Source organism: Aeromonas sp. R9-2 (assembly GCF_040908025.1).
Taxonomy (GTDB): domain Bacteria; phylum Pseudomonadota; class Gammaproteobacteria; order Enterobacterales; family Aeromonadaceae; genus Aeromonas; species Aeromonas veronii.
This window is the reverse complement of the sequence record NZ_JBFOCX010000009.1, coordinates 1-54,058: the sequence shown is the minus strand read 5'-3', so window position 1 is coordinate 54,058 and position 54,058 is coordinate 1. Positions and strand designations below refer to the sequence as shown.

The window sequence follows — 54,058 nt, the reverse complement described above, 5'->3', positions numbered from 1 at the left end:
CAAGCGCGCTCGCACGGTGAAAGTGGCCTATCGACAACCCGCCAAGGGGCGTATCACCGACCTGGTTATCGATTCGACCGGCCTGAAGGTATTTGGTGAAGGCGAGTGGAAGGTCAGAAAACACGGCGCCGAGAAGCGGCGTGTGTGGCGCAAGCTGCATCTGGCGGTAGACCCAGTGACCCACGATATCGTGGCGGCGGAAGTGTCGTTGGAAAATGTCCATGATGCCGAGGTGCTACCAACTCTGCTCAAGCCACTACGGCGTAAGCTGGGACGTGTTTATGCGGATGGCGCCTATGACAGCAAAGCCAGCCATCAGCTTATCTCGCGCAAAGGGGCGACAGCCTGTATCCCGCCTCGCAAGAGCGCGGGGTTATGGAAAAAGGGGCATCCAAGAAATGAGGCTGTGCTGGTGATGCGCAAGGAAGGGCTGGCGCACTGGAAGAAGATATCGGGGTATCACCGTCGCTCGCTGGCAGAGACAGCGATGTATCGGTTCAAGCAGTTGCTGGCGGGGAAAATCAGTCTGCGTAACTACAACGGCCAAGTGGGAGAAGTGATGGCGTATGTAAGCGCCATAAACAAGCTGAATATCCTTGGTCTACCTGTCAGAAAGCCCCGAGTGTAGCGGTACTTGGGCAGGGGAAGTCATGACTTGCTCGTTGATTTGGGCAACAACGCCAGTCTGGACAAAAGAAAAGGCCCAAAAGGGGCCCTTCTTTAATTAGCGAATATAGTCAAATAGCGTCAGACGGCTTATTTTGCTGAAAGAGAGTTGCGAGGCACTCAATGCCGCATCCTCTTTTGACAGCGCGGAAATCACTTCATAGAGGTCCGCTTCCGACACCTTGGCTCTCGCCTCGGCGTTGAGGGTACTCAATCCCTCATTGGAGCCCATAGCCTGTTCCAGACTGTTCATCCGGCCGCCCAACTCACCCAACCCATGATCGATATTCAGGCGGGCATTTTTCATATGAACGGTGGCATCGGCTATTTTCTGCTCGAAGGTCTCGGCAGAAATAGCCGGATCTCTCAGAGCCGTAATAAAATCCGACATACCATTCAATATGTTGTCATTCTTCGGTGGATTAAGGTCAAACTGCTGAGCCGCACCACCTGCAGGCAAATCAAGGGTCAACTCCAGACCATTAAAGGGGATCTTGGTGCCAGCAGTGTAGTTACCCGTTTGCAACGTATTGCCACCGGCATCCTTGATATCATAGGTATCCGGTGGACCTATGGTGGTTGATACGGTATAGGTGTTGCTGGGTAGGGCCGAGTTATAATTGGACTTATAGAAATTATCAAAGTTACCCTGATCTCCTATCCCAACCTTGATATTTAATGTGGTTGCACTGGCGGTTCTTCTGGTCGCCACTATTTCAAACAGATCCTGCCCGGAATCATTGGCAGCGATTTGTACTGTGGGTGAGACCTGAATATTTCGCTGACCTGGATCACCCTGATAAATATATTTTCCGTTGACGTCTTTTATATATGGCTGGGTCTTGCTCTGATTGCCACCAAATATAAATTCACCCGATGAGTTTTTGCTATTCATCAGGTCGAACATCTGCTGCTGTAACCCTTCAAGCTCGCTGGCGATGGCCTTGCGATCATCGTCACTGATAGAGCCGTTATTTGACTTCTGGATCAGGGTCTGGGCACTGAGCATTGCCGTATTAAGAGAATCCAATACTGTCTCTTCATGCCCCAGGCTGTTTTCCAGCAAGCTGCCATTGACACTGTACTGCTTGAACAGGTCAATCTCCTTGGTCAGTGCCATCTTCTGACTCATCCCTGCGGGATCTTCTCCAGCTGTCTGAAATTTATTGCCGGTTTGCAGTTGTTGATAGGCAGTATTCAACCGCTCGTTGGCACTGTTGAGGGAATATAAATTCCGGTCGTAGATCATGTTGGTGGTGATGCGCATGACGTTACCTCACGGAAGAGAGCAGTGTATCGAAAATGGTTTTGGCCGTGCTGACGATTTGCGCCGATGCCGCATAGGATTGCTGGAAGCGGATCAGATTGGCCGCCTCCTCCTCCAGATTGACCCCTGACACGCTTTCAAAGATGCCGGTGCTCTGGATAAGCTTGGACTCATTGGCCTTGAGCAGCGTTTTTGCCTGACTGGTATTGTTACCCACTTCCATCACCAACCCGGAATAGGCCTGATTGAAGGTCATCTTGTCGTTGGTCGTCCCGCCATTGGTGCTCTTGCGCACCAGATCCTTGTTTTGCAGCTCGGCCAGAACCAAGCCATTGCTGTTATCGGCAAAGCCATTGCTATTGTAACTGAGCTTGAAACTGTCTTTGGGATCCACCGTTCCGGTGATGCTGAACTCGTAGCCGGGGGCCTGTTTCGGGTTGGCATAGACTGCAGCTCCGGCGGGGAAAGGGTTAACGATAGCCGACATCAGGTTTTGCCCCTTGCTGCTCGCGGGGGCCGTGCCAATCAAGGTAGTGCCATCGGCTTGAAACACCTGATAGTTACCACTGCCATCGATTTTGACCACCTGAGGCGCTGTCGGGCTCAGACTATTGGTACCAAAACCTGACCCTGCACCTGTATTGAATACGCCACCCAGTTTGATATCAGCCCCGCCGCCATTATTGGTGGTCTTTTCCGCTTTAAGCGGAGAGGCCAGGGCCAAATCTTCCGGTCGGGTGATCAGCTGACCCAGACCGGCGGCCGCACTTTTGGTCGGTTGCAGCAACAGTCTGTCACCCGCAGCCGGCGCACCGGTGAGATCGATTGAAATGCCGTGACCCGTGAGTTCAAACGTTGCAGGAGGGGTCGTGCCAGTCGCCACAGAGGTTCGATTACCAGACTTGTCCAGCGAGAACACCTCATAACCGGTGGCGCTGCTAAAGCGCACTTCGTAATCAAACGGGGTCACTGATGTCCCCTTGCCCGGCACGAAGCTGACATTAGCCCCGACCGTCCCGGTGTTATTGCCGTAGGGTAAGCCCTTGCTGGTAGGCAGGGTGAAGATATCGCCGCCAATTTCATTATCCAGATCCATCCCGAGGCGGTTCTGCTGATTCATCGCATCCGCCATCGCCACGGCCAGCTGCCCCAGTTCGCGCTTGGTCGGCTCAAGGTCGGTACGCGCCTTGAACAGCCCCCCCATGGCACCACCAAACGTATCGTGATCGATGGTTGCCTTGTTCGCCCCCAGGGTCAGTTGCAGCTCCTGATCTCGGGAGTCAGGATCTCCTGCAATCACCTTGAACTGGGCGACGCCCCCATCGAGGATCAGCGAATGGCCAGTGCTCATATTGACCAGCATGCTACCGTTGGGTTGGGCTACGGTGCGAATATCCATCTTCTCCGACAGCTGGCGGATCGCCTCATCCCGCTGATCAAACAGCATCAGGTTCTCTTCGGGTGACCCCTGGGTGCGGATGATGGCCTGATTAAGATCATTGATGCTGGTGAGCAGGCTGTTGACCTGCTTGGTTTCATCTTCGATACGGGTGTTGAGGGTATCGCTCTGCTTGTCGAGCTGCGCCGAGAGGGTATGAAAACGGTTGACCATGCCACTCAACTCCGTCATCACCACCTTGCGCCCACCGATCTCGGCAGGCGATTCATTGGCTGAGTGAAATGACTTGAAGTAGGAGGTGATGGCCGCCCCCACGCTGTTGCTGGTATCCCCAAGCAAGCTGTCAACGCCAGCCAGCTGTTCATAATGGGTCAGGGAGGCATGATAGGCGGAGGTATCACGGCGCACCTCCCCCTGCATATAGTCGTTGATTACCCGCTGGGTCTTGATGTCACCGGTCCCCAGACCGATGGTATTGGTATACACCAGCGTACGCTCACGCACATAGCCCTGGCTATTGACGTTCACTATGTTGTTACTGGTGGTCTGCAGCAGGCGTTGCTGTGCCAGCACGCCCGATGAACCAATCCCAAGCAGGTCGCTTGCCATACGTTACAGCTCCATCTCGTTGTATTGAGCAATGGCATCACTGCGCAATACCTGTTTCAATTTTCTGGCGTAGTGCGGGTCGGTGGCATAACCCGCCTGTTGCAGCGCCTCAAAGTAGCGATCGGGACTATCCACCTTCGCCAGGGCTCCCTTGTAGCGAGAGCCGGAAGTGAGGAAGTCCACGTAGTCGTTGAAGCTCTCTTCAAACGACTCATAGGAGCGAAATGCCGCTTTCTGGCGGGAGGCGACGCCTTGCTCATACTCGAGCGTGCTGACCACCGCCTTGGGCCCTTCCCAGCGCGGATCGGCCTTGATGCCAAACAGGTTATGGGTCACCTGACCCTCGCCATCCTTGATCACCCGCTTGCCCCAACCGCTCTCCAGTGCCGCCTGAGCGACCAGTACCGCCGGGCTTAACCCCAACTTGTCGGCCGCTTTCTTGGCCAGCGGCATCAGGCGATTGACGAACTCTTCGGGCGTATCGAACTCCTTGCTCCCACTACCGGTGGCACTGCTCTCTTCGCTGGCCATGCGTCCCATGGGCGGAATGCTGCGGTGCAGTCGACGGGGCATAGTGAGTGTGTGGCTCTCCTTGACCCCCTCGGTCATCTCTCTTTCAGCAAAATCTTTGCCAACTTTTGATGCCGCGATCAAATCATCGGCAGCGGCCGTGGGTGGCTGATAGGGTTTGTAGGTACGTTCGGTACGCTGCGGCATCTTGAGCACCCGTCCATCCTGATGGGTAAAGGTCTCGGGAGAGAGCTGCTTGGCCACCATGTCAGCCAATCCCAGTCCCCCCTTGCTGGACATGTCGGCAACCCGCTGCTCATCAAGCATCCCTTCATAGAACTGGGTATAGCTGCTGTTCATCGGGTTGTCCTGAGTCAACACCCCGTTGGCCTGACGCATGCTCTGAAACAGCATCTGGGTAAAGATTGACTCGAACTGGCGTGACGCACTTTTGAGCGCTTCGGCCTGTCCCTCTTTGCTTTGGCTCATCTGGCGCAGACGATCCAGGTTCTTGATGTCCTGTACCATCCCGAGATTCATGCCGCTGTTGCTGTCAAACTCCGCCATTTTGCTTACCTCATTGCCACCCGTGGCAACCACTTGCCGCTTGTTACAATATGACCAGTTGCCCCTCAATGGCGCCTGCCTGCTGCAGCGCCTCAAGGATGGCCATCAAATCACCGGGGGCGACCCCGACCTGATTGACCGCCCGGACCAGATCGTCCAGGGTCGCACCGGTATCAAACTTGAACATCCGCCCCGGCTCCTGCTGGACATTGATGGTCGAGTTGTTGGTCACCGTCGTCTCTCCTCCCGCCAACGGGTTGGGCTGGGAGACCTGCTGGTTTTCGGCGATGGTCACCGTCAACCCGCCATGGCTGATGGCCGCCGGTTTGAGCTTGACTTGACTGCCGATCACTATTGTGCCGGTGCGGGAGTTAACGATGATCTTGGCCGCCTCGTTGGCCGGATCCACCTCCAGATTCTCGATTGTGGCGAGATAGGAGACGCGCTGACCCGGATCCCGCGGGGCATAGACCTTGACCGAGGTGGCATCGAGCGCCTGAGCGGTATTGGGCCCAACCAGATCGTTGACCACATCGGCCAGACGGCGCGCTGTAGTAAAATCTGGTCGGTTAAGGTTGAAGGTGATGGTGTCCCCCTGACTGAATGAGTTGGGCACCTCCCGCTCCACGGTCGCACCGTTGGCAATCCGCCCGACAGTCGGGGTATTGATCACTACCTTGGAGCCATCAGCCCCCTCGGCCCCCAGACCACCGACCACCAGACTGCCCTGCGCGACCGCATAAACCCGCCCATCGAGCCCTTTCAGGAAGCTCTGCAGCAGAGTGCCGCCCCGCAGACTCTTGGCCTCGCCGATGGCAGAGACCGTTACGTCGATGGTCTGGCCCGGCTTGGAGAAGGGGGGCAGGTCGGCATGGATCGCCACCGGAGCCACATCCTTGATCTTGGGCTTGATGTTATCCGGCACCTTGATGCCAAAATTGTTGAGCATGGTACGGAAGGTCTGCTCGGTGAAGGCGTTGTTCTTCTCGCCAGTGCCGGGCAACCCCACCACCAGACCGTAACCAATCAGCTGGTTGTTACGCACCCCTTCAACCGAGCTGATGTCCTTGATCCGGGCCGCATTGGCCACACCCAAGGGCAGCAGACAGCAGAGCAGTGTGACAAGACGGAGTGACTTCATAACATCTCCTAGAGCGGCCACCAGGGACCATTGAAAAAGCTGGTAAGCCACCCTTGCTCCTGGCTATTGGCCAGATCGCCGGTACCACCGTAGTAAATGCGGGCATTGGCCACTTTCTGGGACGAAACGCTGTTATCAGATGTCACATCCTCCGGGCGAATAAGGCCGGTGATCCGGATATATTCATTGCCATTGTTGAGCATGATCCACTTCTCGCCGCGCACCACCAGATTGCCGTTGGGCAGTACCTTGGCCACGCTGACCGAAATATTGCCCTGCAGGCTGTTGCTCTGATCCGCCTTGGCCTGGCCCTTGAACGCGCTGTCTTGAGCAATGGAGGCTGAGAGATCATAGGGGCTGGCGGTCACGGGCACGCCACCCAACTTGACCGGGTCCAGATTGAACTTGTTATTCTTGCCACTCTGGGTATTGGCCTTTTTCGAGGCGGAGGTCGACTCCGACAACTCGATGGTAATGATGTCGCCTACCTTGTGTGCCTTGATATCCGAATAGATGCCATTGACCTGATCCGGCTGGAAAATCGCCCCTGTCGGTCGCACCGACACCGGCTCCGACTCCCCGTAGACGGGGGAAAACTCGGGATCATCAGGCTTGGGCGTATTGGGAGTGCTGCTACACCCTCCCAGCACCAACAATCCCAGCATCCATACGGCTTTCATCATGCACCTCCTAATTAGGTACGCTGGATCAGGAAGGACATCATGCCGTCCACGGCGGAGAGCACCTTGGAGTTCATCTCGTAGACCCGCTGAGCCTGAATGAGGTTCACCAGCTCTTCGGTCACGTTGACGTTGGAAGTCTCCAGCATCCCCTGCTTGATCACCCCCAAGCCATCGGCACCGGCAGTCCCCTGAGCGGCAGCACCGCTGGATTGGGTCTCGACAAACATGTTCTCCCCCATCGGCTGCAAGCCGCTGGCATTGACGAAGTCGGAGATGTTGATCTGACCGACAACCTGAGAAGCGCCATCGCCCTTGAGCTGCACCGAGACCTGGCCATCTTCACCCACCGTAACGCTCTGGGCGTTTTCCGGGATCTGGATTTCCGGTTGCAGCGGGTAGCCATTACCCGGGGTCACTATGGTCCCTTCATCGTTGAGGGTGAACTGACCGTTGCGGGTATAGGCCGCACTACCATCCGGCAGCTGAATTTCAAAGTAGCCGCGACCACTGATCATCAAGTCGAGCGAGTTGTCAGTGGTTTGTACGTTGCCCTGGCTGTGGTTTTTCTGGGTCGCCACCACCTTGGCACCCGCCCCCAGCATCAGGCCGGAGGGGAGCTCGGTATCGGCAGAGGAGCGGCCACCGGGCTGATTGATGTTTTGATACAGCAGATCTTCAAAGATGGCCCGTGACTTTTTGAAGCCCACGGTGCTGGCGTTCGCCAGGTTGTTCGAAGTAACCGAAATATTGGTCTGCTGTGCATCCAACCCGGTCTTGCTGATCCAGAGTGCGGGATTCATAGGTAACTCCTTGATTAGCTGATTCGCAGCAGTTGGGTTTGAGCTTCATCATTCTCTTCGGCCGTCTTCATGATTTTGACCTGGGTTTCGAACTGGCGTTGCAGCCGGATCAGGTTGGTCATCTCATCCACCACATTGACGTTGCTCCCCTCAAGGGAGCCGGCAATCAGGCCAACGTTGGCAGAGGCGGGTTCATTCTGACCATCCTTGCGGCGAAACAGACCATCTTGCCCCTTCTCCACCGCATCGGCGGCCGGGTTGACCAGCTTGATCCGCTGAAAATCTTCCGGCAAGTTGGCGGCAGCCCCCTCCGGACGACCGCTTATGGTGCCATCCCGATTGATCTCGAGTTTCTCCATCGGCATCGGCAGCACGATGGGCTGACCACCGTCATCCACCACATTCAGTCCGGTCGAGGTCTGCAAGTTGCCGGTCGCATTGACCTGCAAATTCCCCATGCGGGTATAGGCCTCACCGCCCTTGGGATCCTGCACGGCAATCCAGCCAGGACCATCCACCGCCACGTCCAAATCCCGTCCGGTGGTCATCAGCATGCCATGCTGCAGGTTCTGCCCCGGGCGCTCAGCCATGGCAAACACCCGGCTTGGCAAGCCCTCTCCGAACGCCTGCATGCTTCTGGCCTGCTCGAAATCGGACTTGAAACCGGTGGTATTGGCATTGGCGAGGTTGTTGCCCCGAACAGCCAGGCTGTTCATGGTCTCTTTGGCCCCGGACATGGCGATATAAAGCAGGTGATCCATGGAATTCTCCGTCAAACAGATGACTCTGACAGGAGAAATGCAATTAGAGTGCCAACAGCAGAAATATGGGGGGATAAGGATGGGAATGCGACAGAAACAGAGAGGGGGCCAAGCCCCCTCTCATTATCATTTATTGCGCGATTAACGGATCTGCAGGATGGTCTGCTGCAGCGAACTGTTGACCTCCAGAGAACGGGAGTTGGCCTGGAAGTTACGCTGAGCAGTGATCAGGTCCACAAGCTCCGAGGTCAAATCCACGTTGGACTGCTCTAGGGAGGATGATTTGATGGTGCCAAATGTCCCTGAGTTTGGCGTCCCCGGCAAGGCATCGCCAGAGAGCAGAGACTGACGCCAAGAGGTATCACCAACCTGAGTCAATCCTTGTGAGTTGGCAAACTTGGCCATTGCCACCATGGCTACCTTGATGGTGGTTGCGTTACTGTAAGTCGCGGACACGATACCATCCGGAGTAATCTCCACCTTGGTCAAACGACCGACAGTGGAACCATCCTGAGTCAACTTGTTGACTTCAAACGGTGAAGCATACTGGGTCACCGTTCCGAAGTTGATATCCACCTGCTGAGTGGGATCTGCACCATTGGTGATAATGCCAGCGCCTGTCGGGGGCGCGGCTCCCAATTGCTCTGTCTTGATGGTCGCCGGTGTAGTCGGGGTAATCATCTTGCCATCAGCCCCGAAGGTAACTCTTGCGCCAGCAGGCGCCTGACTCAAACCAGTCGCCATAGTGGGTGTGACACCACCGACAATATCAATAGGCTTATCACCTTGGTAGAGGTACATACGCCAAGCAGTAGGATTGGCGGGTTTGGTCAGATCTGCCGGGTCAGCCTCTTTGACAAAATATTGCGTGATGGTATGCGGCTCACCCAGTGAGTCATAAATCACCACAGAAGTTGAAGAGGAATATGTTTTCGAATCTTTGGGGTCAAAAGTAGAGGCATCACCCACCGCATTACCTGCGGGCAGGGGCGCCGCTGTCGATGGCAGGTTGAAACTGGCGTCAATCTTGGTTGTCTTGATTGGTTCACCGGCCTTGTCAGGTATCTGAATCGGCTTGGTCGCATTGATACTTACCGCCTTAGGCGTGCCATCGGCGTTGATTTCGTAACCTTGCAGATAATGGCCCTGATTGTTGACCATATAGCTGTTTTCATTGAGCTTGAAGGCACCGGCACGGGTGTAGGTGCGATCCAGGTTGGTCAGACCGTCAGAGGTCACAAAGAAGCCGTTACCCTGAATAGCCAGATCCAGTGCGTTATTGGTAAATTGCAGCGCCCCCTGGTGGAACTGCTGAGCAACTGCACCTGTCGCTACACCGTTACCGACCTGGGTCTTGGCATTGACAAAGATGGAGTTGGCGTAGACATCCGCAAACTCGGCACGGGACTCTTTAAAGCCCATGGTGTTAACGTTGGCAATGTTGTTGGCGGTGACGTTCAAGTCTTTTTGTGCCGCGTTGACACCGCTCAAGGCATTGTTAAATGACATATCCAGCTCCTTAGATCGATGCTGTCGACGTGGTTTTTGACGGTGTAACCGTCTGGTTTGAATTAGTTCCTGATATTTGCAAGATGCTACTCAACAGCGTGCTACCCAAGCCTTTCACGTTAAGCATTGTCGGATTGCTCGCATTGCCCAGCGCCACACTATCCACCTTGCCGTAAGCATAAGCAGCAATACTTTCAGATTTGCCATCCAGAGTACCGCTTGCCTTAATCACATATTTACCTGACTTGACCCGCTTTCCATCTTTGTCTGTGCCATCCCAGGCAACTTCAACGTTGCCTCGCTGCTCCCCTTCGAGAGAGAATTCCTTGATAACCTGGCCTTTTTCATCTTCTATGGTGACCTTGACGCTCGAATATTTATTCGTCGTTCCCACAGCCACAACACCGGGGAGAGAGCCCTCCTTATCCAGATAGCCGGTATTGCTCTGCAACAGCACATTTTGTCCCACCAATGCGGAGGCTTGCAGTGCCTGACTGGAGATCATCTGGTCATTAAGCTTACCCATCTGAGTGGACAAACTGCTGATCCCCTCAGATGTCGACATGGATGCCATCTGGGAGAGCATCTGGGCGTTATCAACAGGCTTGAAAGGATCCTGATACGACAGCTGCATGGTCAGCAGCTTTAGAAAGGAAGCCTGATCCAGCTCTTTCTTGGGCGTCGTGGTGGTGCCTGTCGTCTGGGTCGTGGTACGGCTTATACCGTTAGCACTGTTGGTTGTATCGACCATGCTGCATCCCTCCTATCAGGACTTGCCAAGCTGGAGCGTCTGCTGCAGCATCTTCTTGGCCGAATCTGCAACCTGTACGTTGGTCTGGTAGCTGCGCGAGGCGTTGATCATGTCGGCCATCTCTTCAACCATGTTGACGTTTGGCTTGAAGATAAAACCGTCTTTATCCGCCATCGGGTGGTTGGGGTTGTACTCCTTGAGTAGTGGCGCCTTGCTCTCGACAATCCCCTTCACCTCAACCCCGACCGAGCCCTGCTTGTCAGACATCGCCTGATCGAGCTGGGCGGCAAAGACTGGCCGCCTGGCGTGGTAAGTATTTTCCACACTGGAGCTGACACTGTCCGCGTTGGCCATGTTGCTGGCAACCGTGTTGAGGCGCACTGACTGTGCGCTCATAGCCGAGCCTGCTATGTCAAAGACCTTGAACAAACTCATCACTGCTCTCCTTTCAGGGCCTTTAGCAGGCCACTGATCTTGCTATTCATAAATTCAAGGGAGGTTTGATACTCGAGGCTATTACGCAGAAATTCGCTGCGCTCCTGCTGCACATCGACTGTATTGCCGTCACCTGTATCCGGTTGCAGCGGGTTGCGATATTGCACGGTACCTGGGGCGTCCATATTCAAGGCAAAATGCTTTTCGCTGGTCGTTGCCAAACCAAACCCCTGATGCGACTGGGCCTCCTGCAATGCCTGAGCAAAATTGATATCCCTGGCTTTGAAGCCCGGGGTATCTGCGTTGGCAATATTGCTGGAAAGCACCTCAGCACGCTTGGCACGAACGCTTATGGTGTGTTGATGCACACCGAATGCCTTGTCAAATGAAAGAGCCATAGCACACCTCCTGCTTGGTTTATTTTGTTTGCAAGAGGTGTGCCATAAGCAAATCTCTCAGGTCGATGGTTTGGGTATGAGCACATTGCAAACCGAAAACGACAGGAGCATCTCGTGCCCTGAGTCAGACGGCATCATTTGGCCACCTTAAGGTTTCAACCACTTTTGCAGTGGCGAGATGGTAGGTAAATAGAAAGACTGAGCTGTAGATAAAGAAAGAGGGAAGCTCGCTGCTTCCCTCTTTGTATGAACTGGTTAAATCCGGTAAAACCCCGAATATCGTGGCCATCAGGCCTATTTGACCTTGTAGACAATCCCCGGATTGCAGCGGATCATCTCGAACCGATCGGTTAACCCGGCCAGTGACTCCGACGCGCCCAGCATCAGATATCCACCGGGGTTGAGACTGGCAGCAAACTGGTTGAGGATCTTCGACTTCACTTCCGGCGCAAAATAGATGAGCACGTTACGGCAAAAAATAATGTCGAACTTGCCGAGCAGACTATAACTCTCCAACAAGTTCAGTGGCCGGAAGGTGGTCAATTTTCTGACTCGCTCGGCAACCCGCATCTTGTTGTCACCGTAAGGCTCAAAAAACATCTTCTTGCGCTCCGGTGACAAACCGCGTGCCAGAGCAAGGCTATCGTAAACGCCTTCCTTACACTGATTGAGCATGGTCGTCGAAATATCCGTCCCGACAATCTGCACGCCACCAGGCAAGGTACCCGGCTTTTTCATCTGCTGCTCCAGTGCCGTCATGGCAATGGAATAGGGCTCCTGACCTGACGAGGATGCAGCCGACCAGATCTTGATGGGTCGGCCACTTTTCCCCAACTCGGGGAAAATCTTGTCAGTAAGAAGCTGAAACGGGTAAGTATCACGAAACCAGAGGGTCTCATTGGTCGTCATGGCATCTACTACGGCCATTTTCAGGTCACGCTCTCGCACACTCATTGCACGGGTAACCAGATCAGACAGACTCTCGATGCCAAACTGAGCCATCAAAGGTGAAAGACGGCTCTTCACCAGATACTGTTTGTTATCCCCCAGCACAATTCCGCTCTGTACCGCCAGAAAGTTGCTGAACTGTTTGTATAAGTCGTCCGAAAGTGTCTTCATGCAGCTGTTCTTCTTTATTAGAGTGCGTTTTGTACGGCCTTGGCCAATTCATCAGGCTGGAACTTGGCGATAAAATTGTTCGCACCAACTTTCTGCACCATTGCCTGGTTGAATACTCCACTGAGCGAGGTATGCAGAATAACATGCAAATCCTTGAGATTGGGATTATTCCGGATCTCGGCAGTGAAGGTATAGCCATCCATTTCCGGCATTTCGATATCCGAAATAACCAGCGCAACCTGATCCTTGATAGGACCATTTTTGGTCATTTCCAGCAGCATGTTCAATGCTTCGCGGCCATCTTTTGCCAACACGCACTCAACACCGATAGCCTCAAGCGCACGTTGTACCTGTTTGCGTGCCACTGAGGAGTCATCCGCAACAAGAACAGGACGCCCCAGAGTAGGGTGGTCGACACTGGCCTGAACCAACTCCTCACTCACATCCGTTGCAACCGGCGAAATTTCGTTCAATATCCGCTCAACATCAAGGATTTCGACCAACTCGCCATCGACTTCAGTCACGGCTGTCATGTAGTTGATGCGACCCGCACCTTTGGGCGGAGGCAGGATGGATTCCCAGTTCATATTGATGATGCGCTCGACCGAATGCACCAGAAAACCCTGAATAGAGCGGTTGTACTCGGAGATGATAATGAAGCATTTGCTCAGATCATCTATCGGGCGTTTGCCAACCGCCATGCTGAGGTCGATGACCGAGATAGTCTGGCCACGAATATGAGCCACCCCGCGAATGCAGGAGTTCAATTTTGGCATCACGGTCAAGGGGGGACACTGCAACACTTCACGCACTTTGAATACGTTGATGCCAAATCTTTGACGTCCATTGAGACGAAACAACAACAACTCCAGCCGGTTTTGCCCCACTAGCTGGGTACGTTGGTTGACCGAGTCCAGGATACTGGCCATAAACACTCCCTAAAAACGCTTGGCATTAATCATGCATGCGTGATGGATTGCGTCAGACTATCGATGTGACAACGAACAGATTCTGAAGCAATCATAGTTAAATATGGTGATATGCGTGAACAACTTATCGACCAACGAGCGAAAATGATTAACCGACTTTTACTCATCAGCCTCTTTTTTGGCAGCATATCTTCCAGCTACGCCTCGGACGTCACTACTTATCTGCAAGAAAAGGCACAAGAGTTCGTTTACAACCAGCTGGATATTCCGTTGGATGCCAGAGCTGAGGTCACCTCTGCCACGCTGGATGAACGGCTCCCACTGACCCGCTGCGAAGATCTGCTCACTATCAGCTTACCAGCAAAAATGGAAATTCGCCGTAATACAACAGTTTACCTTAAATGTGAGGAAGAGAGGCCCTGGGACGTCTATCTCCCGGTGCGGGTCAGCATTCAAAAGCCCTATGTCACTGTGACCAACCCCATCGCCAAGGGGGATCTGCTGAGTGAAAGCCAGCTGGTGTTGGCCTATCAGGATCAGACCCTGATCCGCGGCGACTACCTGACTGACACAGCCCCTCTTATCGGAGTACGCAGCAAGCGGGAGCTAAAACCTGGGCAACCCATCCGTTTGAGCCAGGTTTGTGTCGTGTGCAAAGGGGATCAGGTCACCCTGACGGCAGAAAACAGCAACTTCCAGATCAAAACCATGGCCCGAGCCTTGCAAGATGGCAGCTTCGGAGAGATCATCAAACTCGTCAATATTCGCTCCGGCAAAACCGTTGAGGGTAAAGTCAGTGCAGTAGGTGCCGTATCGGTCACTTTTTAAATCCGGATCCTTGACAACTTTTTTCTAAAGTTTTGATCTGCCGCACCGATAAACAGGTAAGCAAACCTTAAAGCAGACGAAGGTAACTAAAATGGCCATCAACAATATCAACAACTTGGCGAATAATCGGTTGCAAAATACCGCTAATAGCCAGGGGACAGGCAGCAAGTCAGTCACCTCATCGCCCGAAAACAAAGCGGCTACTGTCAAGCTGGACTCCGTCTCCTTGACCAGTGAGGCGCAACAATTGCAAAAAATGCAACAAAACCTCAATACCGCCTCGACCGGCAATGAGAGCAAGGTCGAACGGCTGAAAAAAGCCGTCGCGAGTGGCGAATATCAGGTTAACAGCGACGCTGTGGCCAAGAAGATGTTCAGTTTCGAGGCCAATCTGGACAAAGTTCTGGGATGATGGACTTACCTTCGTTACTGCACTCCCAAGATGATTACCTCAGCCAGATGCAAGGCATTCTGGAAGAGGAGTTCAGCTTGCTCGAACAGCATCAGGCACTGGCCCTGCCCGCACTGACCGAGCGCAAACAGCAGTTGCTTGCTGCGATAGAAACGCTGGACAAGACCCTCGCAGAGATGCCGGAACTGGCACTGCAGCTGGCTGCCTATCCCGACGAGATAGCACAGCTTCGTGCAAAACTGGATGCCTGCCAGGCACAAAATGATATCAACGGTCGCTTGCTTGAATTGAGCATCGTCTCCAACCGTCGTCTGGCAACCTTTCTGAGTCAGCTGCGCGATCGCAACAGCCTGACCTATGACGCCAAGGGTAACACTCGCTCTGGCACCCGCTCCTACGGTATCAAGGCCTGACATCTCTTATCAGGCCTTGCATTTTTGCTCTCCGTTTTAAAGCACCAGTCGCAACAACTCTCGCCCGTCCTCACACGCATTGACGCGCAGTACTCCGTCCTCATAGCTCCCGTAACTGGCAGGCAACTCGCCGCGCGGGAAACAGATCGACCCCGGGTTCATCAATATCCGTTCCCCTTGCCACTCCAGCACCGGCACATGGGTGTGACCGCTCAGGAACAGACTGCCCGCCGGGAGCTGTACCTCGTCCGGGCGATAAAGATGGCCATGGCTGACAAACCAGCGCCGCTCATCGACCAGCAGCTGGTTGTAGGGGGCTGTGATGGGAAAGCGCAACAGCATCTGATCCACTTCGGAATCACAATTGCCCCGCACCGCGATGATTTGCGGTGCCAGCTCGTTGAGCCGATCAGCCACGGCGGCCGGGTTATATCCCTCCGGCAGAGGATTGCGCGGGCCATGGTTGAGCAGATCGCCGAGCAGCAGATAGTGGTCCGGCTGCCAGGGCTCAAGTTGGGTCAGCACCCGCTCCAGCGCAATGATGCTGCCGTGGATGTCGGAAATGATGGCAAGTTTCATGAAATGCTCCTCACTGCGGGCTGAAATAGAGATCCTTGGTGGCAATCGTCCCTTTCAAATTCTGGCTGGGCAGCCCTCGCAGCGCGGGATCGACCAGTCTCATCTGATTGTAATGATACACGGGGAGGATCGGCGCCTCCTCAAGCAGCAACTGTTCGGCATGCCGGTAGAGTTCAACACGGCTCGCGCTGTCCAGCGTATTGGCTGCCTGCTCCAGCAACAGATCAAAATCGGGATTGCAGTAGCCGCTCTCGTTGCGCAGATCCTGACAACGGAAGCTGCCCAGCATGGCTGATGGCTCCACATAATCGCCAAACAGGAAGCTTCTGGCCACCTGGAAATCACCGCTATCCTTGGCCACCTGATAGGCACCCCACTCCAGACTGTTGAGGGTGACCTGTACCCCCAGCTTCTGCCACATGGCGGCAATGGCCATCGCCATCTGCTTGTGGGTTTCTGCGCTGTTGTAGGTAATGCTCAGCTTGAGTGGATTGGCACTGTTATACCCGGCCGCTGACAACAACGCTGCCGCTTTGGCCTGGCGGGTTGGCATATCTTCAAGCGCCACAGGCAATATCACCCGGGGGTAACCCGGCATCTCCGGCAACAGCGACCATGCCGCCTGTTCATCCTGCCCGCTCACCGATCCAATGAGCTGCTGTCGATCAACCGCCATGGAGAGCGCCTGACGCACCCGCACATCCTGCAGTTCGGGGCGCTTCAAATTGAACGCATAGAGATAGGTGCCAAACAGCGGCAAGCCCCAGAGCCGCTCCGGAGATTCGCGCTTCATCTTCTGGTAATAGCCGAGGGAGACCTTGTTGGTAAGCTGGATTTCACCAGCCTCATAGCGCAGCCGTTCGGCATGTTGCGAGGTGATAGGCAAATAGGTGACCCGTCCGATACGGGTGTGAAGGTCATCCCAGTAGTGGATATTGCGCTCGGCTTCGATCCGCTCGTTCGGCGTCCAGCTTGTCAGCCGGTAAGCACCATTGCTCACCAGCTTGCCGGGCTCGGTCCACTGCTTGCCAAATTTGGCTATCGCCTTCTGATTGACTGGCACAAAGGGGCGCTGACTGATGAGCTGCAGGAAATAGGGAGCCGGCCGCTCCAGAGTGATTTTCAGGATCTGATCGCTTTGCGCTTCAATGCCAAGATTGCCGAGCTCCAGCGCACCGGCATAGATGGATTGCGCATTGTTGATCCCCGTCGCCAGCAGCAATCCGGCAGAAGGGGAGTTGATGGCCGGATCGAGCAGACGGCGCCAGGCATAGACGAAATCAGCGGCCACCAGCGGCTCGCCATTGGACCATTTCAGTTGAGGGCGCAGGAAGAATCGCCACTCCAGCCCATCTTCACTCACCTCCCAGCGCTGTGCCTGAGCGGGAACGATATGCCCCTGACCATCTTCGCTGACCAGCCCTTCAAACAGATCGACCAGTACCGCCTCCCCCGGAAAACCGGAGCGCACCAGCGCAGGATCCAGCGACTCCGGCTCGGCACCGTTGCCCTTTACCAGGGTTTGCCGATCGGCAAGCAGAGGCTGCTGCTCAACGGTGGTGGCATGGGCCAGGGGCCCAGCCAGCACGGCAAGCAATAGCGGGGAGAGCCAGCGTTGCGCCAGCTTGGGGAAGAAACCATACCTCATGACCAAACCTCGAATAAAACCACTGCAGGAGGGGAAGGCCGACGGCGCGCCTGATGAATGCCTGATGCCGCTCTTGTTATCCCCGAAAACGCCCCGTATTGTATCGGGCTTGCCCGGGAGATGGAGTCTTTCGGGTTAATTTTTTCAGGAGTTTTTATGGGTTATGAGTGGCTGGCCCTCGCGTCGGCCAGTTTATGGGCAGTTGCAGCGCTAATTTCGGTCAAACCGGCCCGTCATCTCGGCGCATTTGCCTACAGCCGCTGGCGCATGTTTCTGGTCAGCCTGATGCTCGGCACCATGAGTCTGCTCACCGGTGGCTGGCAAACCCTCACCGCAAGCGCCCTGCCCCTACTCGCCATCTCGGGGCTGGTCGGCATCTTCGTGGGCGATACCGCGTTGTTTGCCTGCATGAACCGGCTGGGGCCAAGACGCAGTGCCCTGCTCTTCTCCTGCCATGCGCTGTTTTCCGCCCTGCTTGGGCTCTGGCTCTTTAATGAACAGCTGACAGGCTGGCGACTGCTGGGGGCCATGCTGGTCTTTGCTGGCGTAATGCTGGCGATCCTGTTTGGCAGACGCAGTAGCAGCAACGAGTGGGAGCAGATCCGTGGCAATCTGGCGCTGGGAATTGTCCTTGGCCTGACGGCAGCACTGTGTCAGAGCGTGGGAGCCATCATCGCCAAGCCGGTGATGATGAGTGGTGAGGTGGATGCGGTGAGTGCATCGGGTATCCGGATGGGCAGTGCCCTGCTGGCCCACTGCGTCCTGCGGCTTGGGCGCTTGCCGCTGACCATGCCGTTCAAACCGGTCAATCGCCATATCCTCGCCATGATTGCCACCAACGGTTTTCTGGCGATGGGGCTGGGGATGACGCTGATCCTGATGGCGCTGCGGCAGGGCGAGGTGGGCATGGTGGCCATTCTCTCCTCTACCACGCCGGTACTGCTGCTGCCGCTGTTGTGGTGGCACTCGGGGGAGCGGCCATCCATTGCCGCCTGGGCGGGTGCACTGATTGCCACCCTGGGCACGGCGCTGGTGCTGGGTTTCAGCACTCACTGACACCCGGCACCATCCCAGATCAGAACAGGGCAATCTCCTCAGCGGTCAGCTCACGATATTCACCGGGTGCCAACTCTTCATCCAGCGTCAGGCCGCCCACCCGCTCGCGATGCAAGCCAACGACCTTGTTGCCGATGGAGGCAAACATCCGCTTGACCTGATGGTACTTGCCTTCGTGGATGGTCAGTCGGGCCTCGTACTCGCCGAGAATTTCCAGCTGGGCAGGACGAGTTTTATCGGTCTCGTTACGCAGGTAGACCCCTTCGGCGAACAGCGCGATCGCATCCGGGCTCACCGGATCGGCCAGCCAGACGTGATAGGTCTTGGCACACTCGTGGCGCGGCGAGGTGATGCGGTGGGACCATTGACCATCGTCGGTCACCAGCACCAGACCCGTGGTATCGAGGTCGAGGCGCCCCACTACATGCAGCTTGCCCATCGCCGGTTCATCCATCAGGAAGAAGACGGTCGGGTGATCCGGATCCTCGTTGGAGCAGACATACCCTTCCGGCTTGTGCAGCATGAAATAGCGGTTGCGCTGCTCCAGCGTCAGCAGCACGCCGTCAAACTCGATCTGGCTCTGCTCATTGATATGAAAGGCGGGCTGCTTGACCACAATGCCATCCACCATGACCTCACCCTGACGGATCAGTTTGCCTGCCAGCGAGCGGGTCAAATCGGAACAATCGCACAGAAATTTATCAAGCCGCATTCACAACCTCGGAGTCCAACAAGTAAAGGGGCGTCATTATATCGGGCGGGGGCGACAACGCCACTGTTAAGGGGTTGCCAATTATGACGAACTGGTCATCCGATGTTACACTTCTCCGGTGTGACCCATCCGAACGATACTCATAATAATAAGAGTCAGGAAGCCCTCATGAAGTCTCAAGCATCCTATCCTGTCATTCCCGTCAACCAGCTGAAACCCGGCATGTATGTCATTGCTATCGCCAGCCAGACAGGTGGGATGGAGATCGCCCAGATGGGCTTGGTGACCAGCGTGGCGCAAATTGCCAATCTGGTGCGCCAGGGGGTGCTCACGGTACGTATCGATCTGGCCCGCAGCAAGCTGGGCAGTGCCGAAAGTGACGCCGTTACCTCCCCCGACCTCAATGCCAACAGCGCCCAGGTAGGGCGCAGGGCCAGTGCCAACGGCGAAGGACGGGAGCTTAAAATCCGCCGCCTCTATCAGGAAGCGCGCGAGCTGCAAGGCAAGTTCATTCGCCACCTCAAAGCGGGTGAACCCATCGACATCACCCCGCTGGCCGAAGTCGCCGAAGAGATGGTGGACACCATGTTCACCCACGGCGATGCCATGCTCTGTCTGGCCCGTATTCGCGCCAAGGATGCCTACCTAATGGAGCACTCCATGAACGTGGCCATTCTGCTGGCCAACTTCGGCCGCTATCTGGGACTGGAGCGCAGCGTACTCAAGGAGCTGACCCTGGGTGGCCTGCTGCACGACGTGGGCAAGATCATGACCCCGGACGAGGTGCTCCACAAACCGGGCAAGCTGACCGATGAGGAGTTCGCCATCATGCGTCAGCATGTGGTGCACAGTTACGAGATCCTCAGCAATACCCCGGGCATCACCCCCACCATGCTGGAGGTGGCCGCCAACCACCACGAGCGGCTCGATGGCTCCGGCTACCCGCAGCGACTCAAGGGAGAGCAGCTCTCCCTCTATACCCGGATGAGCGGCATCGTCGATGTCTATGATGCCATCACTGCAGATCGAGTCTACAAAGCGGGTATGCAGCCGACCCAGGCCTTCCGCATTCTGCTCAAGGGGATCAATCAGCACTTCGATGCCGAACTGGTTACCAAGTTCATCAAGTGCATGGGAGTCTATCCGGTGGGAACCCTGGTACAGCTCTCAAACCAGCGCCTGGCTATCGTGATGCAGCGCAACGAGCAGCAGCCACTCAAGCCGGTGGTCAAGGTGATCTATCACGCCACCCAGCGTCACTACCTCGACGTACAGTGGCTGGATCTGGCCAAGTCAGGGGTGCAGGAGAGCATCGAAAACACGGTCGACCCCAAAGAGTTTGGCATCAACCTCGCCAACTTCTTCTAATCCCTCACCTCGGATCTTCATGATTGGCGCTGGCTGTCGAGCCAGTGCCGGATCAGAAACTCCTCATCCAGCGGCGAGAGATCAAAACGCAGGCTGGCCTCTTCAATGGCGGCGATATCGTGCTGATGATGCTCGCTGAGCCAAAGCACCGCACGACGCAAATCTTCACCATGGGGGAGCAGCAGATGGTCGCTCATGGGATACCTCCGGTAGACTGCAGGGCGGCCCGCGAACGTGGCCACCTGTTTCCAGTCTAGTCGGTCAATCCCCATCACCCGCGCTTCTTCACCCTCCCCCCTCAATCACTGCAATCAGCTTGCCACCGGGATCAGCGACCGAAAGCGCGCTGCCAATCCTGATCGAACTTCACCAGCGCCGCATCCACCGCCGGCACGTTCAGCAGCTGCTCGGCCACGTCGAGCGGCAAGGTGATCGATTGGCAACCCGCCAGCAGGCAGTCGAGCGCCTGACGGGGAGTGCGGAATGATGCCGCAAGCACCTTGCTGTTCGGCGCGTGCAGCGCAAGCAGCTGTTGCAGCTCCTGCACGGTGGCGATGCCATCGCCCCCCTGGGCATCCAGCCGGTTAACGTAGGGCGCGACATATTCCGCTCCCGCCACCGCCGCCAGCCAGCCTTGCAACGGAGTGTATACCGCAGTTCCCAGAGTCGGCACACCGTTGGCGGTCAGGCTCTTGATGGCTGCCAGCCCTTCTGCGCACACCGGGATCTTAATCACCAGATCCGGGTCCAGTTCACGCAGGGCGAATGCCTCGCGCACCATCTCGGTTTCGGTTTTGGCCATCACCTGGGCAAACAGGCGCGCCTTGGGCCCCAGCACGTCGCGCAGGGCGGGCAGCAGCTCACAGAGCGGCAAACCCCCGGCGGCGGTAATGGAAGGATTGGTGGTGACACCGGCCAACGGCAGGATCCGTGACCAGCGACGCACTGCCGCCACATCGGCGGTATCGAGATACAGCTCCATCTCTAACTCCTTAACGGGATGTTCAATATGTCGCCATTCTAGCGATAAAACATCTGCAAATAGCTTGATCGAAATCAAATCAACTTTCGAATGAAGGCAAATAGAATGCAAATACAAAAGGAGGTGGTATGATTTTCGACCTGCAACGATATTCAACTCACGACGGCCCCGGCATTCGCACCCTGGTGTTTCTCAAGGGGTGCTCGCTGGCCTGTCTGTGGTGTCAAAACCCGGAAAGCCGCTCTCCCAAGCCGGACATACTACTCGACCGGCGCCAGTGCATCGAGGGATGCCAGCTATGCAGCCAGGCGTGTCCGGCAATCTTGCGTGACAGCGAGGGCATCCAGCTCAGCCGTTCGGCCCTCAAGGCCGGCGATATGGAACGGCTGCGCGGCCTCTGCCCCAGCGAAGCGCTGCAGGTGTGCGGCCGGGATGAAACGCTGGACACCCTGATGGACACCATCCTGCGGGATCATCCCTTCTTCGAACGCAGCGGCGGTGGCGTCACCCTCTCCGGTGGCGAGCCTTTTATGCAGCCCGACTTTGCCGCCGCTTTGCTGGCCCGCTGCAAGGCCGAAGGGCTGCACACGGCGGTCGAGAGCTGCCTGCATGTGCCCTGGCACCAGATTGAGCCAAGCCTCCACTCACTGGATCTGGTGCTGGCGGATCTCAAACACGTGGATAAAGAACGCTTCTTCCACTGGACCCGCGGCAAGGTGGAGCTGCCCATCGCGAACCTCAAGCGCCTCGCCGAGCGCGGCGTGCCGATGCAGATCCGGGTGCCACTCATTCCCGGCTTCAATGCCGACCACGCATCGATCGAAGCCATCACCGACACCGCTGCCAGCCTCGGCACCGTGCAGGAGATCCACTTCCTCCCCTACCACACCTTAGGCGTGGGCAAATATGCCCTGCTGGATCTGCCCTATCAGGCGCCGGAGACACCGCTCGACGACCCCGATTTACTCCACTTTGCCCATGCATACGCCCAACGTCAGGGGCTGACCCCTGTGACCAGAGGATAAGATCATGACCCAGCTCGACCTCAATACCCTCAGCCCGCGGCTCCGCACCCACAAAGAGAGCCTGATCCACATCGTTCAGCCACCGGTCTGCACCGAGCGTGCCCGCCACTACACCGAGGCCTATCAGGCTCATCTCGCCCGGCCACTACCAGTGCGCCGCGCCCTGGCTCTGGCCCATCACCTCAAGGAACGCACCATCTGGATCAAGCACGACGAGCTTATCGTCGGCAATCAGGCCAGTCAGGTACGGGCGGCGCCACTGTTTCCCGAATACACGGTGAGCTGGATTGAGAAGGAGATCGACGAGCTGGCAGACCGTCCCGGCGCCGGTTTTGCAGTCAGCGAAACCGACAAGGCGATCATCCACGCCCTCACCCCCTTCTGGCGCGGCCAGACGGTGCAGGATCGCTGCTTCGGCCTCTTTACCGACGAGCAGAAAGTGCTGCTGGAGAGCGGCATCATCAAGGCCGAGGGTAACATGACCTCGGGGGATGCCCACCTCGCGGTCAACTATGAGGAGCTGCTCACGCTGGGTCTCGATGGCTTCAAGGCCAAGGTGGCCGAGCGCCGCAGTCGGCTGGATTTGGCGGATTGGGCCGATCTGCAGCGCGAGCAGTTCCTGCACGCCGTCGCCATCACTCTGGATGCGGTCAGCGCTCACATCGCGCGCTACGCCGCACTTGCCCATGATATGGCAGCACAAGAATCTCGCCCCGAGCGCCGAAACGAGCTTGAGACCATAGCGCTCAACTGTGCCCACATCGCCCACCAGCCCCCCGAGACCTTCTGGCAGGCGCTGCAGCTCTGCTACTTTATCCAGCTCATCCTGCAGATCGAATCCAATGGCCACTCGGTGTCGTTCGGCCGGATGGATCAGTACCTCTACCCCTGGTATCGCCGCGAGGTGGAATTGTCGGAATCCCTGCCTCGGACGCGCGCCATCGAGCTGCTGCAAGGGTGCTGGCTCAAGTTGCTGGAGGTGAACAAGATCCGCTCCGGCACCCACTCCAAGGCATCCGCCGGCAGCCCGCTCTATCAAAACGTCACCATCGGCGGCCAGAACTGGCGGGATGGCGCGGCCCATGACGCGGTCAACGGCCTCTCCTACGCGATTCTGGAGTCCTGCGGCCAGCTGAGATCCACCCAGCCCAACCTCTCGGTGCGCTACCATGCCGGGATGAGCGAGGATTTCCTCGACGCCTGCATTCAGGTGATCCGCTGCGGCTTTGGCATGCCCGCCTTCAACAACGACGAGGTGGTGATCCCCGAGTTCATCAAGCTCGGGGTGAGCGTGGAGGATGCCCACCACTACGCCGCCATCGGTTGCATCGAGACCGCCGTGCCCGGCAAGTGGGGCTATCGCTGCACCGGCATGAGCTTTATCAACTTCGCCCGCATCCTGCTGGCCTCCCTTGATGGCGGCCGCGATGCCACCACCGGCAAGGTATTCCTGCCCCAGCCCCAGTCGCTGCGAGACGGGAGCTTTGGCAACTTTGACGAGGTGATGGCCCGCTGGGACGAGCAGGTGCGCTACTTCACCCGCAAATCCATCGAGATCGATTGTGTGGTCGACAGCGTGCTGGAGGCTCAGGCCCACGACATCCTCTGCAGCGCCCTGGTGGATGACTGCATCGGGCGCGGCAAGACCATCAAGGAGGGGGGCGCCGTCTATGACTGGGTCTCAGGTCTGCAGGTGGGGATCGCCAACCTCGGCAACAGTCTGGCAGCCCTGAAGAAACTGGTGTTCGAACAGGGGATAGTGGATCAGCAAGAGCTGGCCGAAGCACTCGAGCAAGATTTTTCAGGACTGGCGGGGGAGCAGCTGCGCCAGCGCCTCACCAATGCAGCCCCCAAATATGGCAACGATCTGGACGAGGTAGACATGCTGCTGGTGCAGGCTTACCAAAGCTACATCGACGAGCTTAAGGGGTTGCACAACACCCGCTTCGGCCGTGGCCCCATCGGCGGCACCTACTATGCCGGCACCTCCTCCATCTCGGCCAACGTCCCCTTCGGTGCCGCCACCATGGCCACCCCGGATGGCCGCCACGCCCGCACGCCGCTGGCGGAAGGGGCCAGCCCCTCATCGGGTTCGGATCGTCTCGGCCCGACGGCGGTGTTCAACTCCATCGGCAAGCTGCCCACGGCGGCCATCCTCGGCGGGGTGCTGCTCAACCAGAAGCTGAGTCCGGCGAGCCTTGAGAACGAGCGGGACAAGGCCAAGCTGATGAGCCTGCTGCACACCTTCTTCGAGGTGCACAAGGGGTGGCACGTGCAGTACAACATCGTCTCGCGGGAAACCCTGCTGGCAGCCAAGGCCAATCCGGATCAATACCGGGATCTGGTGGTACGGGTGGCGGGCTATTCAGCCTTCTTCACCGCCTTATCCCCGGATGCGCAAGATGATATCATCGCCCGCACCGAGCACAGTCTCTGACGGGGCGCTCCCCATGGCGCCTGTGACGTCATATGATTGGCAAGCCACCCTCGGGTGGCTTTCCGCTATCCACCACCTTGCATGCGAGCGCACCATGAATCCACGCCACCAACTGATCCTCACTCTGGTCCATCAGGCTCGCAAGATGAGCGTGAGTGAACTCTCCCGACACACAGGTGTGTCTGAGGTGACGGTGCGCAACGACCTCACCGCGCTGGAGAAACAGGGACTGCTCAGACGGGTACACGGCTCGGCCATGGCGCTGGAGACCGATGACCCCGATGCCCGGATGAACATCAACTACCTGCTCAAGGAGCGCCTCGCCGAGCGGGCCGCCCAGCTGGTGGAAGATGGCGAAACGGTCTTTATCGAAGGGGGCAGTGCCAACGCCATGCTGGCGCGCCATCTGGCCCTGCACAAACGGGTCACCATCATCACCATCAGCAGCTATATCGCCCATCTGCTCAAAGATACCCCGGCTCAGGTGGTGCTGCTCGGCGGGCTGTTCCAGCATCAGAGCGAGAGCGTGGTGGGGCCGCTCACGCGCCTCTGCATCGAGCAGGTGCACTTCTCCAAGGCCTTTATCGGGGTCGACGGTTTTCATCCCGAGATGGGCTTTACCGGCCGCGACATGATGCGGGCCGACGTGGTCAACAGCGTGCTGGCCAAGGGGATGACCAATGTGGTGATCACCGACAGCAGCAAATTTGGCGCCATCCACCCGAGCCAGCTTGGCGCGCCGGGCCAGATCAACGTGCTGGTTACCGACGATGCCCTGCCCGCCCCCATGCGGGCCGCCATCGCGGCCAAGGGGATCACCCTGCACTGCGTTGCGGCCTAGGCCACCCGCTAATTCACGCTATTTCATTGACCTGACAGGATAAAATTTTCATGATGAGCCAATCCCCATCGGGACTGACATCACCAGTGCGTGATCTGCAGGAAGCAGACTTCAGGAGAGCAAGGACATGCCATCGACCATCAACACCGGGGAGCGCCGACTCTCCCCTATCATTCGCGCCACCGCCATCACCCTGACCCTGTGCTGGAGCCCGTTTGGCTGGAGTGCCACACTGCCCGCCGACTTGAAGTGGGAGAGCAACAACCAGGATCCTCTCTATGCCGATCCGGCCGCCAAGCGCGGCGGCACCTTTCGCACCTTTATGACCAGCTTCCCCCTGACCTTGCGCAAATATGGCCCCGACTCCAACGGCGGCTTTGCCGGTTACGTGCGGGAAACCAACCTGCCACTGCTGAGCACTCATCCCGTCACCGGCAACCCCATGCCAATGCTGGCAAACGAGTGGGCCTTCGGCGCCGACAACAAGACCCTCTATTTTCGCATCAATCCCAAGGCACGCTGGTCAGACGGCCAGCCGGTCACCGCCGATGACTGGCTCTTTACCCTCAAGATGATGCGCAGCAAAGAGATCAACGATCCCAGGTACAACAACTACTACAGCACCCAGATAGCCGACATCACCAAGTTTGACGATCACACCCTGGCCATCACCAGCGGCACCGAAAAGAGCCGCCAGGATCTGCTCGAATCACTGCCCATCAGCCCGGAGCCAAGCCACGCCATCAAGCTCACCGCCAACTGGGTCAAGGAGTACAACTGGAAGGTGTTGCCAGTCACCGGTCCTTATCAGATCGATCAGGTGAAAAAGGGCAAATCGGTCACCTTCAAACGGATTGAAAACTGGTGGGGGGATGACGAGCGCTACTTCCAGCATCGCTTCAATCCTGCGCGGATCGAGATCAAGGTGCTCAGGGATCTGAACATCGCCTGGCAGCACTTCCTGCGCGGCGATCTCGACACCTTCCCGCTGGTGATGCCCAACTGGTGGCACGACAAGACCAAAACCGCGGAGTTCGAGAAGGGTTATATCGCGCGTACCTGGTTCTACAACCAGACCCCGCAATCGCCAATGGGGCTCTATCTCAACACCGCCGATCCGCTGCTGAATAATATCGATGTGCGGCTCGGGATCCAGCATGCCCTCAACCTCGACAAGATGCTCACCACCCTGCTGCGGGGGGATTACCAGCGACTCAACAGTTATGGCTCAGGTCAGGGTGAGTTTACCAACAGCGAGATCAAGGCCCGTCCGTTCGATCCCAAACTGGCACGGGAATACTTTGCCAAGGCAGGCTTTAACAAAGTGGGGCCGCAGGGGATTTTGCAAAACGACAAGAGGCAGTCACTGACCCTCGCCATCACCTACACCACCGCGGAACACGCCCAGCGGCTCACGCTGTTGCGGGAAGAGGCCAAGAAGACGGGGCTTAATCTGGAGCTCAACCTGATGGATGCCTCGGCCGGTTTCAAATCGATGCTGGAGAAAAAACACCAGAGCGCCTGGATGGCCTGGGCGGGTAGCCGCTATCCCGCCTATTGGGAGTTCTTCCACAAGGTCAACGCCAACAAGCCCCAGACCAACAACATCATGAACATCGATGACGAGGCCATCACAGCCTTGGTGGAGCAGTATGACAAGGAGTTCGACTTTGCCAAAAAGGCGGCCCTGTCACGGCAGATCCAGCAGCGGCTCTATGAGCTGGCAAGCTTCGTCCCTGCCTATCAGGTGCCCTACACCCGGGAAGGCGCCTGGCGCTGGATAAAACTGCCAAAAGTACCTGCAACACCCAAGAGCGAGCAGCTTTACTGGCCTCTTGGGGGCGACAACAGCGGTTACAGCTATGGCGGTCTGCTATGGATCGATGAAGAGCTAAAATCCGAGACCAGGGCAGCCATCAAGAGTGGCAAGACTTTCCCGGCCGAGCCTATCATCGACACCACTTATCGCCAGCCCTGATTGCATCAGCCCATCGGCAAAAGTCCTTAAAACAAAAGACCCCGCCAGATAGCGGGGTCTTTGTTGGCAACCGGTGTTGCGAATAGCTCGGTGATCAGCCGCGCTTGGCCTGCTTCTCGGCAATGGCGTCAGCCACGTCGGCCGGCTCCAGTACGATGCCTTCCTGATCCGGGGTCGGGAACACGGCAACACACAGCTCATCCTGCTCCATACCGTCAACCCAGCGCTCCAGCCACACCTTGAGGGTGATGGACTGCGGCTTGCAATCGGCCCACTCGCCTTCGGCCCACGCCTTGGCGTACTCCGGGTGCGGCCATACCGGGATGCAATCTTCATCGTCGGTGGTCAGCATCATGACGCCATGCTCGTCAGTCAGGACGAACAGCTCTTCATGCTCGACCAGCTTGCTGATGAAGTGATCGTAACGGTAATCAGCGTTCAGTTGCAGCGCGGCATTGCGCTCGGTGTCGCTCAGTTCATAGCTCATTGGCCAAGTCTCTCTCTCGATAAAGGGCACCATGTTCACATCTTGTCGTCAGCTTGTCCAGCTTGCAGCCCCTTGGCACCGGATGGGGAGGGCAATGACGCAAATAAGGATAGAGCAGCCTCCTCGATAGCGAGACCGCCAGCCATCATATTGCCCCTTTTACAGCGCAGGGGTGATCAGCTCTACATCAGGCTGCTCGCTCAGCTTTTGCCGCAGCCAGTAGGCGGACTCCACCTCGACAAAGCAGAGCAGATCCCGGCCATTGGCCGCCATCGTCATCAATTGTTCAAAACGCTGCTGTTGCTGTTGCTCCCAGGCGGCAGCAAGTTTCACCCCGTGGGCTTCATCCACCACTTCGCGGCGCAACTCGAACAGGTTATCGGTGATCGGGCTGTTGATCTTGGCGGCGCAGTGCCAGTACATCAGCAGGTTATCCATCATCTCGCTGTCGTAGTTGGCCAGTGCATCCAGCTCGGGTGTATCACCGCTGTCGCTGGCGGCAAAATCGCACCAGCCCGCATCGAGTGACGCCAGCTCATGAGTCCCATTGGCATGCTTGCGTAACAGTGCAATGTCGGCCCCCTTGCGTGCAGGTAACCACACCTCGCCCTGATGGGCATCCAGCAGGGACGTCAACGAAGCTGCGGGGTAAACCGGAAAGCGGGTACAAAGTGAATGCAGCAGGGATACCAGAGTGATCTTGACCATGAGCGATACCTTGAACAGGGCGAACAGCCACCAATAGACCGTCCGATATAAAGAAGTGCCCTATCCTACCACGTTTGGTCCGGCTCGGCCCTTGGCGAAGCTGTCAGCCAACCATCTGATTACGCCGAAAAAAACAGCATTTGAAACGCAGCATCCAGCCAAAGATCAATAATTTGAGCCAGCGCCCACTAAAGTGGATCCGGGGATGCTAGTTTGCATACATCTTTAGCGTAAGGAGTAAATCCATGATTGGGATCGACCAGGTTTCTAACGAATTCGTGAACGATTTGAAAATACTGGCATGCTTTGATCCGGCCAACATGAGCCTGGGGATTAAATTACGCAGCGATATGTCTGAAGAGTTGTGCCAAGCGGCAGCCCGTCTGCATCAACAGGGGCTCATCAGCGCAGAAGATGGCGGCTATCTCACCCCGTTTGGCATGACCATGGTTGAACACCTGCAACATCTGTTGGTCGCACTCAAACCGCTTTGACCGGCTGTGGTGCCCAGAGTGAAAAGTTGAGTAACTCCCAGCGCTCCCCTTGGTGAAGATGACAGGCAAACAGCAAAGGACCTTCGGGTCCTTTTACTTTGCCATCCACCAGCCACTCCCCCTCCCTTTCAGGCATCAGTCGCGCATTCACCTCATCAGGTTGCAGCGCAGCGCCTATTCGGACCTGGACAAATTGCTGGCAGATCACCTGCGCTTCCATCGCGGATTGAACCGGTACCGGCGCATCGGACGTCGGAGTCAAGGAGGCAGCAAGCAGGAGCGATAGCAGCATGATTCAGCACATGGGAGTTAGTAGCAGAAGCCATATAAACAAAAAGCCGTGGCACCAGAGGTACCACGGCTTTCTTAAATTCTGTAAGAATTACAGAGCGGTTACGTTCTCAGCCTGCGGGCCTTTCTGACCTTGGGTCACAGAGAACTGTACGCGCTGACCTTCAGCCAGGGTACGGAAACCGTTACCTTGAATGGCGCTGAAGTGAACGAAAACGTCCGGGCCGTTTTCTTGCTGGATGAAGCCAAAACCTTTGGTTTCGTTGAAAAACTTAACGGTACCGGTGATCATGTTAGACATATCTTTTAAACCTGTATTCAAAATAATTACTTATGCTTTTCAGCGGGTAAAGCTCAAAAAACGGGATTAACTTATGAACAACAGGACAAGATGTGAAACATCGTATTCATTGACATAACTATCGCCCTTTCAAGCTGGTTTGGATTATACGTGGCTTTGTAGATTACGCAAACAAATTTGTGCCCTGCCAACGGCAGGGCACAAACCGTTATAAGGTAGCTGCTTCCAACGCTTCGACCAGCGCTCTGAGAAAACGAGCCGCCTCCCCGCCAGTACAGGCTCTGTGGTCAAATGTCATCGACAGCGGCAGTGCCCTGACGGGACGCGCTTCACCATGGATGAACACCACTTTTTCGAACAGTTTGCCAGCCCCTATGATGGCCACCTGCGGCGGCGTGACGATGGGGCTGGCATAGCGGCCTGCGATGGCACCGAAGTTGGTGAGCGTAATGGTCGCCCCCTGCAACATCTCGCGCGGCACGGCGCGCGCCTTCACATCGGCGATCATCCGATCCAGCCCCTGCCGGATATCTGCCCCCTCCCGTTCGGCCACGTTCTCCATCACCGGCACATAGAGGCCATGCTTTGAATCCACCGCGATGGCTACATTGACCTCTTTGAACAGACGCCGTGACAGGGTGTCGCCATCAAACCAGGCGTTCATCGAGGGCTCGGCGCGGCACGCCACGCCAATGGCCTTGATAAGGCGCACCGTCACATCCTCATCAGACCGCCAGTGACGTAAATCCACCTCATCGGTGATGCTGACCGGCACCACAGTCTGATGAGAGAGCTCCATCGCCTTGGCCATGGCACGCCGTGACCCTTTGAGGAATTCGTTGCCACTGCTCTGCTGTGACTCGAATGCCTGCTGCACATCCAGTTCGGTCACCATGCCGCCGCTGCCACTTCCCTTGATCCAGTCGATATCCAGACCCAGTTTTTGTGCCAACAGTCGCACCGCAGGCATGGCTTGCACCAGCGATCCCCCCGGGGCAATGGCCCCCACCACGAAGTGATCCTCGATATGTTGCTGATGGGCGCTCACCTTGCCCACCACGGTGCCATCATCTTCGCCCCCCTCGAACTCCACCAGCGGCGCACCAATATGGAGGATATCTCCCTCGGCGCCGCAGAGACGGGCGATCACCCCGGCCACCGGAGAGGGCACATCCACCAGCGCCTTGGCCGTTTCCACCGACAAGAGCACCTGATCGACCGCAACGGTATCACCGGCACTCACCTTCCATTCGACGATCTCGGCTTCGGCCAACCCTTCACCCAGATCCGGTAATTTGAAAAATTTCATAGCCACTGGTTCTCCATCAGCTGGTGAGCGGCATCGGCGATATCCTGCTCGGTGATGAGGTAATACGCTTCGTTGCGATAGTAGGGAACGGCGGCATCCACGCCGGTCAGCCGCTTGGGCGGCGCCTTGAGGCTGGGAAGTGCCTGCTCGGTCACCCGCGCCACAATTTCGGCCCCGACCCCGAAGCTGCCACACGCCTCGTGTACCACCAGTAAACGGCCGGTCTTGCGTACCGAGGTGAGGATGGTCTCCATATCCAACGGCTTGATGGTGGCCAGATCCAGCACCTCGCACTGGATATCCTGCTCGGCCAGCAGGTTCGCCGCGCGCATCACCTCCTGAATGCAGGCCCCCCAGGCCACTATCGTGATATCCCGGCCCGGGCGCAGGGTGAAGCAGACATCCAGCGGCAAGCCGACACCGTCATCCACCACCTCGGATTTCATCGAGCGATAGATGCGATCCGGTTCGAAAAACATCACGGGATCCGGATCGCGGATGGCCGAGAGCAGCAGGCCATAGGCGCGTCTCGGGCTGGAGGGGATCACAACCCGTAGCCCCGGAATATGGGCAAACAGCGCCTCGACACTTTCGCTGTGGTGTTCCGGCGAGTGAATGCCCGCGCCATACGGGGAGCGATAGACAAGGGGACAGGAGAGACGGCCACGGGTACGGTTTCGCATCCGCGCCGCCTGACAGATGATCTGCTCCATACCGGGGAAAATGAAACCCTGAAACTGGAACTCAGCCACCGGCTTGAGCCCCTGGGTCGCCATGCCGACCGCCACCCCGGCGATCAATCCCTCAGCCAGCGGCGTGTCGATCACCCGCTTGAAACCGAACTTGTCGCGCAGCCCTACGGTGGCGCGAAACACCCCGCCGTTGACCCCCACGTCCTCGCCCAGTACCACCACATCCGGGTCGTGCTCCATCTCGTAGTGAAGGGCCATGTTGACCGCTTCCAGCAAACTGATCTCACTCATGGCCAACCTCCTGCTTCATCCCCTTGGCTATCACTCGCTCGCGCTGGGGCAAGAGTTCGGCGGGCAGGCTGGCGTAGTGATAATCGAGCATCGCCTCCGGTGGCTGAGGCACCATCGCCTCATAACGGGCGACCGCCTGTTCGACCTCTCGGGTAGCCTCCGCCAGCATGCTCTGCTCCTGCTCTTCATCCCACCAGCCCTGGCTGTGCATAAACTGGCGCAGCCGCTTGACCGGCTCTTTCGCCCAGGCTGCCTCAACCTCGGCCCCATCGCGATAGCGAGTGGCATCGTCGGCCGTGGTGTGATCGCCGAGGCGATAACTGACCGCCTCGATCAAAGTCGGCCCCTTGCCGCTACGGGCCCGTTCGACGGCACTGCGCGCGGCATCGTAGACCGCCACCACATCGTTGCCATCCACCTGCAGGCTGCGCACCCCGGCACCAATCCCCTTTTGGGCCAGCGTTGGGGCGCTCGATTGCAGCTTGCGCGGCACCGAGATGGCCCACTGGTTGTTGTTGACGATGATCACCATCGGCAGGTGCCAGACACCGGCGCAGTTGAGCCCCTCCAGAAAATCCCCCTTGGAGGTGCCGCCGTCGCCGATGGTGACCACGGCGACGCGCGGTTGATTACGCAGTTTGAAAGCCGAGGCAATACCGCAGGCGTGGGTGATCTGGGTGGCGATGGGGACGCAGATGGGGAGATCTTCTGAGGGAGTCCCATCGGGTTTGAGAAAATAACTGCCCCGCTCGTCACCACCCCAATATTGCAGGTTTTTCTCCATCGGCACGCCCCGCACATAGAGGGTGGGCATGTCTCGATAGTAGGGAACGTAGACATCCTGCGGCTGCATGGCGAGACCAATGCCAATCCCCACGGCTTCTGCGCCGAGATGGGAGGGAAAAGTACCGAGTTTGCCGGTTCGTTGCAGCGCAATCGCTTTTTTGTCATAGCTGCGCACCATCACCATATTGCGGTAGAAGGTGTGCAGTATCGCCTTGTCCAGCCAGGTCGGTAAGGTGGCGACCGGGCACCCTTCCGCATCGAGGTAACGAAGGAAAGGGATGTCGACATGGGTCATAACTGGCTCCTTGCCGTTGTGAGCGTCACCGATGCTGGTGACACCTAGATGTAAATACCTTGTTAAATAAAAAGCAAAGGGATTTACTCAGGTAAGACCAGTAGAAACTTCTTTAAAGTAGCGAAGGAGCTGAATTTTCGGCGATGAGTGGCAAGGTATGCCGTAAATGGTGCAACTTTGCAGCACTGAACGCAGGATGCCAAATGTGAAAAAGGGGAGCCTTGCTCCCCCATTGAGTTACTTCAGTCAGCCGTTACTCCAACCAGCAGTTACGCCAGCCACTGTTGCAGCTGGCGGGCCATGCCAACTGGCAGCAAGTGAAAGCGACTCAGCAAGTGGCTACGCCAGGGCTCGGCCAGCAAGGTCGGGCAAATTCGCATCTCCCGTCCCCGGTCAGCCACGCGCACCAACCTGTCGATAAGAGTCTCCAGCGGCGGATGCGTCGGCCAGTGGGGATAGAGGTCGGCAGTCGCGATCCCGGCCAGCTCGCACACTCGCTCCTCTTCCTCATCTCCCTTTCCATCAGCCATTGGCCAAGGATGAAGCACCTGCAGCCAACCCGGCCGTGCGGCCTCCAGCAACTGGCCCAGCGTCGGCTGCGCAAAGTGGGGATCCCCTGCGACTTTGAGCAGATGGCGCGCCCCCGCCAGCACCACCAAGCCGCGCTGGGGAAGTGTTAGAAGATAGTCGGCCAGCGCCTGATCCCGCCCCCTGTTGTGCTGCTGCCATCGCTCCGGGCTCATCTCCTGCCACTCGAATAAGGGCTCGCAGAGATGCACCCGTAGCCGCATATGTTCAGGGCGCACCAGATTGCTCTGGCGCAGAGCGGTGAAGAGAGCAGGAAACTCGGGGGCCATCCAGGCGGGAAAGGCGCAGGAGTCGAGCCAGACCGGATAGAGCCGTGCCAGCGTGAGCGGCTCCCCCTGCCAGCTCTCCTGCCCCGTCAGCCAGGCATCGAGCAAGCCCTGATGGCGGCGGTTGCCGCACTCCAGCACCAAGTCGGTCATGACTCCCCAGAGCGCCGGGTCACACAGCCAGGCGTGCTGGCGCCGGATAAAATCCGGGTGCCAGTGCGGCTCCCCCAGCCCCACCAGCTTGCCCGCCAGCAAGGCTTCCTGGATGACGGCAACCGGGGTCATGCGCCCCCCTCCTGCCGGATGTGCGGTTGCTGCCAGACCCCATCGACCCGCTCACAGATAAGGGCGCCGACCTTCGCCAGCCAGTCGGGATGCACCATCTCCTGATGCAGGCAGGGGAAGTGCTCATAGTGGATTTCCCCTTGTGTCAGCGACTCCCAGCCACGTCCATCCAGCCAGGGCTGACGGGAGGCTGACGCCTCGATAAAGATCACCTCCCCGTGGTAGCAGTAGTCGACCGGCTCACGGATCAGCCGGTTGTTGTGGCCAACCAACTCAATCATGGCGCTCACCACCTGCTCGTCGAGCATGGCCAGCGCACTCCCCTCCGCCCCCAGCCGGGCCACCACCTCGTCGCGAGTAAGGGAGTCCAACGCCTCGTCCGCAACCGCAATGCCTCCCATCCGCAGCAACGCATCGAGCATCCGCTGCTCGTCGGGCAACGGCTGGGTCTGCCACTGCTGACAGGGGTAGGCATCGAGCAGCAGCACCATGGCCACCTCCTGTCCCTGCTCTTGCAGCATGGCGGCCATCCGGTGCACCAGCATGCCCCCGAGCGACCAGCCGAGCAGCCAGTAGGGCCCCTCGCTCTGCTGACGACGCAGCTCGGTCACATAGTCGAGGGCCAGCTCGTCGAAGCTGGCGGGCAGCGGCGTATCCGGTTGGCAGAGCGCTCGCGCCTGCAGGGCATAGACCGCCATGTCGGCTGGCAGATGGGGCACCAGCGGCGCATAACACCAGCCGAGCCCCCCTGCAGGATGGACACAAAAGAGAGTGGAGCCCGATGTACCCGCCGGCGCACCGGGCGCCCACAGGGGCAACAGCATGGGCATTGCCTCCCGCTCGCCACCAAGACGGCGCGCCAGCTGGGCGGGGCTCGGCGCTTCGAACAGGCTGGCCAGAGTGAGACCCTGTCCTATTGATTCCTCAATACGCACCACCAGCTGCGCCGCCAGCAGGGAGTGGCCGCCGAGGGCAAAGAAGTTATCGTCGGCGCCGACCCGCGCCAGCCCCAGTATCTCGGCGAAGAGGCGACAGAGCCGCTCCTCCAGCAGAGTTTTCGGCAGCGACTGACCCACTGCCGATGCCATATCGGGTAGAGGCAACCCCTTGCGATCCAGCTTGCCATTGGGGGTAAGCGGCAGCTCAGCCAGGTTTACCAGGAGCCCCGGTACCATGTAGTCGGGCAAGGCAGCGCCAAGGGCGGGTGCCAGCTCGGCCAGCGTCAGCTCTCTGCTATCTGCGGCCACCACATAGGCCACCAGACGGCGATCGCCGGGGGCAAATTCGGGGGCCAGCACCACCGCCTGCGCCACCCGGGGATGGCGCAGCAGCACCTGTTCGATCTCCTCCAGTTCGATGCGCTGGCCGCGGATCTTCACCTGAAAATCGAGGCGCCCCAGATACTCGATGGCGCCATCCTCGCGCCAGGCGGCCAGATCGCCGCTGCGATAGAGCCGTCCCGCCCCGAAGGGATTGGCAATAAAGCGCTCTGCGGTGAGATCGGGCTGGCCAAAGTACCCCTCCGCCACCTGCACGCCGCCGATCCAGAGCTCCCCCGCCACACCGGGGGGCACAGGCTGCAACCAGGGATCGAGAATGTGGATGCAGGTATTCCAGACCGGATAGCCGATGGGCACGCTGGTCACCGCCTCGTCTGCCCGGCAGGGATACCAGGTGACATCCACCGCTGCCTCGGTCGGGCCATAGAGGTTGTGCAGGGGGGCTGAAAATGCCCCATACCAGCGCTGCACCAGATCCGCGGGCAGCGCCTCGCCGGAGCAGAAGACCTGCCGCAGGGCCCTGCAACGGGCAGGCTCGGCCTGAGTGACAAAGATCTGCAGCATGGAGGGGACAAAGTGCAAGGTGGTGATCCCCGCCAGCTCAATCAGCTCGGCAAGGTAGGCGGGATCCTTGTGGCCGCCCGGTTTGGCGAGCACCAGCCGCGCCCCTGTCATAAAGGGCCAGAAAAACTCCCAGATGGAGACATCGAAACCGGCAGGGGTCTTTTGCAGCACCCGATCCGCCGGGCCGATGGGATACATGTGCTGCATCCAGAGCAGCCGATTGACGATGGCGCCATGGCTCACCACCACCCCTTTGGGCCGACCGGTCGAGCCGGAGGTGTAGATGATGTAGGCCGCATCTTCCGGTTTGGGGGCTGGCAGCTCACAAGGTGCTGTCGTTGCCAACTCTACCGCCGCCAGCTGCTCTGCCACACCGGGGGCATCGAGGCAGACAAGTGGCGCGGCCACGTCGAGCGGCATCTGAAGCGTACGGCTGGTCAACACCAGCGCAGGATCGCTGCTGGCGAGAATGTAGCCGATCCGCTCCGCCGGATAGTCCGGGTCAACGGGCACATAGACGGCACCTACCGCCATGATGGCCTGCTGGGCGAGAATCAGCTCGGGAGAGCGCGGGATCACTACCGCCACCCGACAACCGGGGCCCACGCCCCTCCCCGCCAGATAGCTGGCCAGCTGGCGGGTGCGCTGGCGCAGCTCGGCCACACTCCAGCGCTCGGTGCCAAACTCCAGCGCGATGGCGCTCTGATCTGCCGCCGCCAGCCCCTCGGTCAGCAGTGCGCTCAGAGTGGTAGTCGGCAACGGATGGTCGGTCTGGTTCCAGCGCGCCAGCTCAGCCTGCTCGCAGGGCAGCAACAGTGGCAAGCGCACCGCCAGGGCCTCGTCATCCGCCTCACTCCAGGCGGCCAGATAGGCCAGCAGTCGGGCCAGATGACGTTCGCTCTCCTGATGGCTGAAGCGCCCCTGATGTGCTTCGAGGGTCAGGGTCATCGCGCCTGCCTCCTCGGCAAAGTAGAAGGCGCACTCCTCCACCGGCCCCGCTGCCAGCACCTTTACCTCGCCACGAACCTGGTTGTGCCCTTCACCAACGCTGAGGGTACGGGCAAAGGGCATCAGGTTGACCTGAGGGCCAAACAGCGGCTGGCCCGGCTGGCGCTGCTGCAACCACTCCTGACGGCAGCCCTGATGACGGCGCAGGGCGGCAAATTGCCGCTCGACCTGTGCCAGCAACTCCCCTACCCGGCTGGTGCCGCTCAGCTCGATGCGCAGGGGCACCACATTGACCTTCATGCAGGGGGTATCGGCCGCCGCTGAGCCCAGCCGCCCCATCAGCGGAATACCCAGCACTACCTCGCCAGCGCCGCTCATCCGCTGCACATAGCTGGCCACCGCCGCCAGCAGCAGGCTGTAGGGGTGACAGGCCGAACGACTCGCCCGTGCCACCAATGCCTGCCACTGGCGGCCAGCAAGCCGCGGCTCAAGACGATAGGTGGGGCCCGGCCCTTGCACCGGACGACGGGAGAGCGACACAGGATTCTCCACCCCAGCTAGCTGTTGGGTGAAGAAATCGCAATCCCGCGCGGCGCGCGGCGAATCCTGATAGGCCACCTCTTCGGCCAGCAGCTGCTGCTGGGTCGCATAACGGCAGGGGGCTGGCTGCTCGCCGGCGCAGAGCGCCTCATACCAGCTCGCCACCCGCTGGCAGAGCAGGCTCAAGCCAAAGCCGTCGATGGCGATATGGTGCACGGCGATAAACCAGGCCCACCGCCCCTCGCCAAGGCGATAGAGGGTGGTGGCAAACAGCGGCCCCCCGGCCAGATTGAAGGGGACTGCCAGCTGTGCACGCATCTCGGCCTGCGCGGCTGCGAGCGGGTCAGCTTCGCTGCGCAGATCCCGCTCTGCCAGCTGCCAGCAGGCGGGGTTGGCCACCATCTGAGGGCCATCGGCAGTGGCCACAAAAGCGCAGTGCAGACCGGGGATCTCGTCGAGGGTCTGACGCACCGCACGGGTGAAGTGATGGGGAGCCAGCGCCCCCTCCAGCAGCCAGTACTCGCCGGTATTGCAGGCGGGGCTCTGCGGATATTTTTGCTGGGCAAACCAGATGCCCGCCTGAGCGGTGGTTAGCGGCCAGCGCGGGTGATCCCCACGCTGATGGGTGGCGCGCATCGCCATTGTCTGTTCCATGGGAATGTCCTTGCGCAAACATTGAGCGGGCAGCGGCTTGCCCCTGCCCGCATGGCTGAAAAGCGAGGAGGCAAGGCCTCCTCCATCAAGAGAGTGTCACGCCTGCCAGATTGGCAACGCTCGAGCTAGACCCCCAGGGTGGCACCGCCATCGACCACCAGATCCTGCAGGGTGATATGGCTAGCGGCATCGGAGGCGAGAAACAGCACGCAGGCGGCAACCTCGTCGGGGGTCCCGAGCTTGCCAAGGGGGATCCCCAGCTTGAACTGCCCAGGCAGGCCCGCGATGGTGCGCAGCTCCCCTTCGCGCTGTTCCTCCTCCTGCCACATGCCGTACAACATCGGGGTTCGGGTCGAGCCCGGCGACACCAGATTGCAGCGCACCCCATAGGGGGCAAGTTCCAGCCCTGCCGTTTGAGTGAGGCTGGTCAGCGCCGCCTTGGAGGCGCCATAGATGCCCATCCCCACTCGCGGTACCCGACCGGCATTGGAGGAGACATTGACGATGGCTCCCCTGCGCCGTCCCTGAAACCAGGGGGTCAGGGCCCGCATCAGATAGAAGGGGGCGAAAGTGTTGATGGCGAAGGTGCGCTGCAAAAGAGCGTCATCCACCTCATCGATCCTGCCGGTCGCCAGTACGCCCGCGACATTGACCAGCACATCGGGCCCCAGCCCCTCATCCAGCAGCTGTTCGCAGCAGCGGGGCACGGCCTCGCTATCGCTGACATCGATCACCACTCTCTTCACGTTGCCGGGCAGTGCCTCGGCCAGTTGCAGATCGAACGCCACCACGCTGGCCCCCGCCTCGGTAAAGGTGCGTGCCACCGCATGGCCAATTCCCTGCGCCGCGCCGGTCACCCAGACGGTTCTGCCTTGCCACTCGCTCATGGGGTGCACTCCGGTTCGCTGACGTGATCTTCGTTGACCTGATAAGCCGTGGCCTGACTGACATTGGGTTGACTGACATGACTGACATTAAGCTGACGGGAGAGGAGCTCCCACCAGTGAGCCAGAGTCGGCGTGCGGGCCAGCTCGGCCAGCTCCACCACCAGCCCCTGCTGGCGCCACTCTTCCACCAGCCCCATCACCGCCAGCGAGTCGAGACCGTAGTCGAGCAGGTTGTCATCCTCGGTGGGCTGCTCCTGCTGCATCTCGGCGGGCAGCCGCGCCAACACCTGAGCACGTAGTGACTCGCGAGTCAGGGGGCGCTTGCTGGCCGCCATCACCTCGGCCACGGTAATCACCCGACCGGCATTACGGCTGACGTAGGAGAGCGCCAGCAGGTGATCCTCGCGGGAGAAGTCGGCGATGGCATCTGCCACCAGGAAGGGGCGGATATCACGCATAAAGGCATCGACCGCCGTCTGCATCACCCCGATATGGCCGTAGATGCCGCAGATCACCAGCTGATCTCGCCCCCATTCGGCCATCAGCTCGGCCAGCGGTGAACGGCAAAAAGCGCTGTAGCGCCACTTGGTCAGCACCGTATCCTGCGGCTCGGGTGCCAGCGCCGGAACGATGGGTTGACGCTCCGGCGCTCGGGTCAACCCCGGCCCCCACATGTCGTTGAGCAGCGCCCGATCTGCCTGGCTCTGCTCGGCGGGCTGAGCGGTATAGACCACCGGCATACCGAGAGCACGCGCCTGACGGATCAGGGCAGCGATATGGTCGATGACCTGATTGATCAGCGGATTGCCCGCCCCGTAGAAATCGACGAAATAGTGCTGCATATCGTGGACCAACAAGGCGGCGCGGCGCGGCTCGAAAGGCCAGTTCACCCGCCCGGTGGGCAGCTCATCAGCGGTGGGCAGCGAATAGGCGGCGAGGGATTGAATGGTCATGCACACTCCTTGGCGAGCTGCTCGCGCAGCCTCTGTTTGTCTATCTTGCCGACCGGGGTGTGGGGCAGTTGCGCCACCAGCACCAGGCGATCGGGCAGTTTGTAATCGGCCACCCCCTGCTCGCGCAGGAAACGGCGCAAGCGGGGCAGATTGAGGGGCTCGCGGCACATCAGAAAGGCGCAGCTACGCTCCCCCAGCATGGGATCAGGCATGGCGACCAGTGCCGCCTGCCGCACATCTGGATGGGTAATTAGCAGCTCTTCGATCTCGAGGGCGTCGATCTTCTCCCCGCCCCGGTTGATCTGATCCTTGTTGCGCCCCACCACCATCAGATGGCCGCCGGGCAAGCGACAGACCAGATCGCCGGTGCAGTAGAAACCGTCCCGATCAAAAGCCCGCTGATTGTGGGCATCGGCCTTGAAGTAGCCGCGAAAGGTGTAGGGGCCGCGGGTCCAGAGCTCGCCACACTCGCCATCGGGCAAGGGGCGTCCGTCGCTATCCCGCACCTCCACCTCGTCACCCGGGCTCATCGGGCGGCCCTGGGTATTGACGATGTGCCACTGGTCATCCTCGATGCGGGTGTAGTTGACCAGCCCCTCGGCCATGCCAAACACCTGCTGCAAGCGGCAACCAAGGCGGCTCGCCACCGCATCGGCATGAGCCGGGCTGAGGCGCGCACCGCCCACCTGCACACACTCCAGAGAGGTCTGCGGATAGTGGCTGGCCGCCTCCAGCCAGAGCGCCAGAGCCGGTGGCACCAGTGCCGCCCAGTTGACCTGATGGCGCTGCACCAGCGGCAGACAGGTTGCTGCAGAGGGATCCTTTGCCAGCACCACGCAGCCACCGGCATAAAACACCCCGAGTGCGCCGGGGGAGCTCAGGGGAAAATTGTGGGGCGCAGGCAGGGCACAGAGATAGATCACCCGCTCATCCCAGCCGCACACCGCTACGCTCTGGCGCACGCTGTAGCCATAGTCATCGTGGGTACGGGGGATCAGTTTGGGGGTGCCGGTGCTGCCGCCGGAGAGCTGGAAAAAAGCGACTTGATCGGCCGGGGTAGGAGTTGGCTCGATAGCCGTCAGCGGCGAACCATCAGCACGGGCTATCGGGTCAGGCTGACACCATGCAAATCCTGACTGAAGATCGGAGCCTTCTGCCTGCTCGAACAGCAGTGTCTGGCAGGAAGGCGATACCAGCTCATCAAGGGCCACGAGGCTCCCCGCTTCACCGGCAAAGCCGGGATGGGAGGGGCTGAGTACCAGCAAGGCGGGCTCAATCTGGCGGGCAAAGGCCACCAGCTCGCGCCGCTGATGGCTGTAGAGGGCGTGCACCGCCACCACTCCGCAGCGGATCAGGGCAAACCAGCAGATATAGAACTCTGCGCAGTTGGGCAACTGCACCAGCGCGGTATCGCCGTGGCCCAGCCCGCGCGCAGCCAGCCGCGCCGCCAGTGCATCGACCTCACGCTTTAACTGGCCATAACTGAGGGTTCGCTCGCCGCAGATCAGGGCCGTGCGCTCGGGATAACGTGCGGCGGAGTCATCGAGCAGTGCGGTGAGCGGTTGTCCGCACCACCACCCTTGCGCCCGGTAGTGGGCCGCCAGCTCGGCGGGCCAGGGGGTAAAGGGCACCAGCGGCTTCATGCAGTTACCTCCGGCTCCCGGCTCTCGAGGCCAAACGCCCGCAGCATGGTGCCGAGCTTGGCGGCGGTCTCCTGCCACTCCGCTTCCGGCGAGGAGCCCACCACTACCCCGGCGCCGGCATAGAGCCGCAGTTGCCTGCCGGCCAGCACGCCACAGCGAATGGTGACTACCCACTCGCCATTGCCATCGGCATCCATCCAACCAACGGCGCCGCAGTAGAAGCGGCGATCGTACCCCTCAAGCCGGGCGATGGCCTGACGCGCTGCCGAGAGCGGCGTGCCGCACACCGCCGGTGTCGGGTGCAGCGCCAGCGCCAGAGCCAGCACGGGAGAGGGCTCATGGAGCCGTCCGGCGATGCGGGTCGAGAGGTGCCACATGGTAGGAGTGGCGATCACCTGCGGCTCCAGAGGGACGTCCAGCTCGCGACAGAAGGGAGCGAGGGCCGCAGCGACTGCATCGGCCACCAGCGCATGTTCATAGCGATCTTTTTGCGCCCCCAGCAGCTCGGCACTGGCCGCCTGTTGATCGGAAAACGCGTGGCGCGGACGGGATCCCGCCAGCGGATTGCTCACCACCGCCATCTCGCTGCGCGATACCAGCAGCTCGGGGCTGGCGCCAAGCAGGGTCTCCCCATCCGGCAGCGGGATCTGGAACACATAGGCGCCCGGATTCTGGGCCAGCAGAGAGCCATAGGCGTGTGCGGGGGAGGTCTGCTCTGCGCTCTGCACGTCGATGGCGCGCGACAGTACCACCTTCTCGAGCTGCCCCTCGCTAAACTGCTGCAACGCTGCCCGTACCGCCCCCTGATAGTGGGCAGAGCCGGTCACTTCGCTCACCTCGCCATGGAGCTGGCAACAGCGGGCGGGTAACAACGCATCCCGTTTGACCCACTGCGATTGCGCCGGGATCACCAGATGCCAGGGGGATTGGGTATCAAAAGGGATGGCGCCGATGGCGATGGGATTGACCATCCCCTGCTGGCGCAACTGACGCAGATGGGCGAGCAGCTTCTCCGGCGGGATGCCGGTAAAACTGTCGTGGATACCGGAGGCGACCAGTACCCTGTCACCGCTGGCAAAACAGCACACTTTATCCAGCCCGACCGCTGTGGCGGGCCACTCTCCTTCCAGTGCATGGTCACACATGACGGTGCTACTCCTTGGAATGAATCACTGCCTGATACGACTTAAAGAAGTGAGTCATTTGACTCACCAGATATCAGGGTGAACGGCATCCTAACAAGGAGCGAAAAAACGATCAATACAAATGAGAATCAATTTCATTAACTTCTTTTTAGTCAAAAGAGGGTGACGAACGAAACTGAGCTTCGCCGATAAAAAAGAGTTGCGATCGGAGCAAATTCAATTTGATAATGATAACGCTTATCATTTGTATATTATGGAAGATGTAAATAATGAAATCCTCAACCTCCCGTTTTATTGCTCCCAGCCTGCTGGCTACTACCATCGTCACTCTGCTGACCCAGCAAGCGATCGCCGCCAGCAACGCGCCTCAAGCCGATGAGGTGATCACCGTCACCACCACAGCGCACAATACCCGCTCGGCACCGGCCTCTATCTCTGTCATCACGGCCGAACAGATCGCCGCCGCGCCCGTCAATGACCTTGCCGACCTGCTGCGCCACGAAGTGGGCATGCAGGCTGAAGCTGACACCAATGGCCGTAGCGATATCGGCATTCGCGGTATGTCCGGCAAGTACACGCTAGTGCTGGTGGATGGCAAACGCCTCTCCTCCTCCAATGCCCTGTGGCGCGGCGGCAACTTCGACAACACTCCGGTGCCCCTTGGCATGATCCAGCGGGTCGAGGTGATCCGTGGCCCCATGTCGGCACTTTATGGCTCCGATGCCATCGGTGGTGTCATCAACATCATCACCAAGCAGCCGGGCAAAACCTGGCAAGGGGCGGCCGATGCCGACTTCAAAGCCATCGAGGGCAAGGATGGCGGCGATCAGCACAGAACCAACCTGGGCTTTACCGGCCCGCTGACCGACAACCTGCTGATCCGGATGAACGGCGAGGTGTATGACCGTCAAGCCTGGACCCCCACCGAAGCTGCTGACGGCATCCCCCTTATCGAAGCCAAGCAGACCCGCAACTTCGCCTCTACCCTGAGCTGGCTGGTGGATGAGCAACAACGCTTCGAGCTGGATTACCTCTACAACCAGGATGAGCGGCCTCTCGATATCTTCCGCAAAACCGGCAACAAGGTGCACAGCCGCCAGCAGCAAAACGATCGCAACCTGTTTGGTCTGACCCACAAGGGGAACTGGAGCTGGGGTGACACCACTGTCATGGCCAACTACGAGACCTCCCAGATCGACGACTTCAACACCAGCTACTCTGCCCCACAGCAGCGGGAGCTGGAAGAGAACACCTTGACCCTCAAGGGCTATACCAACCTGGCGCTGGCCAACCACTACCTGACCCTGGGTGGTGAATATCTGGATCGGGAGCTGGTGGATGCGGTGAGCTACAAGGATATCGGCGGCAAAGAGAGCCACTCTCAGGAGGCACTGTTCGCTCAGGACGAGATCGGCCTGACCGACAGCCTGACCTTCACGCTGGGCGGCCGTTACGATCACCACGAGATCTACGGCAGCCACTTCACCCCGCGCGGCTATCTGGTCTATGAGATGAACGATGTGGTGACCGTCAAGGGCGGGGTCAGCCAGGCCTTCAAGGCACCGGCACCACACCAGTACTCCAACGGCTACAGCATCGAGAGCTGCGGCGGCAGCTGCCGCATCTATGGCAGCGACAAGGTCAAGCCGGAAACCAGCACCAACTACGAGCTGGGTGTCATCGCAGGAGAAGGGCTCTGGGAAACCAGCGCCACCCTCTTCTACTCCGACATTGACGACATGCTCACCTTCAAGCAGTGGCCGAACTCCACTGACCGCACCTGGTACAACCTGGAGAAAGCCACCACCAAGGGGTTGGAGCTGACCGGCAAGCTCGATCTGACCGACAATATCAACCTCGGCGCCAACTACACCTACCTCAAGGCTGAAGGCGATCAGGGCCAGGCTCTGCCCGAGCGGCCTGAGCACAAGGCCAACGCCAAGATCACCTGGCAGGCCACCGAACGGGTCAATGCCTTTGTCGGCACCACCTACACCGGCACACAGTTTGCCGAGCAGACCGTCAACAAGGTTGTCGTACTGCACAAGCTGCCCAGCTATCAGACCTTCGATCTCGGCACCGGCTTCAAGGTCACCGAGAACTTTGACCTGCGACTGGGGATCAACAACCTGACCGACGTGCGCCTGCAAGAGAAAGATACTGTCTTCCAGAACGTCGAACCGGGTCGCAGCTACTACGTCAGCGGCTCAGCCCGCTTCTAAGGTAGCCAAGGCCGATATAACAGAGCGCGGGCCCATGCCCGCGCTCTGTTAACCAAGAGAATAAGGGGAAGATCCCCACTGGACAGCAAAGAGCATGCAGATTTCCATTTTCATCAGGATCGCTCATGTTCACCTCACTTCTGAATGCTTCACCCCTTGCCACCCTGCCCACCCCTGACGAGATGTTAAAGGCCAGACCCTGTCCGGCACGGCTCGCTCGCCAGATCGCTCGCAGCCGCCAGCAAGCCCGCCATATTCTGCAGGGAGAGGATAATCGCCTGCTGCTGGTGATCGGCCCCTGCTCCATTCACGATCGGGCAGCCGCCCGTGACTATGGTGGCCAGCTCGCTGAACTGCAGGGCCAATACGGGGAGCAGCTGCAACTGGTGATGCGCACCTATTTCGAAAAGCCTCGCACGACGCTCGGCTGGAAAGGGTTTATCTTCGATCCCGACCTTGATGGCAGCGATCGGCTGGAAAAGGGACTAACCCAGGCCCGCGAGTTACTTCTGACCCTTGGACAGGAAGGGCTCGCCTGTGCCACCGAATTTCTCGATCTCACCAGCATGCTCTATCTGGGGGATCTCATCAGCTGGGGTGCCATCGGCGCCCGCACCACCGAATCCCAGCTCCACCGCCAACTGGCCTCGGCCCTTCCCTGCCCCATCGGCTTTAAAAACGGTACCGACGGCAATATCCGGATCGCGGTAGAGGCGATCCTCGCCAGCCGGGCGGCCCACCTCTATACCCAGCCTTCCGGTGATGGCCAGCTGGCACTGGTGCGCAGCCATGGCAACCCCGACTGCCACCTGATCCTGCGCGGTGGCCGCCAGCCAAACTATCAGAGCAGTCATGTGGCAGAGGCTGGCGAGCTGCTGTGCCAGCATCATCTCTCCCCTCGCCTGATGATCGATTGCAGCCACGGCAACAGCCAGAAACAACATGCCCGCCAGCTGCTGGTTGCCCGTGACATTGCCGACCAGCTGGGGGCAGGTAGCCATGCCATCGCCGCCATCATGGTGGAAAGTTTTATCTGCGAAGGGCGTCAGGAGATAAGCCGCAAACCGCTGCGCTACGGCCAGTCGATCACCGATAGCTGCATCGGCTGGGAACAGACAAGGCAACTGCTCGATATGATGGCAGAAGGGGTGGAGGCGCGCCGTCAACAGCGGATCGCCCTGGCGGGATAAATAGCGGATTAGAGAGATAACGCAGAAAAGAGTGTGGCCCCAATGGGGCCACACTGTTGTTCACTATCTGACGCACGTCAGGCGACTGACTCACGCTCCACCAGCTGGGCTTCAAATTTGAGCGCCAGGCCGTCCACCGGCTTGTGATCGAGCAGACGCAGCGCCAGCTCGGCAGCGCGGCTGCCCATCTCCTCGATGGGGTAGCGCACCGTGGTAAGCTTGGGATAGATGTAGCGGGCGTAGGGGATATCGTCGAACCCCACCACCGATACCTGCTGCGGGATCTTGTAACCCCGCTCCAGCAGGCAAGAGATCGCCCCCGCCACCATACCGTCGTTGAAACCGAGCACGGCAGTGAACTCGACACCACGGGCCAGCAGTTCACTCATCGCCACATAGCCGCCATTTTCGTCGGCATAGGCGCGGCTAACGAGTGCAGGATCAAAGGCGATCCCGGCTCTGGCCAGGGTCTGGGTGTAACCGGCCATCCGCTGCTGACCATCGACAAACTCTTCATCATCGGAGGTGATAAAGGCGATATTGCGATGACCGGCATCCAGCAAGTGCTGGCACGCGGTGGTGATCCCCGCTTGGTTATCGAGCCAGACGCAGCGATCTTCCGCGCCCGGCACCTGACGGTTGATGAAAACGATGGGGGTAGAGCCAGCCGCCAGCTCGCTCAGCTCCTCGTCCGGGAGCGCCTTGCTGTGGAGGATCAGCGCATCGCACTGGCGCTGCAGCAGCGCCTGAATGGCGTGACGCTCGCGCGCGATATCATGGTTGCCAGACATGACGATGGTGAACTTGTTGGCCTGATCGACCATGGTTTCGATGCCACGCATCATCTGGGCAAAGAAGGGGCCGCCGCAGAGGTCGCCAACCAGCACGCCAATGCAGTTGGAACGCTTGCTGACCAGTGCCTGGGCAAAACTGTTGGGTCGAAAATTCAGTTCCTTCATGGCCGCCAGTACGGCCTCACGCTTTTCCGGTGCTACCTGTGCCGTGTTGTTGATAACCCTCGACACGGTGGAGATAGACACATTTGCCAGCTGAGAAACGTCTTTAATCGTTGCCACTATCCATTCCTTTATTGTGGGGGAACCTGTCGATGCCGACGCCCGAGTATACCCTGCGGCCTGATGCAATTCCCGGAGCCAGGTCACCAGGCATGTTTCCTTTGGTAACAAAACCTTACCCGATGATACCCGGCAGCAGGGAAATTTGAAAACAGGGGCCGGCTGTCGGCCCCCGACTCAATAAGCGTGATTGAGCTCCCGCTCCGACATGAAGCGCAGCGGCTGCTGCAGCTTGTGCTGATAGATGAGATCGAACGACAACACGTTTTGCACGTAGTTGCGGGTCTCCTTGTAGGGGATACTCTCAACCCACACGTCCATCGGCTTGTTGTCACTCTGCTCTCGCCAGCGTTTTACCCGTCCCGGCCCGGCGTTGTAGGCGGCCGCCGCCAGGATCCGGTTGCCATCATAGACATCCAGCAAGCGCTTGAGATAAGCGCTCCCCAGACGAATATTCATCGTCGGATCAAACAGTTGCTGCTCGTTGCGATAGGGCACCCCCAGCTTGCCAGCGGTCTCTTTGGCAGTGGCAGGCATCAGCTGCATCAGACCGCGCGCCCCCACCGGCGACTGGGCCAGCGGATAGAGGGCACTCTCCTGACGGGAGATGGCATAGAGCAGACTGGTGTTCATGGTGCGCTCTTGCGCCATCTGGGAGAAGGTGCGTTTGAGCGGCAGCGGGAAGCGCAGGTCGAGGGCATCCCACGCTTCGGCGCGAATGCTGGCGAGAATGGCCAGCTCGTGCCAGCCCTGATTGAGGGCGATATGACCAAACTCGATGCGCTGGGCCACCGGATTGCGATCCATGTTGTGGATCCACTCCGAGCGGGCCGCCGCAATCTCGTTCATCGAGAGCAATTCGCGCACCCGCAACAGGAAGGGCCAGCGCTGGCTGGCCGTGCGCCAGTCCGGTACATGCTTGACGCTCTGGTTCTTGATGCGATAGGGCACGCCGGTGCGCTGGGCGGCCATAAAGCCGTAGAAACCGCGCAGGTTGGCAGTCTCCAGATAGAGATCCCGCGCCGGTTTTTGCTGCCCCTGCACCTCAAGGGAGCGCGCCATCCAGTAGCGCCAGCGATCCTCTTTCTGACGGGCCATCGGCATCATCTTCACCCAGCCGGAGAGGCCACGCCAATCCTGTTCCCAAATCGCAAGACGGGCCCGCAGCTCGGTAATGTCGGGATCCGCCAGCTTTTTCACCGTGCTGTCGACCCAGCTACGCTGGGCAATGGAGCGATCCAGCAGCAGGCGGCGGGCAATGGCACGTTCTACCGGTTTCACCTCGGCCTGGGTCAGGCCGAAACGGCTGCGAAACAGCGCAAGCTGGCGCAGCACCGACTCCGGCTCCTGATTGGCATAGCGGGTCAAACCGAGGGAGAGCAGCTTGCGGGAATAGGGATTGCTGCTGAAATAGGCCGGGCTCATCGCCTTGGCAGGCTGCTCGAACAGGGTCACCATCTGATCGCCATAGCTTTGCAAGCCGCTACCCAGGGTTGCGCCAAGGTGGCGGATCAGATTGGGGTTTTCCGCCTCGAACGCCAGCGTCATCCGCTGCCAGATCTTCTCCTGGGTTCGCTGACCGGATGCCTGCCACAGCTGGAACAGCGGGGAGCAGGCATCGGGACGGGATTGACCGCTCATCCAGATCTTGCCCGCCCCCTGCAACGCCTCTTTCGGCTTGCCGGTGTAATAGAGCGCCTGATAGTGCATGCAGAGCAGGTCGGTGGAGCTCGGCTTGGCCGGATAGAAGCGCAGGAACTGCGACCACTGCTGGCTCTGGGCCAGATAGGTCAGATAACTGCGCTCCAGCCTGTTGGACTGGGGAGTATCCCCATGCTGGCGGATAAAGCGAGTCACATCGTTGTAATCCGCCGCCCCCGGACGAAAGGCGAGCTGATAGTAGTCGAGATAGGGCAACAGGGGATAATGGGTCAACCGGGCACGAATTTGCTGGAAACGGGCCTGGTCATTGGCCCGTACGGCGTCATACGCCTGACGGTAGAGCGTCTGGTCGGCAGTCTGCGCCATCAGGGTCGGCACAAACAGCGCCGACAAAACAATTCCCCATACAGCTTTCACTGAACATCTCCATTGAGGGCAATACACCGCCCGGTGGCGGTGGGTCTACTGCCTCTCATTCTACCCGTTGCCGGGCAGCGCTACAGCGGGGAGCAGGGACTATTTTTCTGCACTGCTCAGCTGCATTTCACGCAGTTGCTCCGGTCTGGTCAGCCGCTGTACATATTTCTCCAGATAGGGCACCGGCAGCGGCTTGGAGGCGAGATAGCCCTGATAGAAACTGCACCCCTGCGCCTTGAGAAACTCCAGTTGCTGACGGGATTCCACCCCTTCCGCCGTGACGTTGAACCCCATATGTCGCGCCATGGCGATCACCGCCTCGACGATGGCCATGTTGTCGCCATCTTTCGGGATGTCCTGAATGAATGAACGGTCGATCTTGAGCTCATCGGCAGGCAACCGCTTGAGGTAGCTCAGGGAGGAGTAACCGGCGCCAAAATCGTCGATGGCAAAGCTGATGCCGAGCTCCTTGAGCTCGGTCATCTTGCTGATGGTGTCCTCGGCATGGCCCAGCACCACGGACTCGGTGATCTCCAGATTGAGGCAGGCCGGATCCATGCCGGTTTGCGCCAACACATCGTGGATCCGCTCGACAAAATCGGTGGCATGGAACTGCTTGGCACTGACGTTGACCGAGATCTGCGGAATGTGGATGCCGTTCTCCTCCCACAGCACATACTGGGCGCACGCCTCGTGCAGCACCCAGTTGCCGATATCGACAATCAGATCGGTCTCCTCGGCGATGGGGATAAATTCGGCCGGCGAGACCAGCGAGCGACCGGCCGGCTGCCAACGAATGAGCGCCTCGACACCAATGATATCGCCGCCATCGACCATATGCTGGGGCTGATAGTATAGGGTCAGCTCTTGCTGGCTGAGGGCGTTGCGCAATTCGTTGTGAATGAGCAGACGGCGATCCGCCTGCTGCTGCATCGAGGCATCAAAGAAGCGACGGGTCTTGCGGCCAGCGGACTTGGCCTGATACATGGCGGTATCAGCCTGCTTGAGCAGATCATCGACCCCCTGCTCCCGATCCGGAAACAGGGTAATGCCGACACTGGCGCCAATGTGCAGCACTTGCCCCACATAGGTATAAGGAGCGGCAATCTCGGTGATAAGCCGTTCGGCAATGATATCGGCCTGCATCTCCGCCTGGGGCGGGCTGGCCGAGAGCGATGGCAACAGCAGCACAAACTCGTCACCGCCGAGGCGGGCCAGGCAATCTCCTTGCCGCACCAACCGTTTGAGACGGGCGGCGACCTCCTTGAGCAGCCAGTCACCGGTGGCGTGGCCGAGGGAGTCGTTGATGGTCTTGAAGTGATCGAGATCGATAAAGAGCAGCGCGCCAATCAAGCCATCACGGGTCGCCTCGTTGAAGGTCTGCACCAGAGTCTCGTGGAGCTGACGGCGATTGGGCAATCCGGTCAGCTCGTCGTAATAGGCGAGATCCTGAATGCGTCGCTCGGCCGCCTTGCGCTCGGAGATATCCTCGAAGCAGATGACAAAGTGGCTGATCACCCCTTTTTCATCCTGCACCGGCGTGACTATCTCCCACTGGGGATAGGTGTGACCATCGACATGGCGACGCTGGGTCTCCCCCTGCCAGCGGCTGAGGGTATTGAGCTCGTAGCCGAGCCCCCCCAGATTTGGCCAAAGATCCTCTTCCAGATGCAGGCCCAGCACCGACTGGCTGTCGAAGCCGGTGATCTGGCTGAAGGCGTTGTTGACCCGCAGGATCTTGAACCCCGGATCCGTGATGATGATCCCTTCGTGGGTCTCGAATGCCACGGCAGAGAGGCGCATCTGGGCATCGGATTGCAGCCGCTCCAGCTCGGCCACCATCCGTACCGAGAAGGTATTGAGCACCGAGGTGAGATTGCTGGTATCTGCCGGGGCCGAATAGAGCAGCGCCAGATGGCCCAGAAGTTGGCCTCTGGCATCAAACAGCGGCTGACCATAATAAGTCTGCCCGGCCGCCAGCCAGGGTTGATACTCCTGCGACTCGTCGATCACCTCGAAACAGATGGCCCCCTGCTTGTAGAGCTCCTGACAGGGGGAGCCCGCCAGCGGGTAGTCTTTAAGCGACAACCCGTCGGCAGCCAACACTTTGACCCGATCTGCACCGCACAACTCACCCACCCAGACCGCATCCACCTTGAGGATATGGGCCAGCTGGCTGACCAGGGTATTGAAGAAATCGAGCCCGGTGCGGGCAGAGAGCGCCTGCGCCAACTGGGTGAGCAGGGTGGTTTGCAGCAACGGCAAAGAGAGGTTGAGAGAGGATACTGCACTGTTAGCGGTATCAAGAGGGGCCAGCCAGCCACAGCAGATCTGCTGGGTGGGCACAAACTGGCCGCTCCAGAGCACATGGTTGAGCTGCCCCTGATCATCTTTCAGATGACCGATAAACTGTTCAGGCAGATGTGATTCATGAAGCCGGACGAGAAAGTCGGCAAAGCCTGCCTCATCTTCCGGTAACAGGCGAGCGGCCCAAGGATGATTGCCCTCCCCTTGCCACTGCTGGTAGGCCCCCTGATCAGAGAGACTCCACTGATCATGTTGCCGATCGAAAAACCACATGACTTGCGTGGCCTGCTGCTTCATTTACCACTCCAACACAACAACCAACCACGTTTGATGTCCAATCAGGCATAGCAACGCCCCCTGCATCCGCTCATCAGATCAGAGGTTGCGAGGGAAGAGTACAAACATGCGATATCAAGCAGTGGAAACCGGACATGAGGTCGACACGAAGTGCTGCCAAGAAGGGACAGAAACGATCCTATTCCCGTCATACTGCCTGCCAGTTTCATGGAGCTCAAGCTGTTTTTGGCACGAAACCGGAAAAGATCACAATTTATAAGTTGCTGAATAGCCAAGGGAAGGTTATGTGACATAGTTCACACTTCAATCTTTACCAATGAGTAATCTGAAGGTGAAGACACAAGCAAGACGACCCGAAGGGGGCCAATATGAAAATCGAAATTACCAGCAAAATCATCGACATCACCCCGGCTATCCGCGAGCGCATCGAATCCCGTTTTGAAAAGCTCGAACGTCTTCAGGTGCCTCTCATCACACCCCATGTGATTGTTTCCAAAGAGCGTCTGATGTTCACTGTCGAAGCCAGTGCTGGCATCCCCAACGGCAAATTGTTTGCCCAGGCAGAGCATGAGGATCTCTACGCCGCCATCAACGAACTGGGGCAAAAACTGGAGCGTCAACTCAACCGTCATACCGAAAAGCCGATTGCCCGTCGTGCCAATGCCGCACTCAAAGAGCAGCCGCAACCGGATGAAGCTGACGCTTGATAGCATGCCGCACGGCTAACAATTCTAAAGAGCATAAAGGCGGGGTCACCCGCCTTTTTGTTGCCTGTGATTTACACCACAAGCGTTGCGTTACGTCAGTGAACAGGCGCCATCAGCTGAGCCAGTGCAACCGGGTATCCACCCCCTCTTGCAAACGATCAAGGATCGGCAGCAATACCAGCGGGTCCTCCTGCCTCGGCACATCGGCCAGCTTTCCTTGCAACCGCTCCCGCGCCAGCGGCGACAGGTTGTCGTAGACAGCCTCATCCAGCAGCGGCTGTTTGACCGCCAACGGCGGTGTTTGCAGCGCCAGCCAGAGCCGCACATCCACCATGCTTCCCCCCTGCTGCAGCCGCTCATTGATGGCACTGCAGTCACTCCCCGCCCCTTCAGCCACCAGCACCTCTGCCGGTCTCAGCGCAAAGTGCATACGCCAGTCACGGCTCTGGGGAGTGGCCGCCGGTTTGGCATCAAACCAGGGCTGTTCCTCCACCGCATCGGTCAGCAGGGCCAGATGCAACCGGAAATCAGCCCGATCGCCATGCTGCAGGTCATGGTTGAGGCGCTGCCCCAACTGGCCCTCATCAACGAGCAGGTGATTACGGATTGAACTGGGCAGCATGAGATAACTCTAGAAAATGGCGATTTCACTGGTTATCGGCCACAAATCCAATTCTTTTAATGGAAAAATCCTGCTTGGGGGTTTCCAAAATCAGAAGATCTGTTAGTATGCGCCTCGCACTTGTGGAGGGGTTCCCGAGCGGCCAAAGGGATCAGACTGTAAATCTGACGGCTCTGCCTTCGAAGGTTCGAATCCTTCTCCCTCCACCATTTCAAGTGCGACAAGTTGAAAGCAATACCCCGTGGAGGGGTTCCCGAGCGGCCAAAGGGATCAGACTGTAAATCTGACGGCTCTGCCTTCGAAGGTTCGAATCCTTCTCCCTCCACCA

General features: G+C 58.8%; 49 protein-coding genes and 2 tRNA genes. 16 read left to right on the top strand and 35 right to left on the bottom strand.

The window, feature by feature from the left end:
* Positions 1-628, top strand: a 628-nt coding sequence (locus AB5Y71_RS02995; RefSeq protein ID WP_368170954.1) for an IS5 family transposase, incomplete at its 5' end; no start/stop codon positions are given.
* A gap of 96 nt (positions 629-724) precedes the next feature.
* Here the strand turns inward: AB5Y71_RS02995 and flgL are convergent.
* From flgL to AB5Y71_RS02930, 13 genes are all read right to left on the bottom strand, one after another.
* Entirely contained in the window at positions 725-1,933 is a 1,209-nt protein-coding gene (gene flgL / locus AB5Y71_RS02990; protein ID WP_368170953.1) for a flagellar hook-associated protein FlgL, read from the bottom strand.
* A 4-nt stretch (positions 1,934-1,937) separates the two neighbouring features.
* Entirely contained in the window at positions 1,938-3,941 is a 2,004-nt protein-coding gene (locus AB5Y71_RS02985; RefSeq protein WP_368170952.1) for a flagellar basal body rod C-terminal domain-containing protein, read from the bottom strand.
* A gap of 3 nt (positions 3,942-3,944) precedes the next feature.
* Positions 3,945-5,018, bottom strand: a complete 1,074-nt coding sequence (gene flgJ / locus AB5Y71_RS02980; RefSeq protein WP_368170951.1) for a flagellar assembly peptidoglycan hydrolase FlgJ — start codon at positions 5,016-5,018, stop codon at positions 3,945-3,947.
* 43 nt (positions 5,019-5,061) lie between these two features.
* On the bottom strand, positions 5,062-6,159 hold the full coding sequence (locus tag AB5Y71_RS02975; protein WP_005350664.1) for a flagellar basal body P-ring protein FlgI: 1,098 nt from the start codon (positions 6,157-6,159) through the stop codon (positions 5,062-5,064).
* Positions 6,160-6,167: 8 nt separating this feature from the next.
* Positions 6,168-6,839 (bottom strand): flagellar basal body L-ring protein FlgH, encoded by a 672-nt coding sequence (gene flgH / locus AB5Y71_RS02970; protein ID WP_005350662.1) that lies wholly within the window; start codon positions 6,837-6,839, stop codon positions 6,168-6,170.
* Between the two features lie 14 nt (positions 6,840-6,853).
* On the bottom strand, positions 6,854-7,642 hold the full coding sequence (flgG, locus tag AB5Y71_RS02965; RefSeq protein ID WP_005334158.1) for a flagellar basal-body rod protein FlgG: 789 nt from the start codon (positions 7,640-7,642) through the stop codon (positions 6,854-6,856).
* A 14-nt stretch (positions 7,643-7,656) separates the two neighbouring features.
* A complete protein-coding gene (gene flgF / locus AB5Y71_RS02960; RefSeq protein WP_005334159.1) occupies positions 7,657-8,403 on the bottom strand; it encodes a flagellar basal-body rod protein FlgF in 747 nt (248 codons plus the stop codon).
* Between the two features lie 141 nt (positions 8,404-8,544).
* Entirely contained in the window at positions 8,545-9,912 is a 1,368-nt protein-coding gene (gene flgE / locus AB5Y71_RS02955) for a flagellar hook protein FlgE (RefSeq protein ID WP_019446134.1), read from the bottom strand.
* A 10-nt stretch (positions 9,913-9,922) separates the two neighbouring features.
* The gene (locus AB5Y71_RS02950) at positions 9,923-10,663 is read right to left on the bottom strand and encodes a flagellar hook assembly protein FlgD (RefSeq protein WP_019446133.1); all 741 of its coding nucleotides are present in this window, start codon (positions 10,661-10,663) and stop codon (positions 9,923-9,925) included.
* Between the two features lie 15 nt (positions 10,664-10,678).
* Positions 10,679-11,098: a flagellar basal body rod protein FlgC gene (gene flgC, locus AB5Y71_RS02945; protein WP_005350658.1), complete on the bottom strand. Its 420-nt coding sequence runs from the start codon at positions 11,096-11,098 to the stop codon at positions 10,679-10,681.
* Positions 11,098-11,496 (bottom strand): flagellar basal body rod protein FlgB, encoded by a 399-nt coding sequence (gene flgB / locus AB5Y71_RS02940; RefSeq protein WP_005334169.1) that lies wholly within the window; start codon positions 11,494-11,496, stop codon positions 11,098-11,100. Before flgB ends, flgC begins: the two co-directional genes overlap by 1 nt.
* A gap of 294 nt (positions 11,497-11,790) precedes the next feature.
* Positions 11,791-12,615: a protein-glutamate O-methyltransferase CheR gene (locus AB5Y71_RS02935; RefSeq protein WP_005350656.1), complete on the bottom strand. Its 825-nt coding sequence runs from the start codon at positions 12,613-12,615 to the stop codon at positions 11,791-11,793.
* 17 nt (positions 12,616-12,632) lie between these two features.
* Positions 12,633-13,544: a chemotaxis protein CheV gene (locus AB5Y71_RS02930; protein WP_005334174.1), complete on the bottom strand. Its 912-nt coding sequence runs from the start codon at positions 13,542-13,544 to the stop codon at positions 12,633-12,635.
* Between the two features lie 144 nt (positions 13,545-13,688).
* Between AB5Y71_RS02930 and flgA the strand changes: the two genes are divergently transcribed.
* The 3 genes from flgA (at position 13,689) to AB5Y71_RS02915 (ending at position 15,197) form a co-directional block, all read left to right on the top strand.
* Complete coding sequence (gene flgA / locus AB5Y71_RS02925) at positions 13,689-14,372, top strand: flagellar basal body P-ring formation chaperone FlgA (RefSeq protein WP_335830425.1); 684 nt, start codon at positions 13,689-13,691, stop codon at positions 14,370-14,372.
* A 91-nt stretch (positions 14,373-14,463) separates the two neighbouring features.
* On the top strand, positions 14,464-14,784 hold the full coding sequence (gene flgM, locus AB5Y71_RS02920; protein ID WP_005334177.1) for a flagellar biosynthesis anti-sigma factor FlgM: 321 nt from the start codon (positions 14,464-14,466) through the stop codon (positions 14,782-14,784).
* On the top strand, positions 14,781-15,197 hold the full coding sequence (locus AB5Y71_RS02915) for a flagella synthesis protein FlgN (protein ID WP_368170950.1): 417 nt from the start codon (positions 14,781-14,783) through the stop codon (positions 15,195-15,197). The genes flgM and AB5Y71_RS02915 overlap by 4 nt, the downstream gene beginning before the upstream one ends.
* A 36-nt stretch (positions 15,198-15,233) precedes the next feature.
* On the opposite strand, the gene yfcE is transcribed toward AB5Y71_RS02915, so the two are convergent.
* On the bottom strand, positions 15,234-15,776 hold the full coding sequence (gene yfcE, locus AB5Y71_RS02910; RefSeq protein ID WP_129504308.1) for a phosphodiesterase: 543 nt from the start codon (positions 15,774-15,776) through the stop codon (positions 15,234-15,236).
* Between the two features lie 10 nt (positions 15,777-15,786).
* Positions 15,787-17,424 (bottom strand): peptide ABC transporter substrate-binding protein, encoded by a 1,638-nt coding sequence (locus tag AB5Y71_RS02905; RefSeq protein WP_368170949.1) that lies wholly within the window; start codon positions 17,422-17,424, stop codon positions 15,787-15,789.
* Between the two features lie 156 nt (positions 17,425-17,580).
* On the opposite strand from AB5Y71_RS02905, the gene AB5Y71_RS02900 reads away from it, so the two are divergent.
* The gene (locus tag AB5Y71_RS02900) at positions 17,581-18,480 is read left to right on the top strand and encodes a DMT family transporter (protein ID WP_368170948.1); all 900 of its coding nucleotides are present in this window, start codon (positions 17,581-17,583) and stop codon (positions 18,478-18,480) included.
* Positions 18,481-18,499: 19 nt separating this feature from the next.
* Here the strand turns inward: AB5Y71_RS02900 and rsuA are convergent, their stop codons facing one another.
* Positions 18,500-19,192 carry a 16S rRNA pseudouridine(516) synthase RsuA gene (rsuA, locus tag AB5Y71_RS02895; RefSeq protein WP_368170947.1) on the bottom strand — a complete coding sequence of 231 codons (693 nt, stop codon included), beginning with the start codon at positions 19,190-19,192 and terminating at the stop codon, positions 18,500-18,502.
* Positions 19,193-19,360: 168 nt separating this feature from the next.
* On the opposite strand from rsuA, the gene AB5Y71_RS02890 reads away from it, so the two are divergent.
* Positions 19,361-20,560: an HD-GYP domain-containing protein gene (locus AB5Y71_RS02890; RefSeq protein WP_005350638.1), complete on the top strand. Its 1,200-nt coding sequence runs from the start codon at positions 19,361-19,363 to the stop codon at positions 20,558-20,560.
* Positions 20,561-20,577: 17 nt separating this feature from the next.
* Here the strand turns inward: AB5Y71_RS02890 and AB5Y71_RS02885 are convergent, their stop codons facing one another.
* Both AB5Y71_RS02885 and fsa read right to left on the bottom strand, forming a co-directional pair.
* Entirely contained in the window at positions 20,578-20,757 is a 180-nt protein-coding gene (locus tag AB5Y71_RS02885; protein WP_005344504.1) for a hypothetical protein, read from the bottom strand.
* A gap of 131 nt (positions 20,758-20,888) precedes the next feature.
* Complete coding sequence (fsa, locus tag AB5Y71_RS02880; RefSeq protein WP_005334193.1) at positions 20,889-21,542, bottom strand: fructose-6-phosphate aldolase; 654 nt, start codon at positions 21,540-21,542, stop codon at positions 20,889-20,891.
* A gap of 128 nt (positions 21,543-21,670) precedes the next feature.
* Between fsa and AB5Y71_RS02875 the strand changes: the two genes are divergently transcribed.
* The 4 genes from AB5Y71_RS02875 to AB5Y71_RS02860 all read left to right on the top strand — a co-directional run bounded on the left by AB5Y71_RS02875 (position 21,671) and on the right by AB5Y71_RS02860 (position 27,823).
* Positions 21,671-22,567: a glycyl-radical enzyme activating protein gene (locus AB5Y71_RS02875; RefSeq protein ID WP_368170946.1), complete on the top strand. Its 897-nt coding sequence runs from the start codon at positions 21,671-21,673 to the stop codon at positions 22,565-22,567.
* Positions 22,568-22,571: 4 nt separating this feature from the next.
* Positions 22,572-25,004 carry a formate C-acetyltransferase/glycerol dehydratase family glycyl radical enzyme gene (locus tag AB5Y71_RS02870; RefSeq protein ID WP_368170945.1) on the top strand — a complete coding sequence of 811 codons (2,433 nt, stop codon included), beginning with the start codon at positions 22,572-22,574 and terminating at the stop codon, positions 25,002-25,004.
* Between the two features lie 94 nt (positions 25,005-25,098).
* The gene (locus AB5Y71_RS02865; protein WP_005350628.1) at positions 25,099-25,845 is read left to right on the top strand and encodes a DNA-binding transcriptional regulator YciT; all 747 of its coding nucleotides are present in this window, start codon (positions 25,099-25,101) and stop codon (positions 25,843-25,845) included.
* Between the two features lie 127 nt (positions 25,846-25,972).
* Positions 25,973-27,823 carry an extracellular solute-binding protein gene (locus AB5Y71_RS02860; RefSeq protein ID WP_368170944.1) on the top strand — a complete coding sequence of 617 codons (1,851 nt, stop codon included), beginning with the start codon at positions 25,973-25,975 and terminating at the stop codon, positions 27,821-27,823.
* Between the two features lie 94 nt (positions 27,824-27,917).
* On the opposite strand, the gene AB5Y71_RS02855 is transcribed toward AB5Y71_RS02860, so the two are convergent.
* Together AB5Y71_RS02855 and AB5Y71_RS02850 are read right to left on the bottom strand one after the other, a co-directional pair.
* The gene (locus AB5Y71_RS02855; RefSeq protein WP_005334204.1) at positions 27,918-28,310 is read right to left on the bottom strand and encodes a DUF2750 domain-containing protein; all 393 of its coding nucleotides are present in this window, start codon (positions 28,308-28,310) and stop codon (positions 27,918-27,920) included.
* Between the two features lie 159 nt (positions 28,311-28,469).
* Positions 28,470-29,018, bottom strand: coding sequence for a hypothetical protein (locus AB5Y71_RS02850; protein WP_368170943.1), 549 nt, complete (start codon positions 29,016-29,018; stop codon positions 28,470-28,472).
* A gap of 245 nt (positions 29,019-29,263) precedes the next feature.
* Between AB5Y71_RS02850 and AB5Y71_RS02845 the strand changes: the two genes are divergently transcribed.
* Positions 29,264-29,512 (top strand): TIGR02647 family protein, encoded by a 249-nt coding sequence (locus tag AB5Y71_RS02845; RefSeq protein ID WP_005334209.1) that lies wholly within the window; start codon positions 29,264-29,266, stop codon positions 29,510-29,512.
* Here AB5Y71_RS02845 and AB5Y71_RS02840 read toward each other — a convergent pair.
* The 11 genes from AB5Y71_RS02840 to AB5Y71_RS02790 all read right to left on the bottom strand — a co-directional run bounded on the left by AB5Y71_RS02840 (position 29,499) and on the right by AB5Y71_RS02790 (position 43,230).
* A complete protein-coding gene (locus AB5Y71_RS02840) occupies positions 29,499-29,804 on the bottom strand; it encodes a hypothetical protein (RefSeq protein WP_368170942.1) in 306 nt (101 codons plus the stop codon). The genes AB5Y71_RS02845 and AB5Y71_RS02840 overlap by 14 nt on opposite strands.
* A 90-nt stretch (positions 29,805-29,894) precedes the next feature.
* Entirely contained in the window at positions 29,895-30,104 is a 210-nt protein-coding gene (locus tag AB5Y71_RS02835) for a cold-shock protein (protein WP_005302803.1), read from the bottom strand.
* Positions 30,105-30,312: 208 nt separating this feature from the next.
* Positions 30,313-31,413, bottom strand: coding sequence for a dihydrolipoamide acetyltransferase family protein (locus AB5Y71_RS02830; protein WP_368170941.1), 1,101 nt, complete (start codon positions 31,411-31,413; stop codon positions 30,313-30,315).
* Positions 31,410-32,396, bottom strand: a complete 987-nt coding sequence (locus AB5Y71_RS02825) for an alpha-ketoacid dehydrogenase subunit beta (protein WP_040066143.1) — start codon at positions 32,394-32,396, stop codon at positions 31,410-31,412. The genes AB5Y71_RS02830 and AB5Y71_RS02825 overlap by 4 nt, the downstream gene beginning before the upstream one ends.
* On the bottom strand, positions 32,389-33,477 hold the full coding sequence (gene pdhA, locus AB5Y71_RS02820) for a pyruvate dehydrogenase (acetyl-transferring) E1 component subunit alpha (protein ID WP_368170940.1): 1,089 nt from the start codon (positions 33,475-33,477) through the stop codon (positions 32,389-32,391). The genes AB5Y71_RS02825 and pdhA overlap by 8 nt, the downstream gene beginning before the upstream one ends.
* 269 nt (positions 33,478-33,746) lie before the next feature.
* Complete coding sequence (locus tag AB5Y71_RS02815; protein ID WP_368170939.1) at positions 33,747-34,616, bottom strand: hypothetical protein; 870 nt, start codon at positions 34,614-34,616, stop codon at positions 33,747-33,749.
* Entirely contained in the window at positions 34,613-38,602 is a 3,990-nt protein-coding gene (locus AB5Y71_RS02810; RefSeq protein WP_368170938.1) for an amino acid adenylation domain-containing protein, read from the bottom strand. The genes AB5Y71_RS02815 and AB5Y71_RS02810 overlap by 4 nt, the downstream gene beginning before the upstream one ends.
* A 125-nt stretch (positions 38,603-38,727) precedes the next feature.
* Complete coding sequence (gene dhbA / locus AB5Y71_RS02805; RefSeq protein WP_368170937.1) at positions 38,728-39,489, bottom strand: 2,3-dihydro-2,3-dihydroxybenzoate dehydrogenase; 762 nt, start codon at positions 39,487-39,489, stop codon at positions 38,728-38,730.
* Positions 39,486-40,442, bottom strand: coding sequence for an isochorismatase family protein (locus AB5Y71_RS02800; RefSeq protein ID WP_368170936.1), 957 nt, complete (start codon positions 40,440-40,442; stop codon positions 39,486-39,488). The genes dhbA and AB5Y71_RS02800 overlap by 4 nt, the downstream gene beginning before the upstream one ends.
* The gene (locus AB5Y71_RS02795) at positions 40,439-42,085 is read right to left on the bottom strand and encodes a (2,3-dihydroxybenzoyl)adenylate synthase (protein WP_368170935.1); all 1,647 of its coding nucleotides are present in this window, start codon (positions 42,083-42,085) and stop codon (positions 40,439-40,441) included. Before AB5Y71_RS02795 ends, AB5Y71_RS02800 begins: the two co-directional genes overlap by 4 nt.
* A complete protein-coding gene (locus AB5Y71_RS02790) occupies positions 42,082-43,230 on the bottom strand; it encodes an isochorismate synthase MenF (protein WP_368170934.1) in 1,149 nt (382 codons plus the stop codon). The genes AB5Y71_RS02795 and AB5Y71_RS02790 overlap by 4 nt, the downstream gene beginning before the upstream one ends.
* A 269-nt stretch (positions 43,231-43,499) precedes the next feature.
* Between AB5Y71_RS02790 and AB5Y71_RS02785 the strand changes: the two genes are divergently transcribed.
* Together AB5Y71_RS02785 and AB5Y71_RS02780 are read left to right on the top strand one after the other, a co-directional pair.
* A complete protein-coding gene (locus tag AB5Y71_RS02785) occupies positions 43,500-45,452 on the top strand; it encodes a TonB-dependent receptor (RefSeq protein ID WP_368170933.1) in 1,953 nt (650 codons plus the stop codon).
* Positions 45,453-45,577: 125 nt separating this feature from the next.
* The gene (locus AB5Y71_RS02780) at positions 45,578-46,642 is read left to right on the top strand and encodes a 3-deoxy-7-phosphoheptulonate synthase (RefSeq protein ID WP_368170932.1); all 1,065 of its coding nucleotides are present in this window, start codon (positions 45,578-45,580) and stop codon (positions 46,640-46,642) included.
* A 77-nt stretch (positions 46,643-46,719) separates the two neighbouring features.
* Here the strand turns inward: AB5Y71_RS02780 and AB5Y71_RS02775 are convergent, their stop codons facing one another.
* The 3 genes from AB5Y71_RS02775 to AB5Y71_RS02765 form a co-directional block, all read right to left on the bottom strand.
* The gene (locus tag AB5Y71_RS02775; protein ID WP_005350588.1) at positions 46,720-47,718 is read right to left on the bottom strand and encodes a LacI family DNA-binding transcriptional regulator; all 999 of its coding nucleotides are present in this window, start codon (positions 47,716-47,718) and stop codon (positions 46,720-46,722) included.
* Positions 47,719-47,895: 177 nt separating this feature from the next.
* A complete protein-coding gene (locus AB5Y71_RS02770; protein WP_231721485.1) occupies positions 47,896-49,797 on the bottom strand; it encodes a transglycosylase SLT domain-containing protein in 1,902 nt (633 codons plus the stop codon).
* Positions 49,798-49,896: 99 nt separating this feature from the next.
* On the bottom strand, positions 49,897-52,401 hold the full coding sequence (locus AB5Y71_RS02765) for a putative bifunctional diguanylate cyclase/phosphodiesterase (RefSeq protein ID WP_368170931.1): 2,505 nt from the start codon (positions 52,399-52,401) through the stop codon (positions 49,897-49,899).
* 368 nt (positions 52,402-52,769) lie between these two features.
* Between AB5Y71_RS02765 and raiA the strand changes: the two genes are divergently transcribed.
* Complete coding sequence (gene raiA / locus AB5Y71_RS02760) at positions 52,770-53,108, top strand: ribosome-associated translation inhibitor RaiA (RefSeq protein ID WP_005334257.1); 339 nt, start codon at positions 52,770-52,772, stop codon at positions 53,106-53,108.
* Between the two features lie 112 nt (positions 53,109-53,220).
* Here raiA and AB5Y71_RS02755 read toward each other — a convergent pair whose 3' ends face one another.
* Positions 53,221-53,730 (bottom strand): VC2046/SO_2500 family protein, encoded by a 510-nt coding sequence (locus tag AB5Y71_RS02755; RefSeq protein ID WP_368170930.1) that lies wholly within the window; start codon positions 53,728-53,730, stop codon positions 53,221-53,223.
* A gap of 124 nt (positions 53,731-53,854) precedes the next feature.
* Here AB5Y71_RS02755 and AB5Y71_RS02750 point away from each other — a divergent pair.
* Positions 53,855-53,939 (top strand) — tRNA-Tyr (locus AB5Y71_RS02750).
* A gap of 34 nt (positions 53,940-53,973) precedes the next feature.
* Positions 53,974-54,058: transfer RNA gene (locus AB5Y71_RS02745), tRNA-Tyr, on the top strand.

Coding starts and splice junctions, on each gene's coding strand:
- flgL (WP_368170953.1), bottom strand. CDS start 1,933: ATGCGCATCACCACCAACATGATCTACGACCGGAATTTATATTCCCTC.
- AB5Y71_RS02985 (WP_368170952.1), bottom strand. CDS start 3,941: ATGGCAAGCGACCTGCTTGGGATTGGTTCATCGGGCGTGCTGGCACAG.
- flgJ (WP_368170951.1), bottom strand. CDS start 5,018: ATGGCGGAGTTTGACAGCAACAGCGGCATGAATCTCGGGATGGTACAG.
- AB5Y71_RS02975 (WP_005350664.1), bottom strand. CDS start 6,159: ATGAAGTCACTCCGTCTTGTCACACTGCTCTGCTGTCTGCTGCCCTTG.
- flgH (WP_005350662.1), bottom strand. CDS start 6,839: ATGAAAGCCGTATGGATGCTGGGATTGTTGGTGCTGGGAGGGTGTAGC.
- flgG (WP_005334158.1), bottom strand. CDS start 7,642: ATGAATCCCGCACTCTGGATCAGCAAGACCGGGTTGGATGCACAGCAG.
- flgF (WP_005334159.1), bottom strand. CDS start 8,403: ATGGATCACCTGCTTTATATCGCCATGTCCGGGGCCAAAGAGACCATG.
- flgE (WP_019446134.1), bottom strand. CDS start 9,912: ATGTCATTTAACAATGCCTTGAGCGGTGTCAACGCGGCACAAAAAGAC.
- AB5Y71_RS02950 (WP_019446133.1), bottom strand. CDS start 10,663: ATGGTCGATACAACCAACAGTGCTAACGGTATAAGCCGTACCACGACC.
- flgC (WP_005350658.1), bottom strand. CDS start 11,098: ATGAGTTTGTTCAAGGTCTTTGACATAGCAGGCTCGGCTATGAGCGCA.
- flgB (WP_005334169.1), bottom strand. CDS start 11,496: ATGGCTCTTTCATTTGACAAGGCATTCGGTGTGCATCAACACACCATA.
- AB5Y71_RS02935 (WP_005350656.1), bottom strand. CDS start 12,615: ATGAAGACACTTTCGGACGACTTATACAAACAGTTCAGCAACTTTCTG.
- AB5Y71_RS02930 (WP_005334174.1), bottom strand. CDS start 13,544: ATGGCCAGTATCCTGGACTCGGTCAACCAACGTACCCAGCTAGTGGGG.
- flgA (WP_335830425.1), top strand. CDS start 13,689: ATGATTAACCGACTTTTACTCATCAGCCTCTTTTTTGGCAGCATATCT.
- flgM (WP_005334177.1), top strand. CDS start 14,464: ATGGCCATCAACAATATCAACAACTTGGCGAATAATCGGTTGCAAAAT.
- AB5Y71_RS02915 (WP_368170950.1), top strand. CDS start 14,781: ATGATGGACTTACCTTCGTTACTGCACTCCCAAGATGATTACCTCAGC.
- yfcE (WP_129504308.1), bottom strand. CDS start 15,776: ATGAAACTTGCCATCATTTCCGACATCCACGGCAGCATCATTGCGCTG.
- AB5Y71_RS02905 (WP_368170949.1), bottom strand. CDS start 17,424: ATGAGGTATGGTTTCTTCCCCAAGCTGGCGCAACGCTGGCTCTCCCCG.
- AB5Y71_RS02900 (WP_368170948.1), top strand. CDS start 17,581: ATGGGTTATGAGTGGCTGGCCCTCGCGTCGGCCAGTTTATGGGCAGTT.
- rsuA (WP_368170947.1), bottom strand. CDS start 19,192: ATGCGGCTTGATAAATTTCTGTGCGATTGTTCCGATTTGACCCGCTCG.
- AB5Y71_RS02890 (WP_005350638.1), top strand. CDS start 19,361: ATGAAGTCTCAAGCATCCTATCCTGTCATTCCCGTCAACCAGCTGAAA.
- AB5Y71_RS02885 (WP_005344504.1), bottom strand. CDS start 20,757: ATGAGCGACCATCTGCTGCTCCCCCATGGTGAAGATTTGCGTCGTGCG.
- fsa (WP_005334193.1), bottom strand. CDS start 21,542: ATGGAGCTGTATCTCGATACCGCCGATGTGGCGGCAGTGCGTCGCTGG.
- AB5Y71_RS02875 (WP_368170946.1), top strand. CDS start 21,671: ATGATTTTCGACCTGCAACGATATTCAACTCACGACGGCCCCGGCATT.
- AB5Y71_RS02870 (WP_368170945.1), top strand. CDS start 22,572: ATGACCCAGCTCGACCTCAATACCCTCAGCCCGCGGCTCCGCACCCAC.
- AB5Y71_RS02865 (WP_005350628.1), top strand. CDS start 25,099: ATGAATCCACGCCACCAACTGATCCTCACTCTGGTCCATCAGGCTCGC.
- AB5Y71_RS02860 (WP_368170944.1), top strand. CDS start 25,973: ATGCCATCGACCATCAACACCGGGGAGCGCCGACTCTCCCCTATCATT.
- AB5Y71_RS02855 (WP_005334204.1), bottom strand. CDS start 28,310: ATGAGCTATGAACTGAGCGACACCGAGCGCAATGCCGCGCTGCAACTG.
- AB5Y71_RS02850 (WP_368170943.1), bottom strand. CDS start 29,018: ATGGTCAAGATCACTCTGGTATCCCTGCTGCATTCACTTTGTACCCGC.
- AB5Y71_RS02845 (WP_005334209.1), top strand. CDS start 29,264: ATGATTGGGATCGACCAGGTTTCTAACGAATTCGTGAACGATTTGAAA.
- AB5Y71_RS02840 (WP_368170942.1), bottom strand. CDS start 29,804: ATGCTGCTATCGCTCCTGCTTGCTGCCTCCTTGACTCCGACGTCCGAT.
- AB5Y71_RS02835 (WP_005302803.1), bottom strand. CDS start 30,104: ATGTCTAACATGATCACCGGTACCGTTAAGTTTTTCAACGAAACCAAA.
- AB5Y71_RS02830 (WP_368170941.1), bottom strand. CDS start 31,413: ATGAAATTTTTCAAATTACCGGATCTGGGTGAAGGGTTGGCCGAAGCC.
- AB5Y71_RS02825 (WP_040066143.1), bottom strand. CDS start 32,396: ATGAGTGAGATCAGTTTGCTGGAAGCGGTCAACATGGCCCTTCACTAC.
- pdhA (WP_368170940.1), bottom strand. CDS start 33,477: ATGACCCATGTCGACATCCCTTTCCTTCGTTACCTCGATGCGGAAGGG.
- AB5Y71_RS02815 (WP_368170939.1), bottom strand. CDS start 34,616: ATGACCCCGGTTGCCGTCATCCAGGAAGCCTTGCTGGCGGGCAAGCTG.
- AB5Y71_RS02810 (WP_368170938.1), bottom strand. CDS start 38,602: ATGGAACAGACAATGGCGATGCGCGCCACCCATCAGCGTGGGGATCAC.
- dhbA (WP_368170937.1), bottom strand. CDS start 39,489: ATGAGCGAGTGGCAAGGCAGAACCGTCTGGGTGACCGGCGCGGCGCAG.
- AB5Y71_RS02800 (WP_368170936.1), bottom strand. CDS start 40,442: ATGACCATTCAATCCCTCGCCGCCTATTCGCTGCCCACCGCTGATGAG.
- AB5Y71_RS02795 (WP_368170935.1), bottom strand. CDS start 42,085: ATGAAGCCGCTGGTGCCCTTTACCCCCTGGCCCGCCGAGCTGGCGGCC.
- AB5Y71_RS02790 (WP_368170934.1), bottom strand. CDS start 43,230: ATGTGTGACCATGCACTGGAAGGAGAGTGGCCCGCCACAGCGGTCGGG.
- AB5Y71_RS02785 (WP_368170933.1), top strand. CDS start 43,500: ATGAAATCCTCAACCTCCCGTTTTATTGCTCCCAGCCTGCTGGCTACT.
- AB5Y71_RS02780 (WP_368170932.1), top strand. CDS start 45,578: ATGTTCACCTCACTTCTGAATGCTTCACCCCTTGCCACCCTGCCCACC.
- AB5Y71_RS02765 (WP_368170931.1), bottom strand. CDS start 52,401: ATGAAGCAGCAGGCCACGCAAGTCATGTGGTTTTTCGATCGGCAACAT.
- raiA (WP_005334257.1), top strand. CDS start 52,770: ATGAAAATCGAAATTACCAGCAAAATCATCGACATCACCCCGGCTATC.
- AB5Y71_RS02755 (WP_368170930.1), bottom strand. CDS start 53,730: ATGCTGCCCAGTTCAATCCGTAATCACCTGCTCGTTGATGAGGGCCAG.